The sequence below is a fragment of the Dyella sp. AtDHG13 genome (assembly GCF_003201105.1).
GTDB lineage: Bacteria > Pseudomonadota > Gammaproteobacteria > Xanthomonadales > Rhodanobacteraceae > Dyella > Dyella jiangningensis_B.
Map to the genome: position 1 here is coordinate 1 of NZ_QICJ01000017.1, position 56,922 is coordinate 56,922.

Genomic DNA, 56,922 nt, shown 5'->3' on the forward strand with positions numbered 1-56,922 from the left:
CCGAGGCAAACTACTACCGGCAACTCGCCAGTCAGGCAGCCACCGTGGAGGCCTGACTTAAACCAAACAGCCTCCACGGAACACGGGGCGGTTCAGAATCCATCTTGTTATCAAGACGATAAAAATCACAGGGGCAACTGAAAAACAGTGGCATCCTGACTAGCTACCCCCTTTCTCACCAGCCGCACGATCCTCCCGTCGACCGACACACGTCCTAACTTCAGCCGTTTCGCTGCTTTGAGCGAGGGCAACGCCAAGGAAACCAGGATGTCCTTTCCCCATAAACGCCCCGCCCTGCACGGCGACACCACCACCCACGGCGGCTCCATCGAGGCGACCGGCCGTTTCAAGATCAACGGCCGCCGCGTGGCCCTTATCAATGACATCGTGCACTGCCCTCGCTGTGGCGCCACCACGATCAACCAGGGTGACGAGGGATTGCGTGGCGGTGCCAAGGTGGCGCTACATGGAGCGACTACCTCTTGCGGCGCCACGGTTATCTCAAGCCTGTCCCCTTAACCTGGGCGGCCGTTCCGGACGTGAGCCATCCTGCGGGCGGCTCGCCAGTCCGATGCGAGCTACCTTGCGCGGAACGCCCCTGCAGCAGTGGCCCTGGCCGTGTTTCCAGAGGATGATGGCCGCCTTGCGCAACCATCGTCTTCTCGCCAGGCCTGCGCCGCACCGCACGACAGAGGCATGGTTCGGCTGAAACCCAGCGAACAATGACAACGTTGTCATTCGATGCGCTTTGCCAAATGAAACAAGGATTTGGCGCTGGCCGCCAAGCGCACGAATTGGCACCATCGCCGCAGTCCATTGTCTCGCCGCAATACACTGTATTAAAAGCTCTTTTTGACCGACATCGGGCGCCAGCCGGGAGCTCTCCAGGCACTGGCGCGGTGCAACATGAAACGGCGCTATGGGGGGCATAGCGGCCAATGGCGGCTGCACGCCCCGATGGCTCATGTGTGTCAAAATTTGACAACGTTATGCTTAGCGTCGATAACACGCCTATCACCTCCTCGCCCCATGGGGAAAGAGGGAGGGCTTACGGGGGAGTCGGACCTCTCGGGGTCCATCGTTCAGCGGCTATCCGCGGGGAGTAAAGTTCATCCATGTCTGCCACCACGCTTGCCGCCGGCGAGTCGCGCTCTTCCAGCATCGTGCCGATGCTCATCATCGGCGTGCTGTTCTTCATCTTCGGCTTCGTCACCTGGCTCAACGGCCCGCTGATCACCTTCGTGAAGCTCGCCTTCAACGTGGATGACGTGTCGGCGTTCCTGGTGCCGCTGGTGTTCTACTTCTCGTATTTCTTCCTGGCCATTCCCTCCTCCAGCGTGCTTCGCCGCACGGGCATGAAGAAGGGCATGGGCCTGGGCCTGTTCGTGATGGCGATAGGCGCGGTGCTGTTCGGCCAGTTCGTGAGCATGCGCATCTTCTACCCGGCGCTGGTCGGCCTGTTCGTGATCGGCGCGGGCCTGGCGCTGCTGCAGACGGCTTCCAACCCGTACATCAGCATCCTCGGCCCGATCGACAGCGCCGCGCAGCGCATCGCCTTCATGGGCATCTGCAACAAGGTGGCCGGCGCGCTGGCGCCGTTCGTGTTCGGCGCGCTGGTGCTCAGCGGCATCGATACCTTCGACCAGCAGGTGAAGGCCGCGGCGACGCCGGAAGCGAAGGACGCCCTGCTCAACGCCTTTGCCGCGAAGATCCACATGCCGTACATGATCATGGCCGGCCTGCTGGTGGTGCTGGCGATCTGGGTGGTCCGCTCGCCGCTGCCGGAGATCAAGCCGGCCGGCGCCAATGCCGAGTCGGACATCGGCCACGGCAAGGGCGGCATCTTCAGCTTCCCGCACCTGTGGCTGGGCGTGCTGTGCCTGTTCCTCTACGTGGGCGTGGAAGTGATGGCGGGCGACGCCATCGGCACCTACGGCCAGGGCTTTGGCCTGCCGCTGGACGAGACCAAGCATTTCACCTCGTACACGCTGATCGCCATGCTCGCGGGCTATCTCGCCGGGCTGGTGCTGATTCCGCGCTTCATCTCGCAGCAGAGCTACCTCGCCGTGTCGGCGGTGCTGGGCGTGCTGTTCACGCTGGGCGCGTATGTCACCACCGGGCATACCTCGGTGGGTTTCGTCGCCGCGCTGGGCTTTGCCAACGCGATGATGTGGCCGGCGATCTTCCCGCTGGCCATTCACGGACTGGGCCGGCTCACCGAGCGCGGCTCGGCGCTGCTGATCATGGCCATCGTGGGCGGCGCCCTGGTGCCCCAGCTGTTCGTGCATCTGAAACAGCACTTCAACTTCCAGCTGGTATTCATGGCGCTGATGGTGCCCTGCTATCTGTACATCCTCTACTACGGCTTGAGGGGGCACCGCGTCGGCCAGCACGCGCACTGAGCCCGGTGGCGCGCAGGCCGCGCCGCCCGCAGGGTCAGGCCCGCTGGGCTACGATGCCGCTACTTCCCGTATTGCCGGAGTTTTCACGTTGCGCAACCCCACCATCAAGGACGTCGCCAAGCGTTCGGGCGTTTCGCTCAAGACCGTCTCGCGCGTGATCAACCGCGAGGCCTCGGTGCGCGCCGACACGCGCGAGAAGGTCGAGCGCGCGATCGAGGCCTTGGGCTACCAGCCCAACCCTTCCGCGCGCGGCCTGCGCAGCACGCACGCCTATGCCATCGGCCTGGTGTACGACAACCCGAACGCGCACTACGTGATCAGCATGCAGGACGGCGTGCTGTCCGCCTGCCGCGAGCGCGGCTTCGGCCTGCTGATCCACCCTTGCGATTCCACCTCGCCTGACCTGGCCGCGGAACTGTGCGCGCTGGTCGAACGCAACCGCCTCGCCGGCCTGGTGCTGGCGCCGCCGATGTCCGAACAGGCCGAGCTGATCAACACGCTGACCGACAACGACATCAGCTTCGTGCGCATCATTTCCTCGCGCGAGGATCCGCACGACGGCGCGCCGTGCGTCTACATCGACGACCGCAGCGCCGCGTATGCGATCACCGAGCACCTGATCCAGATGGGCCACAAGCGCATCGGCTTCCTGTGGGGCGAACCGCACCACCGCTCCAGCCCGGAGCGCTACCAGGGCTACGCCGACGCGCTGCGCGACTACGGCCTGCCGCTGGACAAGAAGCTGGTGCTGCCGGGCCGCTATGCGTTCGACGACGGTTTCCGCGGCGCGCGCAAACTGCTGGCGCTGAAGGACCCGCCCACGGCGATCTTCGGCAGCAACGACGAAATCGCCGCCGGCGTGCTCGCCGCCGCGCGCTCCAGCGGGCTGGATGTGCCGTGGAATCTTTCCATCGCCGGTTTCGAGGACAGCCCGTTCTCCAAGCAGGCGTGGCCCGCGCTCACCACCGCACGCCAGTCCACCAGCGACATCGGCCGCCACGCGGCGCTGCAGCTGATGGCCGAACTGCAACGCAAGGCCGGCGCGGCCGTCGAGCTGCCGCACAGCGAATGTTTCGTACCCGAACTGGTCGTGCGTGGCTCCACCGCGCCGCCGCAAACCCCGACGCCACGCAAGGGCTGAGGCTGCGCCTCGACCCGAGCGGTGTGCGCCCACACGCATGCCAAGAGACAGACGATGAAGGAAGCAAGCGACACCCTGATGTACCGCGAGGCCCATGAAGCGGCCGCCGTGGTCGAGCGCCAGCTGCGCGAGAACGCGCAGATCCTCAAGACGCTCGGCGAGCAGCTGCGGGCCAGGCCGCCACGCTTCATCGTCACCTGCGCACGCGGCAGTTCCGATCATGCCGCCGCTTACGCGAAGTACGTCTTCGAGACGCGCCTGGGCCTGATCACGGCCTCGGCTTCGCCCTCCATCTCGTCCATCTACGACGCCGACCTGCACCTGGACGGCGCGCTGTTCATCGCCATCTCGCAGTCGGGCAAGAGCCCGGACCTGCTGCGCAGCGCGCAGGCCGCCAAGGATGCCGGCGCGCGCGTGGTGGCGCTGGTGAACGTGGAGGATTCCCCGCTGGCGCAGATGGCCGACACCTTCGTGCCGCTGCGCGCGGGCCCGGAACTCAGCGTGGCCGCCACCAAGAGCTACCTCGCCACGCTTGCCGCCGTGCTGCAGCTCACCGCGCACTGGGGCGACGACGCCGAACTGCACGGCATCGTCGAACGCCTGCCGGAAGATCTGCGCCGTGGCTGGGACTGCGACTGGAGCCCGATGGTCGAGGGCCTGACCAAGGCGAGCAGCCTGTTCGTGGTCGGTCGCGGCTACGGTTTCGGCGCGGCGCTGGAAGCCGCGCTCAAGCTCAAGGAAACCTGCGGACTGCACGCCGAGGCCTTCAGCGCCGCTGAAGTGAAGCACGGCCCGATGGCGATCGTGGGCGAGGGTTTTCCCGTGCTGTTCTTCGCCCAGGGCGATGGCACGCAGGACAACACCATCGCCGTGGCGAACGAATTCCGCGCACGCGGCGCGCGCGTGTTCATTGCCGCGCCGGGCAACCATGATCCGGACAAGCTGCCGCTGCCCGACGGCGTGTCGCCGATGGTGACGCCGCTGCTGGCCGTGCAGAGCTTCTATCGCGCCGCCAGCGAACTGTCGCTGGCGCGCGGCTACGACCCGGACGTGCCGCCGCACCTGCGCAAGGTCACGGAGACGATGTGATGACCACGCCCCTCACCGCACTCATCAACGGTCGCGTACTCACCGACCACGGCCCGCAGGCCGGGCTGGCGGTGCTGGTGCGCGGCCAGCGCATCGAGGCCATCGCCCGCGCCGACGACCCGCGCGTGTCCGGCGCGAAGGCGCACGACCTGCAAGGCCGGCTGCTGCTTCCCGGCTTCATCGACGTGCAGGTCAACGGCGGCGGCGGCGTGCTGTTCAACGCCGAACCCACCGTGGAAGCCCTGGCGACCATCGGCGCGGCGCACCGCAAGTACGGCACCACCGGCTTCCTGCCGACCCTGATCACCGACACCGCCGAGGTGATGCGCAAGGCGCTCGATGCTGTGGACGCGGCCATCGAACAGGGCGTGCCCGGCGTGCTCGGCATTCACCTGGAAGGCCCCTTCCTCGCCACCGCGCGCAAGGGCATCCACGATGCCAGCCTGTTCCGCCTGCCCGACGCGCAAGACATCGCTGCGATCACGCGCAACCGCCGCGGCGTGGTGATGCTGACGCTGGCTGTGGAAGAAGTGCCGCTCGACACCATCCGCCAGCTCAGCGAGGCCGGCGTGCTGGTCGTGGCCGGCCACACCGCCGCCACGTATGCCCACACGCGCGCCGCGCTCGACGCCGGCGTGTGCGGCTTCACCCATCTGTACAACGCGATGACGCCGCTCGGCAGCCGCGAGCCCGGCGTGGTCGGCGCGGCGCTGGACGATCCGCACAGCTGGTGCGGCCTGATCGTGGACGGCCATCACGTGCATCCGGTGGCGCTGCGCGTCGCCATCGCCGCCAAGGCAAAGGGCAAGAGCGTGCTCGTCACCGACGCCATGCCGCCGGTGGGCTCGGACAACCCCGAGTACGTGCTCAATGGCCAGACCATCATCGCGCGCGACGGCATCTGCCAGAGCGACGCGGGCGTGCTCGCCGGCTCGGCGCTGGACATGGCGACCGGCGTGCGCAACCTGGTGGACATGGTGGGCCTGCCGCTGGCGGAAGCCTCGCGCATGGCGAGCGCGTATCCCGCCGCGTGGCTGGGGCTGGACCGCACGCATGGGCGCCTCGTCGCGGGCCAAAAGGCGGACTTTGCCGTGCTGGATGATGGGTTGGTGGTGAAGGAAACCTGGATTTCGGGCGTGCGGTACGGGGTTTGATGCCTTGCTCGTCATTCCGGCGCAGGCTGGAATGAACGATGGTACGCGACACTGCAATGTCTCCGTATGCGCCCATTTCCCTCACCGTCATTCCCGCGAAAGCGGGAATCCAGTGCCTTTCTCAACGTGAATTAAAGACGCTGGATGACTCGCTTCGCTCGCCCTTTCAGGGCCGCCCCGCGGGCGTTCCTCGCGCTACGCGCTCGTCCCGCTTTCGCCGAAATGACGGTGAGGGGTAGATGGCGTTGTGCAAGCTCGCCTTCTTCCCGCTCACTCGTACACATGCAACCGATTGAAGATCCACGCGTGGTACGACTTCACCAGCCCAGGCTGCGCGCAGTCGGTATAGAGACCGTTGCAGCGCGTGCGCAGTGAAATGGCCGCCGAGAAATACGGATCGGTCGGCAGATCCGCCGCCTGCAGCACCATGCTCGGCAGCAAGGCGATGTCGAGCATCGGATACGCCGGCAGCGACGGGCCCTGGAAGTTGCTCTTGATCATGTAGTACGTCAGGTAATCCTTGTACGAGGACAAACCATCCGGCCACGTGCGCGGCATCGCCTTGATCAAGCCGCTGAAGGAGGGCTGGTGATCGCCGAAGTGCACGATCACGGTCGGCTGCGCGCGGTCGAGGAAGTCGTGCTCCAGCCCGCGCATCGCCGCGTCGGAGTTGTGCAGGTTGGCGAGATACGTGTTGAAGTTGAGCGACTCGCGCGTCGGCAGGCCCTTGAGCACGCCCTTGTTGAACGGCGGCGGCAGCGAGGAGAGCGGATCGGTGTCGTGCGGGCCGTGCTGGGCCAGGGTCAGGATCATCACGAACACCGGCTGGCCCGGCTTCTTCACCTTGTCGTAGACGCGCTTGGCCGCGTCGAACATCTGCTTGTCGGTTTCCTCCCACTCCTCCAGGCCCAGCTGGCCGGCGTCGTAGAACTGGTCGAAACCATAAGCCTTGTACGCGTTGCGGCCGTTGAGGAAGCTGCCGTTGGTCGGGTAGATCGCCACGGTGAGGTAGCCCAGGCGCTGCAGCTGGCGCGGCAGGCTGTCCTGCACGTGCGGCGCCAGCACGTAGGGCGCATACATGCCGCCGGGGCCGAAGATGTCCTGCGGCATGCCGGTGAGCGTGGCGAACTCGCTCACCCAGGTGCCGCCGCCGAAGGTGTGCACGCGCATGGGCCCCGTGGCGCGAGTGCGCACGTCGGTCTTGAACATCGCCACGCGGCACTCGGGGATGTTGCACTGGGTGAAATTGGCGGGGTTGAAGGTGCTTTCCTCCAGCACCTGCACGATGTCCGGGTACGAATCCGCCGAGCGCGGAATGGCGGCCGGCTCGCCCGAGGCCGTGGCGCCCCAGTCCTGCTCGGCCTGCGCGTCGTCGCCCATGGCCGGCAAACGGACGTCCGAATCGCTGAAGTTGACGAAGAAGTTGGTGATCTGCGCGTCGTCGGAGAGCTTCTCCCACACGTTCTTCGCATGCACTTCGGCAAACGGGCCGTTCGGCAGCAGGCAGATCCAGAACGCGAACGCCCACACCGCCACGCCGCTCAGGCGCATCACCCAGGCGCGGCTCGGGCTGAGGTTGACCAGCAGGCGGCGATCGAAGCGCCACACCGCCCACAGCACCAGCGGCGTCACCACGCACACCACCAGCGACAGCATCCACAGGTGCGGGTAATGGCCCAGCGTCTCGAGCAGGCTGCTGCGCGCGTAGTAGATGAAGTCCGCCGGCATCAGCGGCGAGTCGAGGTAGCGCAGCTTCATCACGGACAGGAAGTTGAGCCCCAGGAACAGGCCGCCGCTCACCACCAGCGCCGTGGCCGGACGCGCGAAGGCGGACAGCAGCATGCCGAACGCGCACACCATCAGCGCGATCACGAAGGCCTGCTGCAACAGCGCCGGCTCGCGCATCGCGGTCATGTTCACGCAGAACAGGAAAAAGCCCGTGGCAAGCAGCCACGGCCCACTTTTCCGCAGGAAGCGAAGCGATTGTGGCGACATGTGCGGAAGGCCCCCTGTTCGGCCCGGTGTCATCTGGCGGCAATTCTACGGACTTGCGACTGTCACATGCACAATGGCCGGCAACGGCCAAACGGCGGCCTGACGCGGTTCAGCAGCCATTTCGCCGGCAAGGCGCCATGCCGATCTGCTAGGTTTGCCGCCTTTGCTCCCTTCCACGGACAGGCTCATGACTCGTCGTCTCCTCCCCCTCGCCGCCCTGGCCGCCGCCGTACTGGCAGGCTGCGCCAGCCAGCCGGCCAATCACTCGGCCGCCCTGCCCGAGGGCAGCCGCGCCCAGGTGGCCATCCTGGAAACCACGGACGTCCACTCCAACGTGCTCAGCTACGACTACTACAAGCAGCGCGAGGACGATTCGGTGGGCTACGAGCGCGTGGCCACCCTGGTCCGCCGCGCCCGCGCGCAGTATCCGAACAACTTCCTGTTCGACAGCGGCGACACCATCCAGGGCAGCGTGCTGGCCGATTACCAGGCGCTGGTGAAGCCGGTCGGCTGCGACCAGGAACTGGGCATCTACCAGGCCATGGACGCCATGGGCTACGACGGCGGCACCGCCGGCAACCACGAGTTCAACTACGGCCTGGGCTTTCTCTCCCAGGTCACCGGCACGCCGATGAACGTGGACGGCGGCCACGCCGACCGCTGCGCCGGCCCGCATTTCCCGCTGGTGCTTTCCAACGTGTTCAGCGCCCGCGACGGCGCGCCCATCTTCAAGCCGTGGACGGTCGTGCAGAAGGACATCGCCATCACCGCGCCCGATGGCAGCACCCGCAAGGTACCGCTCAAGGTCGGCATCATCGGCTTCACGCCCCCGCCGATCCTGGAGTGGGACAAGCAGAACCTCGCCGGCAAGGTCACCGTGACGGGCGTGGTCGAGGCCGCGCAGAAGTACCTGCCGCAACTGCAGGCGCAGCATCCGGACATCGTCGTCGCGGTGCTGCACGGCGGCCTCAACACGGCGCCCTACACGCCCGACATGGAAAACGGCGGCTGGTATCTGGCCGGCATCCCCGGCATCGACGTGGTGCTGCTCGGCCACGCGCACAGCGAATTCCCCGGCCCGCACTACAAGGGCATGAAGGGCGTGGATGCAGAACGCGGCTTCGTGCAGGGCAAGCCGGCCGTGATGGGCGGCTTCTTCGGCAAGGACCTGGGTGTGATCGACCTGGCCTTGCAACGCAAGGACGGCCGCTGGGTGATCGACGACAGCCAGACGCACAGCGAAGTGCGCCCGATCTGCCCGAAGAAGAACGACTGCGTGCCCGCCGACCCGGCCATCGCCCCGCTGGTGCAGCAGGCGCATGAAGCGGCCGTGGCCTATGTGAACACGCCCATTGGCGAGACGCGCGTGCACCTGAGCAGCTACTTCGCCGACGAAGGCAACATGACCGCGCTCGCGCCGATCAACGCGGCCATGCGCGACTACGTGCAGAGCGAACTGCCCAAGACCCATCCGGAACTGGCGAAGGTGCCGGTGCTGGCGGCCGCGGCGGCGTTCCGCACCGGCTTCGGCGGCCCGGACGACTACACCGACGTCGCCGTGGGCCCGCTCACCCTGCGCAGCGCGGCGGACCTCTACTTCTACCCGAACACGCTCGCCGCGGTGAAGGTGGATGGCGCCGGGCTCAAGGCTTGGCTGGAGAAATCGGCCGAGCGCTTCAACCGCATCGACCCCGGCAAGGACGGAGAACAGCAGCTCATCGGCAATACCCTGCCCGGCTACAACTTCGACCAGATCCAGGGCGACCTGAGCTACCAGATCGATGTGACCAGGCCGGCGGGCGAACGCATCGTCAAGCTCGCCTACAGGGGCAAACCGGTGAAGCCGGATCAAACCTTCGTGGTCGCCACCAACAACTACCGCGCCAGCGGCGGCGGCAACTTCCCCGGCCTGGACGGCAACAACATCGTGCTCGCCGCCCCCGACGGCGCGCGCGAGATCCTGGCCAAGTGGCTGCAGAAGAAGCAGACCCTCACCGCCAGGGACCTGCCCGCCGCCTCCTGGCACTTCGTGCCAGTGAAGACGCGCGGCGAGGTGGTGTTCAAGGCCGCCAGCGGCAAGCAGGACGTGGCGCGGGAAGCGGGGCTGAAGAACATCCGCCAGTTGAAGGACAACGGCGATGGCACGGCGGAGTACGCCGTCGACCTGTCGCGCTGAGGGCCTTTCGACACTTCTGCAAACACCCATTTCCCTCACGTCATTCCGGCGCAGGCCGGAATCCAGTAACGAAGATGATCGGTTGTCGCCACAGCCTGCGATGTTCTGCACTGCCTCGCGAAGACCAGCCACGACGGCTACTGGATTCCGGCCTGCGCCGGAATGACGATGAAAGCGCCCGCACTGCCCGCAGGCGCGCAACGGCGTAGACTTCGCCGCGCGTTCTTCGTGACGCTCACGGAGCCATCCGATGCAAGCCGAACAGAAATACTGGTTTCCCGCCAAGCGCTACGGCTGGGGCTGGGGGTTTCCCACCACCTGGCAGGGGCTGTCGGTCCTGGGTGCGTATATCGCCCTGCTGGCTGGCGGTGCCTCGTGGCCGAGGGCGGGCCATTCGCACGGCTGGTTCGTGCTCTACGCGGGCGGGCTTACCGCGATTCTGCTGCTGGTCTGCTGGCTCAAGGGCGAGCCGCCGCACTGGCGCTGGGGCAGGCAGGACTGACCACGCAGCGCGCTGGCGCGTTTGGGGTGGCCCGAAGGTTTCAAACGTACCTGTTGACTGCAGTGCAGCAATCGCCCTAAGGTCGGGTCCATGTCGCCGCTCAACGCGCCAGCACGCATGTTCCAGGCCCCGGTTTTCGCCGGGCGCGTGCCGTTGTCCGCCGGCGCGCTGACCATCGCCACCCTGACCACCACACCACGACCACTATTACCACCGGGTCGGGGTGGGTTTCCGTGCGCGAATAAGTTCCTGACGCAAACGGCCCCGCCCTCGATGAGGCGGGCCGGCGCACACTCCGACTCTCCTTCGCGAGCACGGGCCACCACCTTGGAGGCCACCGTGAACGCTGTCGCATCACCCTCGCTCGAACAACCGTCGCTGCCACCACATGCCCGTGCGCTGCCGACGGCCACCGCGCGCCAGCGCGTCCTCGCCGTGGGCCTGGTCGGCCCCGGCCGTGTCGGCAGCGCCCTGCTGGACCAATTGCGCGCGGCGCGGCCGCGCCTTGCACGTGCGGGGCTGGACCTGCGCCTGTGCGGCGTGGCGGCCAGCCGGCGCATGTGGCTGGACGTGGACGACCCCGAGCTCAACGGCCGCCACGACAGCGCGCAGACCTGGCGGCCGAGCAATCTCGACGAGTTCGTCGCGCATCTGCGCGGCAACGATGGCCACCACGCCATGCTGATCGACTGCAGCGCCAGCGATGCGGTCGCCTCGCGCTATACCGAATGGCTGGCCGGCGGCGTGCACGTGGTGACGCCAAACAAGCTCGCGGGCAGCGGCCCGATGCCGCGCCTGCAGGCGATACGCGCTGCCTGCGAAAGTGGCGCGCGCTTCCGCTACGAAGCCACTGTCTGCGCCGGCCTGCCGGTGGTGCAGACGCTGCGGGACCTGCTCGATACCGGCGACGAGCTGCTCGCGGTGGAGGGCATGTTCTCCGGCACGCTGGCGTGGCTGTGCAACCGCCACGATGGTAGCCGGCCGTTCTCGGCGCTGGTGCGCGAGGCGCACGCGCTGGGTTACACGGAGCCCGATCCACGCGACGATCTCTCCGGCCTCGACGTGGCGCGCAAGCTGGTGATCCTCGCGCGCGAGGCCGGCTGGTCGCTGTCGCTGGAGGACGTGGATGTGCAAAGCCTGGTGCCGCCCGAGTTGGCCGCGCTGCCGATGGACGAGGTGATGGACAAGCTGCATCTGCTCGATGCGCCGATGGCGCGCCACGTCGCCCATGCGCAGACGCAAGGCTGCGTGCTGCGCCACGTCGCCAGCCTCGATGCCAAGGGCCACGCCAGCGTGCGGCTGGCCGTGCTGCCGCAGTCGCATCCGTTCGCGCACACGCGCCTCACCGACAACGTCGTACAGTTCACCACCCACCGCTACCGGGAAAACCCGATGCTGGTGCAAGGTCCCGGCGCCGGGCCGGAAGTCACGGCGGCGGGCGTGTTCGCCGATCTGTTGCGCATCGCCGAGTCGCTGGAGGTGCGCTGATGAATGCCCAATTGATGGAATCCCTGATGTCTCCCCAGCGCGCGCTGAGCGCACAGGCCATGGCCTACGCCAGCGTCGGCAACGTCGCCGTTGGCTTCGATATCCTCGGGCACAGCGTGGCCGGCGCGGGCGATCGCGCGATCGTGCGCCGCATCGAGGAACCGGTGGTGCGCATGGCCGCCATCCACGGCGTGGTGACCAACCTGCCGCTCGATGCCGCCGCCAATACGGCAGGCGCGGCGCTGATGTCGCTGCGCCGCGCATTGGGTTTGCGCCACGGCTTCGAGGTGGAGCTGCACAAGGGCATTGCGCTGGGATCGGGCATGGGTGGTTCGGCGGCCTCGTGCGTGGCCGCGCTGGTGGCCGCCAATGCCTTGCTGGAACGCCCGCTGTCGCGCGAAGCACTTTACGGATTCGCGCTCGATGGCGAACAGGTGGCCAGCGGCAGCCGCCATGGCGACAACCTGGGGCCGATGCTGCTGGGCGGCCTGGTGCTCTCCACGCACGATCGCCCGCTGCGCCTGTCGGTACCGGAAAACTGGCATTGCGCGTTGGTGCATCCGCATGTGGTGCTGGAAACCCGTGAATCGCGCGCCGTGCTCGCCAAAGGTTTCGACCTGCACGACGTGGTCGCGCAGCATGCCAACCTTGCCCTCTTTCTCACCGGCTGCCAGCGCGGCGACACCACGCTGGTGCGCGAAGGCCTGAAGGACGTGCTGGTGGAACCAAGGCGCGCGCCGCTGGTCCCAGGCTTCGCACGCGTGAAGCAGGCTGCTCTGGATCACGGTGCGCTGGGCGCCAGCATTTCCGGCGCCGGTCCCAGCGTGTTCGGCTGGTATGAACGACGCGAGGACGCCGAACGGGCGGGCGCGGCCATGTCGGCGGCGTTCGCCGCGGAAGGCCTGGCCAGCGACGTGCTGGTTTCACCCATCAACGGACCCGCCGCAGCGCTGGTCGACGAGGAAGACGCGGCATGAGCGAGCCGTTGCAGTACCGCAGTACCCGTGGCGCGCGGCATGCCGCTGGCATCGAGGAAGTGATCGCCGCCGGCCTGGCGCCCGATGGCGGCCTGTACGTGCCCGAGGCGCTGCCGCAGCTGGATGCCGCTGATTTCAGCGCCGGCGGTTCGCTGGCCGATACCGCCGCCACGCTGCTCGCGCCTTTCTTTCGTGGTTCGTCGCTGGCACACGAACTTCCCGCGATCTGCAGTGAGGCGCTGAATTTCGACGTGCCGCTGCGGCCACTGTCGTATCAACCCGATGCCTCGGTGCTGGAGTTGTTCCACGGGCCGAGCGCGGCCTTCAAGGATGTGGGCGCGCGTTTTCTCGCCGCCTGTTTCCGTCGTCTTCGCCGCGACGACGACGCGCCGCTGACCATCGTGGTGGCGACGTCCGGCGACACCGGCGCGGCCGTGGCCGCGGCCTTCCATCGCCAGCCTGGCGTGCGCGTGGTGATTCTCTATCCCGATGGCCGCGTATCGCCGCGGCAAGCGCATCAGCTGGGCTGTTTCGGCGACAACGTGCAGGCCCTGCGCGTTAGTGGCAGCTTTGACGATTGCCAGCGCATGGCCAAGGCCGCGCTCAACGATGCGCCGTTGCAGCAGCGCGTGCCGCTGTCGTCCGCCAACAGCATCAGCCTGGGCCGCCTGTTGCCGCAGATGAGCTACTACGCGCATGCATCGCTGGCGTGGTGGCGCGAGCACCGCGCGCCGCTCAACTTCATCGTGCCTACCGGCAATCTGGGCAATGCGCTTGCCTGCGTGTGGGTGCGCGAGATGGGTTTGCCGGTGGGCGAGATCCACCTGGCCTGCAATGCGAACGCCACGCTGAGCGATTATTTCGACGGTTCGCCGTATTCGCCGCGCCCGGCCATCGCTACGCTCGCCAATGCCATGGATGTCGGCGCGCCCAGCAATTTCGAGCGCCTGCGCTGGACCTTTCCGCACGACCACGAACTGCGCCTGCAACTGCACGCGGCCAGCGTGGACGACGACGCCATTCGCGACACCATCGTCCACCACGCACGCGAGCACGGCGAGGTGTTCTGCCCGCATACGGCGACGGCGGTGCATCTGCTCGATGGCATGGGCGTCACCGGCCTGCCCTGGGCGGTGGTGTCCACGGCGCATCCGGCGAAATTCGATAGCGTGGTGGAGCCGTTGATCGGGCGGAAGCTCGACGTACCGCCTGCGCTGGCTGCGATGCTGGAGCGGCCGGCATATGCTGAGCCGATGGCGGTTAGCGAGGTTGCGCTCAAAGACTGGCTGGATCAGCGGCTGGGAGTAGAGCGTGCCGCTGTTGCGAGCTAAATCATCTATCGGATAGCGAAGATCTGCTTTCTAGGCAGCGTCCAACGCCGCACGGCCTTGCCGATACCTCACCGTCATTCCGGCGAAAGCCGGAATCCAGTGCCTTTGGGCTTTCTTGTGGCGTGTAGAAAGTCGCTGGATTCCGGCTTTCGCCGGAATGACGGTGAGGGAAATGCGCGCTTGAGGCGAATTTGGAACTGGCACAGGCAAACTCGCCAGCGGCCCAATAACCAGGCACGGCGAGATCACTCGTCCAGCACCGCCCCATTCGTCTCGATCATCTTGGCGTAGAACTTCGCCGTCGCCTTGGGCGTGCGCTTCTGCGTGGCGAAATCCACGTGGTACAGGCCGAAGCGCTTGGCGAAGCCGAGCGACCACTCCAGGTTGTCCAGCAGCGACCACGCGTAATAGCCGCGGATGTCCACGCCCTGCTGGATGGCGTCATGCACGGCCTTCAGGTGCTTGCGCAGGTAGCTGGTGCGCAGCGGGTCCTGCACCACGTCGCCCTCGGCCACCGGTGCGTCGTAGAAGGCCGAGCCGTTTTCGGTGATGTAGAGCGGAATGTCGCCGTAGCGCTGCTTGAACCAGGTGAGCGTGTCGGTGAAGCCCTGTTCGTACACTTCCCAGCCGGTTTCGGTGTGGGTGACGTTGGGCTGGCGCACGGGCACGGCCTTCAGCGGATAGGCCTCCGGGTCGTGCCTCACCACGGCGCGCGTGTAGTAGTTGATGCCGACGTAGTCGACCTTCTGCTTCGTCAGCGCGAAGTCGTCCGCCGGGAAATCCGGCCAGGCGGGCCCGAAGATTTCCTTCAGTTCCGGCGGATAGCTGCCCAGCAGCGCGGGATCGGCGAACTGCTCGTTCATGTACGCATGCGCGCGGCGCGTGGCGGCGATGTCTTCCGGGCTGTCGGAGGCCGGATACTTCGGCTCGATGTTGAACACCACGCCGATCTCGTGCCTGCCCAGCGCGCGATACGCCTGGATGCCGGCGCCGCTGGCGCGCATCAGGTTGTGCGTGGCGATGGGCGCCTCGTACTTGCTGCGGTGGCCCGGCGCCAGCTTGCCGTGCAGATAGCCGCCGTCGGTGACCACCCAGGGCTCGTTGAGCGTGGACCAGCGCTTCACGCGATCGTCCAGCGCCTTGAACATCACGCTGGCGTATTCGGCGAACCAGTGGGCGCTGTCGCGGTTGAGCCAGCCGCCGCGATCGTCCAGCGCGGCGGGAAGATCCCAATGGAACAGTGTGGCGTTCGGCTCGATGCCGCTTTCCAGCAGCTCATCGACCAGGCGCGAATAGAAATCCACGCCCTTGGGGTTGATGCGGCCGGTGCCCTCCGGCAACACGCGCGCCCACGCGATGCTGAAGCGATAGCCCTGCAGACCGAGCGCGCGCATCAGCTGCACGTCGCCCTTGTAGCGCCGGTAGTGATCGCAGGCGACGTCGCCGGTGTCGCCGTTCGCCATCATGCCCGGTGTGTGCGCGAAGCGCTCCCAGATGCTCGGGCCCGCGCCGTCGGCCAGGGGCGAGCCCTCGATCTGGTAAGCCGAGGTCGCGGCGCCCCAATGGAAGCCGGGCGGAAAGCGATAGCTCTGGGTCATGTCGAGAAATTCCCTATGCCGCGTTGCGGCTTGATGTAAACGCTTACATATCGAGAATAGCCTAGCGCGGCACGGATGTGCAGCGGTGACGCGCACATTCGGCTACGGTGGCCCATGCAGCCGCCGGCTAAACGGAGCGAGAAGCGTTGATGGCTACGGTGAGTCTGGATCGCGTTGGCAAGGTGTATCCCAATGGCCATGTCGGCATGGCCGAAGCGAGTTTCGAGATCGCCGATGGCGAACTGCTGGTGCTGGTGGGCCCTTCCGGCTGCGGCAAGACCACGCTGCTGCGCATGATCGCGGGGCTCGAGTCGATCTCTTCCGGCACGCTGCGCATCGGCGACCGCGTGGTGAACGACGTGTCGCCCAAGGACCGCGACATCGCGATGGTCTTCCAGAACTACGCGCTCTATCCCCACATGACGGTGGCGGAAAACCTCGCCTTTGGCCTGCGCCTGCGCGGGAAGTCCAAGGCCGAGATCGACGAACGCATTCGTCAGGCCGCCAGGCAAATGGAACTGGAGCACCGCCTGGATGCGCTGCCGGCGTCGCTTTCCGGCGGTCAGCGGCAGCGCGTGGCGCTGGGGCGCGCCCTGGTGCGCGAGCCGCGCGTGTTCCTGCTCGACGAGCCGCTCTCCAACCTGGACGCCAAGCTGCGTCTTTCCATGCGCGTGGAAATTGCGCGGCTGCACCGCCAGCTCGGCGCCACCATGATCTACGTGACGCACGACCAGGTGGAGGCGATGACGCTGGGGCAGCGCATCGTTGTGCTCAACGGCGGACAGATCCAGCAGATCGACACGCCGATGCGTCTCTACGAGAAACCCGCCAACCTTTTCGTGGCCGGTTTCCTCGGTTCGCCGGCGATGAACCTGCTGCGAGGTCCGCTGCGTCATGGTGCGGGCTGGCATCTCGAAACCCCGCAGGGCGAGTTGCGGCTCGGCACGCTGGATGCGCAGACGCCGGAACTGCTGCCGTGGATCGATCGCGAGATCGTGCTCGGTATCCGCCCGGAACACCTGCGTCCCACCAGTGAGGCGAACGCCACGTTGAGCGCCACGCTCGAAGTCACCGAGCCGGTAGGCAATGAAATCTTCCTCAACCTGCGGCGCGGCGAACAGACGCTGGTGTCGCGCGTGGCACCCGGCGCCCTGCCCGATGCCGGCGGCGTGATGCATTTCGAGCTGGCGCTTGATCGTCTGCATATGTTCGACCCGGCCTCCGGGATGCGTATCGCCTGAGCGATCCGTCATCCCTTCACGCTGCCCAGCAAAAGACCTTCGATGTAATAGCGCTGCATGGCGAGGAACAAGGCAAGCACAGGGATCACGGTCACCACCGAGCCGGCCATCATCAATTCGCTGTCCTGCGCGTGCTCGCGGGCGAGCGAGGCCAGGCCCAGCGGCAGCGTGTAGTGCTCCTGTCCGGTCAACGCGATCAACGGCCACATGAAGTCGTTCCACGCGGTGAGGAAGGTGAAGATCGCCAGCGTCACCATGATGGGCTTGAGCAGCGGCAGCACGATCTGGCCGAAGATGCGCAGCTCGCTGGCGCCGTCGATGCGCGCCGCTTCCAGCAGCTCGTCGGGAATGCCGCGCGCGTACTGGCGCACCAGGAAAATGCCGAACGCGGTGGCCGCCGCCGGCAGCACCAACGCGGCATAGCTGTTCACCAGCCCCATGCTCTTGAGCATGAGGAACAGCGGCAGCATGGCGACCTGGGCCGGCACCACCAGCAAGCCGAGCAACAACTGGAACAGCCGCTCGCGGCCGGCGAAGCGCAGCTTGGCGAAGGCATAACCCGCCATCAGATTGAAGGCGAGCGACAGCACGGTGATGGCGGTGGAAATCGCGAAGCTGTTGAACAGATAGCGCCCCACGCCCGCGCGCAGGAACAGCACCTCATAGTTGTGCCAGCTGGCATGCGCTGGCCAGAGCGGCGGCGGCAGGCTGCTGGCTTCGCCCGGCCGCATGAACGACACGGCAAGCATCCACAGCAGCGGAAACAACGCCACCAGCGTGCCGCCGATCAGCAGGCCATGGATAACGGCCCTGGCGACGCGCGCGTTCATGCCGCCTCTCCACGGCGTCCCAGTCGCAGCATCAGCGCGGTCACGGCGAACATGATGACGAACAGCAGGAAGGCCACCGCCGATGCGGCGCCGAAGTTCCACCATTTGAAGCCTTCGTTGTACATCAGGTAGAGCACGCTGGTGGTGCTCTGCAGCGGACCGCCTTCGGTCATCACATAGGGTTCGGCGAACAGCTGGAAGTAGCCCGATACCGTAAGGATGCCGACCATCAGCAACGTGGACCCGAGCATGGGCAGAGTGATATGGCGGAACTGCTGCACGGCGGAGGCGCCGTCGATGCGTGCGGCTTCGTAGAGATCCTTGGGTATCGCCTGCAGGCCCGCCAGCAGGATGATCATGTTGTAGCCGAAGTTCTTCCACACCGCGAACAGGATGATCGAAGGCATGGCCCAGTGTGGATCGCCCAGCCAGTCCACGGGATGGATGCCCACCACGCCGAGCACATAGTTCAACAAGCCGTACTTGGTGTTGAGGATGTAACGCCACACCACCGCCACGGCCACCACCGTGGTCACCACCGGCGCGAACAGCGCGGTACGGAAGAAGGCCTTGCAGCGCGCCAGCGGCGAGTTGAGCAGCAGCGCCGCGCCCAGCGACACCATGAGGGAAAGCGGCACGCCCACGATCACGAAGTACAACGTGTGGCCCAGCGCCGACCAGAACGCCTTCTGGTGAAGAAGATCCCAATAATTGCCCAGCGCGACGAAGCGTAGATGACGGATGTCCGCCAGCGCATAGAGGTCGTAATCGGTAAGGCTGAGCGCCAGCGCCGCGATCACCGGCAACAGGAAGAAAACACCGAGCACCAACAGCGCCGGCGCCAGGAACCACCATGCGGCGCGCTGCGCGCTCATGGCGAGGCCACCGCGTTGCGCGAATGATCGAGAATCCAGCGGCGCTTCTCGAGAATGCGGTCCGCACGGCGGTCGATCTCGGCGGCGGCTTCATCGACCGTCAGCTCGCCGGCCACGGCACGCGCGGCCACGAGCTGCATCTCGTTGGCGATCCGCTCCCACTCCGGCACCGGCGGCGAGGGCTTGACGTGCTCCAGCTGTTCGCGAAACGCCTGCACCTTGGGATCGGTGCGCAGGCTGCCGCCGTCCCATGCGCTGCGCCGCGCGGGCATGTCGCCGAGCAGGCCGTAAAGGCGCCGCTGCACGTCGGGGCGCGACAGGTACTCGATGAGCAGCCACGCATCGTCCTTGTGCGCGGAGCGGCGGAACACCACGAGGCTGGAACCGCCCGCCGCCCCGACGCCCGCGCCATCGGGGCCCGGCAGTGGTGCGGTGGCCCACTCGCCTTCTCGATCCGCAGGCAGGCGCTGGCGGAATTCACCGATGTTCCATGGGCCGGAGAAATAGAACGCATACACGCCGCGCCCGAATTCATCCCATGGGTTGCCCGCTTCCACCGCCGTGATGGCCGGCGCCTGCTTCAGGCGGAAGGTATCCACATAGAACGCCAGCGCGCGCTTGAAACCCGCGCTGCGGAAATTGCCGTAGCGTCCGCCGTCGCGCAGCATCGGCTCGGGCTGTTGCAGCGCCAGCGACATCAGCTGCTCGTATTCGTTGGTGGGCAGCAGGATGCCGTAGGTGCCGCGCTCGGGATGGCTGAGCGCGGCAAGCATGTGCCGCCACTCGTCCCAGGTGCGCGGCGGCGCATCGAAGCCGGCGGCCTTGAGCAGATCGCGACGATAGAACAGCAGGCGCGTGTCCACGTACCACGGCACGCCGTAGAGCACGCCGTCGATGCGGTTGATCGCCCAGATGGATGCGAAGTAATCCTCCGGCTTCACCGTCGCCGACGCCACCACGCGCTGCTGCAGCGGTTCCAGCGCATTGAGCGCGGCAAATTCCGGCAGCCAGGTGTTGCCGAGCTGGGTGAGGTCCGGCGTGGAGTCGCCGGCGAACGCGGTGAGCAGCTTCTGGTGCGCCGCGGTGAGCGGCATCTGCTGCACCTCCACGTGGATGTCCGGATGCTCGCGCTCGAACTCCGGCAGCAGCTTCACCACGGCCTCGCCTTCGCGGCCGATGGTCCAGAAGGTCAGCGTGCGCGCATCCTTCGATGACGAACATCCCGCCAGCGATAACGCGAACAGGGCCAGCAGGCGGCAAGCCGTCCGGCGTGTCGTTGCGCTGTCGCGGCGGAAGGGATCAGGCATCGCTCACCGTGTTTTCGCATCCAGCCAGCCGCCTGTGAAGCCGGCGCGTTCCAGGCCCTTGCGGACGTACGGGTTCTTGCGCATCACGTTCCACACGAAGCCGCTGCGCCAGTTCTCGATCATCAGCACGATGGGGCCCTGGTCGATGCCGATCTGCTTGTCGTCGGCCCAGCCCATGCCTTTCACCACGCGGCCCTCCTTCGGTGCGGCGCCGGTGTCATAGCTGGGGTTGAAGGCGTCGACGAACCCGTACTTGCCATAGATGGCGTCACCGTAGCGCTTCTTCATCTCCAGCAGCGCGGGCACCACGATCTCCGGTGCGAACGCGATGGAGCCGCCGGCGGCGGTGGGGGCGATGGTACCGTCATCGGAGATGTAGTCGAGCCCCGCGCCGCGCGCGGTATAGCCGTAGAACGCGCGCGTGCTGCCGTCGTCGCGCTTCACCACCGCGTCGCCCGGACCATTGCAGGCGGTCAGGCCCCACACGTTCTCGCCATAGCCTTCCCAGTGATTGGGGTTGGCCATCGCGTACGAACGCTGGGCGTAGGTGGCCTGGCGGCTGTTCTGGAAGTAGTCGGTCTGGTGGTCGCGGCTCCAGGCGTCCTGGATGCCGCGGAAGTCGACCCACGCATGACTGTACTGGTGGCCGAACAGCGGCGCGAAGTTGAGGAAGGTGCGCCCCTGGAACTCGCCCCACTGCTTGGGATACGTGCTGGCCCACGCCTGCCATGCATCGTCGCTCACCGGGTGCGTGGGCGAACCCATCGCCAGCACATACACCAGCATGCCTTCGTCATAGCCCTTCCAGTTGGAGTGGATGAACTGACCGCCAGGCGTCCAGCCCATGCTGATCAGCGGCGCCTTGGGCTGCATCCAGGTCCAGTCCACGCGGCGGTAGATGGCGTCGGCCAGCGCGCGGATCTGCTTTTCCTTGGCGTTGGAGCGGTCGAAATAGGTCTGCGAGAACAGCACGCCGCCGAGCAGCAGCGTGGTATCCACGCTCGACAGCTCGACCCAGCGCGAATAGCGCTTGCCGGTCTTCATGTCGAGGAAGTGATAGAAGAAGCCGTGGTAGCCGGTGGCGCCGTCTTCGCTGTCGTCCTGCGTGGCGTCGTTGAAGAAGCGCAGCGTGGCGAGCGCGCGGTCCACCGCCTGCTCGCGCGTGACGTAGCCGCGCTCCACGCCCACGCCGTAGGCGGTGAGCGCAAAGCCAACCGAGGCGATGCTGGCGAACGAGTCGCCGGGCCAGTGATCCGGCACCAGCCCGGTGGTCGGGTCCGCGCTGTCCCAGAACCATTGGAAAGTGCGGTGTTCCAGTTCGTCGATGGCGGCGCGCTGGTCCTTGGGCAGGGCCTGGTACTTGAGCGTGGGCGCATCGTCCGGCGCCGCGGTGGCGACGCCGGCTGCCAGCACGAGCGCGCCGGCTAGAAGAGCGTGGAGGAATCGTTTGCGCATGATCCGGTGTCCTTTCGAGGCCCGGCAATATTCCAGCGAATCCGCCGCGAGGATATCGACCGGGCTCTCAAAGAGAGGCCCGCAACGCGCGGGCCTCGAAATGCCATCGTCCTGACAGCTTGGGGGGTGCCACTTAGAAGTTGATGCCTGCGGTGACCTTGAGGGTGCGCGGATAGCCGGTGATCTCGCCGGTGGGGTTGTAGATCACCTGGCGCCGGGTCACCTGGCCGTTCGTGCCAATGCTCTGGATGTAGTCGACGTAGTTGTTCCAGTTGAACGCATTGAGCAGGTCGATGCGCACGTAGCCATTGAAGTTGCCCCAGATCTTGAAGTTCTTCGTGGCCTGTAGATCGAGATCGCGATAACCGAACACCTTGCCGCCGATCAGGAAGCGCCCCGTGCCAGGCGGCTGGATCGAGAAGTTCAGGCAGCCACCGCCATTGACCGTGCCGTTATCCACGCCCGTGGGTGGCGCCCAGCCGCAGGACAGGCCAAGGCTCGGAATCGGCGTGGCCAAGGTCAGCTTGCCGCCGAACACGAAGCCCCACGGACCATCGAGCGAACCGGTGGCCACGAAGCGATGCTTGGCGAGGGCGGCATCGGTGAACGGGTACTTGCCGATGGTCTCGTAGTCGAACGCGTACTGGTCGGTGGGATCCTGGTTGTCGTTGTTCTGCACGGCATTGGTGTAGGTGTACGCGAACGACGCGCTCCAGTGCGAATCGGTGGTGTATGGCTTTTCCGCCGACAGCAGGATCTGGTTGGTCTTGGTCTTCAGGCCGTTGTTGCCGATGATCAGGCTGCCATAGCCCGGAATACCGAAGCTCCACGGCTGGCTGCCATTTTTCCAGAAGCTGCCATCCGGGTAGCGGTTACCCAGCGTGTACACGATGCCGTCGTGGCTCTTGATGTTCACGAAGGCGATGCTGGTGTTCCACTCACCGATCTTGTTGCGCATGCCGATGCTCAGCTGATCGGAATACGGCGCCTTCAGGTTGTTGTTGATCATGTCCACTTCCTTGCCCGCGTTGCTTCCAGCAACGAGCGCTTGCAAGGCCGGGATGCTCAGGTAGGCCGGGTTCCACGCCAGGCAGGTGGCGCTCGGCGTGCAAGGCACCAACGGTGTATTGAAGTTGAGCGTGGGTTGCGACAGCACCGACTTGGTCTGCTCGACCTGCAGAGATTCGTACAGGTTGCGGTCGTACGAACGGCCCCAGCCGCCGAAGATCACGTGCTCTTCGTCGCCGAACAGGTCATTGGAGAAACCGATGCGCGGCTGGATCTCGTTCTTCTGCGCCTTGCGGTTGTTGCCGGTGCTGATGTAGTCGTTGATGTTCACGCCGCCCTTGGCGAGCGTCTGCGCGTAGGTCTGCCCGGCGGGCGCGTTCGGATCCTGCGAGTTGATCGCCGCGATGACCGATGCCGGCGTCACGTAGTTGAGGTACGAAGGCGTTTCCTCGTAGTCCCAGCGCACGCCGAGGTTGAAGGTCCAGTGGTCGTCCACCTGCCAGTCGTCCTGGATGTAGGTGCCGAACTGCTTGTCGCGGCTGGTCGCCACCGGGCTCACGCCCGGCACCGGCGAGCCGAACTGGATCTTGTACGGTATCGATTCCGTGCCGTCCGGTCCCACCGCGTACGTCGCCAGCGCATTGGTGTCGCCGGCGTCCTGCGCGGTGAGCTTCACCGACTTGAACTTCACGCCCATCTTGATGACGTGGTCGCCATGCCACTGCACGTCGTTGAGGGTGAAGTCGTCGGAGATGGCCGGCCCTTTCTGGCCCTTGTTCTGGAACGACAGCGGCGAGGCGCCGTCGACGATCAGCGGCTGGTTCTGGTTGTTGTACGCCGTGTACTCCGCGCCCACGCCCGTGATGATCGGCGTCGGCGTGTAGTACGCATCTTCATACGTCGCCTGCAGGCGGTTGAACCAGCTGTCGGTGCTGTGATCCCAGCGGATGTCGAAGCGCTTGTCGGTGTTGCGCGTGTTGAGCGCGGTGTTGGCCGTCTGCTGCGCGCCAATGCCGCTGATGGCGGTTTCGTCGCGGTACTTGCCGCTCACCTCGATGCGGTCGCGGTCCGTCGGCTCCCAGTCCACCTTGCCGAACCAGTTGTTTTCCCGGAACGGCAGGCTTGCCGGGCCGATTTCGTTCTTCACGCTCTGCGGCAGGTTGGGCCAGAAGCTGGAATCGCCCGCCGGCACGACGGTGATCGGGCTGTCGAACTCCTTGCCTTCGTAGGCAATGTAGAAATGCGCCTTGTCCTTGAGGATGGGGCCGCCGAGATCGAAACCGTAGTCCTTCTCGTGCGAAGCGACCTTGGTGCCGGTTGCCTCTTCCGACGGCGTCTTGGCGCGCATGGGGCCATTGGTGAAGCTGCCGAACACGTCGCCGTGGAACTGGTTGGTACCCGACTTGGTCTCGGCGGTAATGGCCGCGCTGGAGAGCTGGTCGTACTCGGCCTTGTAGTTGGAGGTGATGACCTTGTACTCGGCCACGGCCAACTGCGGGAACGGATTGCCCTGGCTGTTGTTCTGGCCGGTAACGCCGCCGGGCAGCACGTAGTTCTTCTGGCCCACGCCGTCGATGTAGACGTTGATGTTGGAGCTGGCCTGCGCGCCGGAGCGCAGGCTGGTGTTGCCGTTGGCGTCACGCGTGAACACCATGCCCGGCACCGTGTCGGCGAACTCGAGGAAGTTGCGCGACGCGGCCGGCGTGGTTTCGATCTGGCGCAGGGACACCAGCGAGCCCACTTCGGAGGTCTTCACTTCCTGCAGCGTGGTGGCCGAGACGGTTACGCCACTGAGGTTCTGCGCGTTGGCTTCGGCCGGCGCGGCAGCGGCCGCGGCCTGCTGCGCGCTGAGGTTCAAGGTGAACACCGAGGCCACCGTCACGGTGACGGTGCGTTCGGTGCCAGGCCCGGCGCTCACCTGATAGGTGCCCGGCGGCAGCCCGACCAGCGCGTAGCTGCCGGCCTTGTCGGTGTGCGTGCGCCGCGTGGAGCCGGTGGCGGTGTTCTTGGCGACCACGTCGACGTCGGCGGGGCCCTGGCCGCGGATGGTCGCGTCCGAGCTCTGCGCCCAGCCGATGACGGGCACGGAAGAGGCCATCGCGAGTGCGATGGCAGCAGCTAGTAAACGTTTACTTTTCTGAGTTTGAGTCGTCATCTGGTTCTCCCCTCCCACAAAGGCCGCCGCTCAGACGAGCGCCGGAGGATGTTTCGTTGCAACGTTGGTCTGCGGTGCGCCACACGACTCGCGCGCGACCACGTCGCAACGGAGGGTGCGGGTATGAGGGCCGTCGAGGCGGCCCTTGCCTTCCATGAGCTCGGTGAGCAGGAGCAGCGCGCTCTTGCCCAGGTCTGCGATGTTGACGCTCACGGTACTGAGCGAAGGCGTGACGTACCGTGCGATGAGAATGTCGTCGAATCCCGCGAGCGCGATGTCCTGCGGCACGCGCACGCCGGCTTCCTTGAAGGCGTAGAGGCAGCCCACCGCCATCATGTCGTTGGCGGCGAACACGGCGCGCGGGCGCGTGGCCTGCGCAAGCAGTTCGCGGCCGGCGCGATAGCCCGATTCCTCGGTGAAGTCGCCGGCGACGATGGTGAGCGGCGCCTTGGGCGCGAACCGCGCCATCGCCGCGCGATAGCCCTTCTCGCGCTCCTGCGCGTCGTAGTTGCCGGCGGGGCCAGTGACGAAGGCCACCGAGCCGTGGCCGGCATCGAGCAGGTGCTTCACCATCGCCTGCGCGCCGGCGATGTTGTCCATGTTGATCGCCGGATAGCGCGGGTTGTCCACCGGGCTGTCCAGCAACACCACGGGCAGGTCCGCGGGCACGTTCTGTTCGAGGAACGCGCCGTCGACGAACTCGGAAAGGATGATCATGCCGTCCACGCGGCCGCGCATGGTGCGCACGGCGGCCGCCGCGTCGTCCACGCCGTCGTGCGAGCTGGAAACCAGCAGATGCAGGCCGCGCGCGCGCGCGGCGAGGTCGATGCCGCGGATCAGTTCGGAGAAGAACTCGCCATAGAGATCCGGCAGCACCGCGCCGATGGTGTGGGTGCGGCCGGTGATGAGGCTGCGCGCGGCGTTGTCGGGCACGTAATGCAGCCTGGCGGCGGCCTTACGCACGGCGTCCTGCGTTTCCGCGGTGACACCGCCCAGGCCGTTGAGCACGCGCGACACCGAGGCGATCGAGACCTTCGCCTCGCGCGCCACATCCTTGATGGTGGCCTTCTTGGTGGTCACATCGGCTCCTGGGACACGTCAGCAGAAGAACGTTCCTCGGCGTGCGCGGCGGAACGTAAACGTTTTCATCAAAACTTGTAAAGTCACCATATCAGAGGATTTTCGCTGCACCGCAATAGTTCGCGGGCGAAATTTCCGCGCCTTGTCGCGCACGCACGCGGCCGCTGCGGCTCTCGCGGCGCAACATCGATCGTTTAATTTTCGGAAGGATTAACCCTGCGGCCGTCAGCCTTGTCCGCCCTTTCTGTGGGAAAACATCCAGGGCCAAAGCTCGGGCGTCGCATAGGCGGGCGCCCAGGAAGCGTGGTTCACGCCGGGGAATTCGGTGTAGCGGACTTCGCCGCCGGCCTTGATCAATGCCTGGTTCATGGCGCGCGAATCGGCCGGCGGCACCTGGTCGTCGAGCGAGCCGTGGAAGAGCCACACCGCCGTCGGCTTCACCTTGCCGGCCACCCACGCATACGGGTCGGCGTGCTCGGGGATGCCGTAGACCTTCAGCTCCGGCATGTCGTCCAGCCCGCGGACGCCGCCGCAGATCACCGCGGCGGCGGCGAACATGCCGGGGTGATCCACGGCGATCTGCCACACGCCGTAACCGCCCATGGAAAGGCCCGTGAGATAGAGCCGCGCGCGATCGCCGTGGTAGTCGCGGATGCTCTTTTCCAGCGCGGCCATGGCGGCGCGCTCGCTCTCGCCGCTCCATACGGTGTCGTCCGGCGCCTGCGGCGCCACCACCACGGCGGGGAAATCGGCGCCGTGCTCCTTCAGCCACGGCGGCAGGCCCTGCTTCAACTGCGCCTGGTTGTCACTGCCCCGCTCGCCGCTGCCATGCAGGAACAGCACCACCGGCCAAGCGCGGTCCGCATTCCAGTCGCGCGGAACAAACACCTGGAAGGCATGGCGATGGCCATCCACCGTCACCGCGTCGGCGACGAAATGCGCATCGGCTGCGTGTGCCGTCGATGCCATGCCCAGCAGCAAGGCTGCCGTCCAACCCAGATGCTTCGTCGTCATGCCGTTCTCCCGCGTGAGGTACGCGGGAGAGTAGCGGGCGGGCGACGGATCAGGCCAGCGCGGCCAGCACCTGCTCGGTGGAACGCACGCGGCCCAGGCGCGGGAAGATGTTCTCCACGGCGAAACGATGCTGATCGGCGTGGGTGGAGCTCATCGCATCCTCGACCAGCACCTGATGGAAGCCCAGCTCGAAGGCGTGGCGGGCGGTGGACTCCACGCCGATATTGGTGGACACGCCGCCCAGCACGATCTGGGTGATGCCTCGGCGGCGCAGCTGCAACTCCAGCTCGGTGCCGTAGAAGGCGCCCCACTGGCGCTTGGTGATGTGGATGTCGCTGTCCGAGGCGTGGAGTTCGTCGGCGTATTCCATCCAGTTGGCCGGCAGCGTCATGTTGCGCGGCGGCTCGTCGGTCAGCGGGCGCAGCATGTCGGCGCCGTCGGCGGACCAGCCCACGCGCACCAGCACCACCGGCGCCTTGAGCTCGCGGAAACGGGCGGCCAGGCGACCGGCGCGGGCGTTCACGTCGGCGCTGGAATGCGGCCCGCCGGCGAACGCCGCAATGCCTTTCTGCAGGTCGATCAGCACGAGCGCGGTGGTGCGGGGATCAAGCTTTTCCATCGGAAACTCCAGGGATATGCAGGGATTGGGCGGGCATCAGCGTAGAATCGGCCACGACCATGCCATGTCGGCCACGGGCCGGAAATCGTCGCTATGTGAGGGCAGCCTCACATTGGAGTTTATGAGGATGTCCTCACAAAAGACAAGCCAGGGCGGCCGTGCGCCCAGCCGCCGCCGTGGCCACGAACGGGTGGCGACGCTGCTCTCCGCCGCATCGGCCTGCTTCGTCGAAAAAGGTTTCGACGCCACCACCATGACCGAGATCGCCGCCCGCGCGGAGGCCTCGATCGGCTCGCTCTACCAGTTCTTCCCCACCAAGGAGGCGCTAGCCGAGGCGCTGCTGGGCGAGCACGCCAACGGCCTGAACGAGCGCATGGAGCGGCTGGTCGCGCAGACGCCGGACTGGACGACGGAAGAACTTGCGGCGCGGCTCGTGCGCACCTTCGTGGACTACCGCAAGCAGCACCCCGCCATGGTCGCGCTTACCGAGGCCGCCGGCTCCCTGCCCTCCATGCTGGGTCGCACCATTCGCCAGCGCATGCGCGATTACCTCAGCCAGATCCTTGCGATCCACGCGCCGCATATTCCCGCAGGCGAACTTCGCCCCGCGGCCATGGTGGTGCAGCAGATGATGAAAGCCGCCGTGGCGCTCGAAAGCGAGCAGCCGGCGACGCTGCGCAAGGCCGCGCAAATCCAGTTGCAGCAAGCCCTGGCGCTGTATCTCGTCGAACTCGCCTCGCGACGCTGAGAACACCGCTTCTCGCGCGCGTGCCATGCACGCGCGAGGCGTCCAGCCGTATGGACGTCCGAATGTGCATCGCGCCACGCGATTTGAAAGTTTTCAAAAGAAACTGTTGACAACCCGTTAGACCGCCCATTAGGGTCGGTTGCATGTCGCAGCGCAACAGCCACGATCGCATTGCCGAACCGATTGGTCCCCCGACCATCGACGGCGCGCTGCGCCTTCGCAACAACCTCCTTCTTGCCCTTGCACTCGTACTCCTTATTACCAACGGAGGTGCGGGCTGAGGGCGTGTGTCCAGGTAACTAGAAAAACCACCTGAATACGACCAAAGAACCCCGCACCCGGAAACGGATGCGGGGTTTTTTGTTGCCCACGGCGCGTGCCAGCGGAGCCAGCAATGACCCCAGAAACCACCAGCAACGAGAGCAGCGACGTGGGCGACGTAGCCGCCGAACGCGTGCGCATCTTCGACACCACCCTGCGCGATGGCGAGCAGGCGCCCGGCTTTTCGATGGATCGCCGCGCCAAGCTGCGCATGGCGCATGCACTCGAAGCGCTGGGCGTGGACGTGCTGGAGGCCGGCTTTCCCAGCGCCTCGCCGGACGACTTCGCCTCCGTCGCGGAAATCGCCCGCGTGCTGCGCGGCCCGACGGTCTGCGGCCTGGCGCGCTGCGTGGACGGCGACATCGACGCCTGCGGCCGCGCGCTGCAGGGCGCGCGCCACTCGCGCATCCACCTGTTCCTGTCCACCAGCCCGCTGCATCGCGAACACAAGCTCAACATGAGCAAACAGCAGGTGATCGACACCGCCTGCGCCGCCATCGAGCGGGCGAAACAGCTGTGCCACGAGGTGGAGTTCTCCGCCGAGGACGCCATGCGCACCGAGCCGGATTACCTGGTCGAGGTGTTCAGCGCGGCCATTGCCGCCGGCGCCACCACCGTCAACGCGCCCGACACCGTCGGCTACACCACGCCCGCCGAGATCGCCGAGCGCTTCGCCTACCTGCGCAAGCACGTGCGCGGCGCGGAGCACGTGGTGTTCTCCAGCCATTGCCACGATGACCTGGGCATGGCGGTGGCCAACAGCCTCGCCGCCGTGTCGGCCGGCGCGCGCCAGGTGGAATGCACCATCAACGGCATCGGCGAGCGCGCCGGCAATGCCTCGCTGGAAGAAATCGTGATGGCGCTGCGCGTGCGCCCCGCCTACTACGGCGTGGAAACCGGCATCGACACGCGCAAGCTCTATCCCACCTCGCGCCTGCTGACGCAGCTCACCGGCCAGGCCGTGCCGCGCAACAAGGCCGTCGTGGGCGACAACGCGTTCGCGCACGAGTCGGGCATCCACCAGCACGGCATGCTCAAGCATCGCGGCACCTACGAAATCATGCGTCCGCAGGACGTGGGCATGGGCGAGACCAAGCTGGTGCTGGGCAAGCATTCCGGCCGCCACGCGCTGCGCCAGCGGCTGCAGGCCATGGGCCATGACACCGACGAGGCCGCGATGGACGGCATCTTCGCGCGCTTCAAGGCGCTGGCCGACAAGAAGCGCGAAGTGCACGACGAAGACCTGGAAGCCATCGCGCTGGGCATGGACCCGGAGGCGACCGGCCCGTGGCGCATCGTGCAGCTCAACACCAATTCGCACCTGGGCGGCAGCGCGTCGGCGTCGGTGAAGCTGTCGCACGACAACGGCGAGGAAGTGGGCGAAGCCGCCATCGGCGACGGCCCCGTGGACGCCGTGCTGCGCGCCATCGAGCGCGCCACCGGCACCACGCTGGACGTCACCCAGTTCCTGGTGCGCGCCGTGAGCGAAGGCGGCGATGCGCAGGGCCAGGCCAACCTCACCGCCCGCCACGCCGAGCGCGACTGGCGCGGCCAGGGCGTGAGCACCGACATCATCGAAGCGACCGCGCATGCCGCGCTCGCCATCGTCAACCGCATCGAACGACAAGCCGCCAACCGCAGCGATGCCAGTGAAGAGTGCGACCAGGGAAGGCCGCTTTTTGACCTTCGCGCGAATGGACGCGCGCAAAAGGAGATCACCCGATGACTACGCCCTTTCTCTGGCACAACGGCCAGATCAAACCCTGGACCGAGGCGACGGTCCACGTCAGCACCCACGCCCTGCACTACGGCTCCTCGGTCTTCGAAGGCGAACGCGTCTACGCCACGCCGCAGGGCCCGGCCTATTTCCGCCTCGCCGACCACACGCGCCGCCTGTTCGAATCCGCGCGCGTCTACGAGATCGAGATCGGCTACAGCGAGGACGAGATCAACGCCGCCTGCCACGAAGTGATCCGCGCGAACCGCATGAAGTCGGCCTACGTGCGTCCCATCGTGTTCCGCGGCGCCGGCGGCCTGGGCGTGCTGCCCAAGGGCGACTCGCCGGTGGATGTGGCGATCATGGCGCTGGAATGGGGCGCTTATCTCGGCGACGCCATCGAGCACGGCGCGGACGTGTGTGTGTCCTCATGGCATCGCCCGGCGCCGAACACGCTGCCGAGCTGGGCCAAGGCCGGCGGCAATTACCTGAGCAGCCAACTGATCGCGCTTGAGGCGCGCCGCGGCGGTTACGCCGAAGGCATCGCGCTGGGCCACAACGGCCTGCTGAGCGAAGGCGCGGGCGAAAACCTGTTCCTGGTGAAGAACGGCAAGCTGCTCACGCCGCCGACCAGCGCGGGCATCCTGGCCGGCATCACGCGCGAGTCGGTGATCACCTTGGCCGGCGAGCTGGGCATCACCGTGGAAGAACGCGACCTGCCGCGCGAGGCGCTGTACACCGCCGACGAAATCTTCATGACCGGCACCGCTGCCGAAATCACGCCGGTGCGTTCGGTGGATCGCAAGCAGGTGGGCGCAGGTCGGCCGGGCGACATCACGCGCGCGCTGCAGAAGGCCTTCTTCGGGTTGTTCGACGGCACCACGGAAGACAAATGGAATTGGTTAGTGCCCGTGCAGGTCGACGCCGCGCAGGAGGCTGCGTAATGGCCAAGACCCTGTTCGAAAAAATCTGGGACGCGCACGTCGTCGCCGCTGAAAGCAGCGACACGCCGGCCATCCTCTACATCGACCTGCACCTGGTGCACGAAGTCACCTCGCCGCAGGCCTTCAGCGAACTGCGCGAGCGCGGCCTGAAACTGCGCCGCCCGGATCGCATGCTGGCCACGCTGGATCATTCCACGCCCACGCTGCCCACCGCCGCCAATGGCGAACGCCCCTACGCCAACGCGGAGGCCAAGGCGCAAGTCGAACAGCTGGAGAAGAACTGCCGCGAATTCGGCGTGGAACTGCATGGTTGGGACAGCAGCGACCGCGGCATCGTGCACGTGTTCGGCCCGGAGCTGGGGGCGACGCAGCCGGGCATGACCATCGTGTGCGGCGACAGCCACACTTCCACCCACGGTGCGTTCGGCGCGCTGGCGTTCGGCATCGGCACCACCGAAGTCGGCCATGTGATGGCCACGCAGTGCCTGCTCCAGCGCAAGGCGAAGACGCTGGCGATCCACGTCGACGGTGAGCTGCCCGCAGGCGTGGGCGCGAAGGACCTGATCCTGCACATCATCGGCGAGATCGGCGTGGACGGCGGCACCGGCCATGTCATCGAGTACCGCGGCAAGGCCATCGAGAAGTTGTCGATGGAAGAGCGCATGACGGTGTGCAACATGTCGATCGAAGCGGGCGCGCGCGCTGGCCTGATCGCACCGGACGACACCACCTTCGCCTGGCTGAAAGGCCGCCCGCGCGCACCGCAGGGCGCTGCGTGGGACGAAGCCGTCGCACGCTGGAAGGCGCTGCGCACCGACGACGGCGCCGTGTACGACCGCGAAGTGCGCATCGACGCCAGCAAGATCCGCCCCACGGTGACATACGGCACGCATCCGGGCATGGCGATTGCCATGGACGCGCCGGTGCCGGCCGCGCGCAATCCGCAGGAAAAGCGCGCGCTCGACTACATGAAGAGCGAAGCGGGCAAGCCGATGCAGGGCACGCCGGTGGACGTGGTGTTCGTCGGCAGCTGCACCAACTCGCGCCTTTCCGACCTGCGCGAAGCGGCCCACGTGCTGCGCGGCCGCCGCGTGGCCGAGGGCGTGCGCATGCTGGTGGTGCCGGGCTCCGAAGCCGTGCGCCGCGATGCGGAAAGCGAGGGCCTGCATCACGTGTTCACCGCCGCCGGCGCCGAGTGGCGCGAGCCGGGCTGCTCCATGTGCATCGCCATGAATGGCGATTTCGCGCAGCCGGGCCAGCTGGTGGTGAGCACCTCGAACCGCAATTTCGAAGGCCGCCAGGGCAAGGGCGCGCGCACGGTGCTCGCAAGCCCCGCCACGGCGGCCGCATCCGCCGTCGCCGGGCGCATCGCCGATCCGCGCGAGTACATGACGGAGGTGGCGGCATGAAGGCGCGGTCTTTTCTTCCTCTCCCCTCCGGGGAGAGGACCGAGGTGAGGGGCCAATCTAGCCTCAGTCAAACCTCAAAGCGCGCTTCGTTCAGCGCCACTGCAAGCACCCGCCCCTCACCCCAACCCTCTCCCCGGAGGGGAGAGGGAGCCAAAGCGCGCGCTGCGTGCTGTTGTCCGGAGACCTGTTAATGCGCCCCGTCACCCGCCTCCACTCCCGCACCGCCGTGCTGCCGGACGAGAACATCGATACCGACCGCATCATTCCCGCGCGCTTCCTCACCACCACGGAGCGCGCCGGCCTGGGCAAGCTCTGTTTCAACGACTGGCGCTACCAGGCCGACGGCCGCGACAACCCGGCGTTTCCGCTGAACCAGCCGCAGGCGAAGGGCTGTTCCATCCTGGTCGCCGGGCGCAACTTCGGTTGCGGTTCCTCGCGCGAGCACGCGCCGTGGGCGCTGCTGGATTACGGCATCCATGCCGTGTTGTGCAGCGAGATCGCGGACATCTTCCGCAACAACGCGCTGAAGAACGGCCTGCTCGCCATCGTGCTGGACGAAGCCGAGCACCGCTGGCTGCTCGCCAACCCCGGCATCGAGCTGACCATCGACGTGCGCGAGCAGTACATCGCGCTGCCGGATGGCGGCCACATCCGCTTCCAGCTCGAACCCTTCGCACGCCACTGCCTGCTCAACGGCGTGGACCAGCTGGGCTACCTACTCCAGCACGCCGATTTGATTGATGCGTTCATCCGTGACCGCGAAGGTCAAGAAGCGGCCATCCATGACCGCACTCCTCAACAAGAGCCTCGTTCTGCCGGAGTCACCCTATGAGAGCGCACATCGTCACCCTGCCCGGCGACGGCGTCGGCCCCGAAGTCACCGCAGCGGCCGTGGCCGTGCTCGACGCGGTCGCCGCGCACTACGACCACCATTTCCATTTTGAGGAACACCTGATCGGCGGCTGCGCCATCGACGCCACCGGCGAGCCGCTGCCGCAGGCATCGCTGGACGCCTGCAAGGCCGCCGACGCCGTGTTGCTCGGCGCCGTGGGCGGCCCGAAGTGGTCTGACCCGAATGCACCGGTGCGACCCGAGCAGGGCCTGCTGGCGCTGCGCGCCGCGCTGGGCGTGTACGCCAACCTGCGTCCGCTGCAGGTGCATCCGGCATTGGCCGAGCTGTCGCCGCTGAAGAACGAGAAGCTGAAGAACGTCGACGTGCTGTTCGTGCGCGAACTCACCGGCGGCGCGTACTTCGGCGCCAAGACGCGCACCATCGACACCGCCACCGACGAGTGCAAGTACACCGTGGCCGAGGTGGAGCGCGTGACGCGCCGTGCATTCCAGCTGGCGCGCGAGCGCCGCAAGCACGTCACCTCGGTGGACAAGGCCAACGTGCTGGAAACCTCGCGCCTGTGGCGCAGCACGGTGCAGCGCATCGCGGCGGAATTCCCGGACGTGAAGCTGGAACACCAGCTGGTCGATTCCATGGCCATGCTGCTGCTGACCCAGCCGGGCAAGTACGACGTGGTGGTCACCGAGAACCTGTTCGGCGACATCCTCACTGACGAAGCCGCCGCGCTGGCCGGTTCGCTGGGCCTGCTGCCCTCGGCATCGCTGGGCGAAGCCAAGGCCGGCCTGTACGAACCCATCCACGGTTCCGCGCCGGACATCGCCGGCCAGGGCGTGGCCAATCCCACCGGCGCGATCCTCTCCGCCGCCATGCTGCTGCGCCATTCGCTGGGCCTGGAAGAAGAAGCGAGCACGGTGGAAGCCGCCGTTGCCGAAGTGCTGGAACGCGGCCCGCACACGCGCGACATCGGCGGCACGGGCGGCACGAAGGACGTGCTGGACGCCGTGCTGGCGGCCATCGACGAACACGCCTGCAATGCGGCGGCGTTCCTGCGCTGGGGGCGGGCATGCGGTTGAATCCGGCCACTTCGCTCATCGCCCCCTCACCGTCATCCCAGCGAAAGCTGGGATCCAGTGACTTTCCGCACGTCACGAAGGCGCTGGATTACTCGCTTTGCTCGCCCCTCCGGGGCCGCCCTCCGGGCGTTCTTCGCGCTAAGCGCTCGTCCAGCTTTCACTGGAATGACGGCGCCCTTTCCCCAACGGCAAGTTTCATAGACACCTGTTTGGAACCCCCGCATGCGCAGTGACCTGATCAAGACCGGCCCCGACCGCGCACCCGCGCGCGCCATGCTGCGCGCCACCGGCCTGGACGACCAGGCCATCGCCAAGCCGCTGGTGGCGGTGGTGCACACGTGGTCCAACGTGAGCCCGTGCAACCTCAACCTGCGCGAACTGGCCGAGCACGTGGCCGAAGGCATTCGCGCGGCGGGCGGCACGCCCATCGAGTTCAACACCATCGCCGTCACCGACGGCATCGCCATGGGCACGCCCGGCATGCGCGCCTCGCTGATCAGCCGCGAGGTGATCACCGATTCGATCGAGCTGGCCGTCGACGGCCACTGCCTGGATGCAATGGTGGTGCTGTGCGGCTGCGACAAGACCATCCCCGCCGCGGCGATGGCGATGGCGCGCCTCAACATTCCCAGCGTCGCGCTGTACGGCGGCACCATCGCGCACGGCACGCACGACAACCATCCCATCACCATCCAGCAAGTGTTCGAGGCGGTGGGCGCACATGGCGCGGGCAAGATCGACGACGCGGAACTCACCTCGGTGGAGCGCGACGCCTGCCCGGGCGCGGGCGCCTGCGGCGGCCAGTTCACCGCCAACACCATGGCGATGGTGCTGACCACGCTGGGCCTGTCGCCGATGGGCTTCAACGATATTCCCGCCACGCACCCGGCCAAGGCCGCCGCCGCGCGCCGCTGCGGCGAGCTGGTGATGGATTGCCTGCGGGAGAACCGCACGCCGCGCGCGTTCCTCACCGAAACCGCCTTCCGCAACGCCGCGCGCATGGTCGCCGCCACCGCCGGTTCCACCAACGCCGTGCTGCACCTGCTCGCCATCGCGCGCGAGGCCGGCACGCGCTGGACGCTGGAGGATTTCGAGCCCGCGTCCAAGCACACGCCGGTGATCGCCGACCTGCTGCCGGGCGGCCGCTACACCGCTGTCGAGATGTTCGGCGCGGGCGGCAGCGCGCGCGTGGCGCAGGAACTGATCGCCGCCGGCATGCTGGACGACGCACCCACCGTCACCGGCCGCAGCCTGTTCGAGGAAAGCGCCGCCGCACCGCGCGCCGAAACACAGAACGTGGTGCATCCGGTCACGCAGCCGCTGAAGCCGCGCGGTGGCTATTCCATCCTGTACGGCAATCTCGCGCCGGAAGGCTGCATCCTTAAGCTCGCCGGCAAGGGCGCCAACCATTTCGAAGGCCGCGCCCGCGTGTTCGAGAGCGAGGAACAGGCCTTCGCCGCCGTGCAGGGCGGCAGCATCGAGAAGGGCGACGTCATCGTCATCCGCAACGAAGGTCCGGCCGGCGGCCCCGGCATGCGCGAAATGCTGGGCGTCACCGCCGCGTTGATCGGCCGCGGTATGGGCGACGACGTGGCGCTGATCACCGATGGGCGCTTCTCCGGTGCCACGCACGGCTACATGGTCGGCCATATCGCACCCGAAGCCGCGCGCGGCGGCCCCATCGCGCTGCTGCGCGAAGGCGATCGCATCCGCATCGACGCCGACACGCGCGAGATCAGCACCACCGCCGACCTCGCCGCGCGTCGCGCCAGCTGGCAGCCGCCGGCACCCAAGGTCACGCGCGGCGCGCTGGCCAAGTACGTCTCCCTGGTGGGCTCCGCCTCCGACGGCGCCACCACGCAAGCCATCGCACCACGCAGTACGTCCGCATCCACACACGCTTCCCAACACGTCAGCGAAGACACGACCGCAGGAGTCACCGCATGAGCAGCAGCAATACCAACGATACGCTGGCCAAGGCCCGCATCGCCGTCCTCGGCTTTGGCAGCCAGGGTCGCGCCCACGCCCTCAACCTGCGCGACTCCGGCCTGGATGTCGTGGTCGGCCTGCGCAAGGGCGGCCCCTCGTGGGAGAAGGCCCGCGCCGAAGGTTTCACCGTGGCCGAACCCGGCGATGCGGTGAAGGACGCCGACCTGGTCGCCGTGCTCACGCCCGACATGGTGCAGCCCAAGCTATACAAGGAAAGCATCGAGCCGAACATCAAGCCCGGCGCCGCGCTGCTGTTCGCGCACGGCTTCAATGTGCACTTCAAGCAGATCGAACCGCGCACCGACATCGACGTGATCCTGGTGGCGCCGAAGGGCCCGGGTGCGCTGGTGCGCCGCGAGTATGAAATCGGCCGTGGCGTGCCCAGCATCTGGGCCGTGCATCAGGATGTCAGCGGCCAGGCGGAAGCCAAGGCCAAGGCCTATGCCGACGGCATCGGCGGCGGCCGCGCGCTGCTGATCAAGACCGACTTCAAGGAAGAGACCGAGACGGATCTGTTCGGCGAGCAGGCCGTGCTGTGCGGCGGCGCCAGCTCGCTGGTGCAGGCCGGTTTCGAGACGCTGGTGGAAGCCGGCTACCAGCCGGAAATCGCCTATTACGAAGTGCTGCACGAACTGAAGCTGATCGTGGACCTGTTCTACGAAGGCGGCATCTCGCGCATGCTGGAGTTCATCTCCGAAACCGCGCAGTACGGCGACTACGTCAGCGGCCCGCGCGTGATCGACGCCGCCACCAAGGAGCGCATGAAGGGCGTGCTCAAGGACATCCAGGACGGCACTTTCGCCAGGAACTGGATCGCCGAATACAACGCCGGCCTGCCGAACTACAAGAAGTTCAAACAGGCCGACCTGGAGCATCCGGTGGAACAGGTGGGCGCCAAGCTGCGCGCGCGCATGCCGTGGCTGCAGGCGAATGCGCCGAAGGCGGAGCCGCTTAAGAAGGTGGGGTAAACGCCTCTAGCTCGTCATCCCTGCGAAAGCAGGGATCCAGTGCCTTCCGGGCCATAGAGCAGAGCGAGACTCACTGGATTCCTGCTTTCGCAGGAATGACGAGCTAAAGGTTTCGGCACTTTCAAAGGCTTTTGTTCAACTTCCGAGGGGTGCATTCCCGCACGCATTGCCCCTCCCTGTCCCTCCCTTGGCTTTCAAGGGAGGGAGTTTTTCCAACCGAAATTCATACCGCCGGCGCACCGGCGCATTGGGAAATCCGACCACCGTGAACATGCCACTGCAACACCCCTTCGCAGAGCACGACATACCCGCACCGACGGCGGCTCATCCGCTTGCCGGCCAGAGCATGAGCGGCGCGGAAGTGGTGGTGCAGGTATTGGCCGACGAAGGCGTCGACGTGTTGTTCGGCTACTCGGGCGGCGCGATCCTGCCGGTGTACGACGCCGTGTTCCGCTACAACGCCACGCATCTTTCGCCGCTGGGCGGCGAGCCGATGCCGCTGATCGTACCCGCCAACGAGCAGGGCGCGGGTTTCATGGCGGCAGGCTATGCGCGCGCGTCGGGCAAGGTGGGCGTGGCCATCGTCACCTCCGGCCCGGGCGCCACCAATATGGTGACACCGGTGCGCGATGCGATGTCCGACTCGGTGCCGATGGTGGTGATCTGCGGCCAGGTGCCCACGGGTGCGCTGGGCAGCGATGCCTTCCAGGAAGCGCCGGTCAGCAACATCATGAGTCCGTGCGCCAAGCACGTGTTCCTACTCACCGATGCGTCGAAACTCGAAGTGACCCTGCGCACGGCCTTCGAGATCGCGCGCAGCGGGCGTCCGGGACCGGTGGTGGTGGACATCCCCAAGGACGTGCAGAACACCGCGCTCGCCTTCGCCGGGGAAGGCACCTTGCCCATTCCCGGCTATCGCGCGCGACAGCACGCCATCCAGAACGCGCGGGTGGACGATGCGCACTGCGCTGCATTTTTCGACGCACTGGCGAAGGCGAAGCGTCCGCTGATCTACGCCGGCGGCGGCATCATCGCCGGCGAGGCTTCCGCCACGCTGCGCGCCTTCGCCCGGCAGTTCGGCCTGCCCGTGACCACCACGCTGATGGGCATCGGCGCCGTGGATACCACCGACCCGCTCGCGCTGCACATGCTGGGCATGCACGGCACGGCCTATGCCAACTACGCCGTGGAGGATTGCGACTTCCTGCTCGCCCTGGGCGCGCGTTTCGACGACCGCGTGGCCAGCGTGCCGGACCGCTTCGCGCCGAACGCGCGCTTCATCGCCCAGATCGACATCGACCCCGCCGAAATCGGCAAGGTGAAATCGGTGCACTGGCATCACCACGGCGACCTCGATGCGACCTTGTCGCGCCTGCATCAGTACGGCGTGCGTCACGGCTTGAACTACGGTGCCGATGGCCACTACGCGCCTTGGCACGCGCACATCGCCGCGCTCAAGCAGACGCATGCGCTGAACTACGACCGCGACAGCGCGCTGATCCAGCCGCAGGCGGTGATCGAGGCGATCAACCAGCACACGCAGGGCCGCGCCGTGATCAGCACGGGCGTGGGCCAGCACCAGATGTGGGCCGCGCAGTATTTCGATTTCCGCGAGCCGCGCCATTGGCTCACCTCCGGCTCGATGGGCACCATGGGCTTTGGCCTGCCCGCCGCCATCGGCGCGCAGTTCGCGCGGCGCGATGCCGTGGTGATCGACATCGACGGCGACGCCAGCATCCGCATGAACCTGGGCGAGCTGGAAACCGTCACCACCTACGGCCTGCCGGTGAAGGTGGTGGTGCTGAACAACATCGGCGACGGCATGGTGCGTCAGTGGCAGAAGCTGTTCTTCCGTGGCCGCTTCGCCTCATCCGACAAGAGCCTGCACAAGAAGGATTTCATCAAGGCCGCGCAGGCCGATGGTTTCGCCTGGGCAAAACGGCTGGAGAAGAAGGACGAGCTGGCCGACACCATTGCCGATTTCCTGGCGTTCGACGGCCCGGCCTTCCTCGAGGTGATGATCGATCCGGACGCCGGCGTGTATCCCATGGTGGGTCCGGGGGCGACGTATGCGCAGATGATCACGGGCGACTTCATTCCGTCGCGCGTGGCGCCAGCCGTTGCTGAAGATTCGAAGAGCGACATGTTCTAGACCGTCGCTCCAGCGGAAGCTGGAGCCCAGTGCCTTTCCAACCTACAAGGCGCTGGATTCCAGCTTTCGCTGGAATGACGAGTAGGAAGATACAGGGCTTGTCATGAAACACACACTTTCCATCCTGCTGCAGAACGAATCCGGCGCGCTGATGCGCGTGGCCGGCATGTTCGCCGCGCGTCACTGCAACATCGATTCACTCACCGTGGCCGCCACCGACGATCCGGAGGTCTCGCGGCTCACCCTGGTCATGCACGGCGCGGACGACACGGTGGAGCAGATCATCAAGCAGACGCGCAAGCTGGTCGACGTGATCGACGTCAGCCACCCCGCCGCCACGCCATGAATGCGCAAGTCGCCGCCGTCGATGCGGCAGACAGCCTGAGCGAGCACGAACTGCTGCGCCAGACGGTAGGCGCGCGCGTGTACGACGTGGCGCGCGAAACCGCGCTGGAACCGGCGCCGCTGCTTTCCACGCGGCTTGGCCAACCCGTGCTGCTCAAGCGCGAGGATCAGCAGCCGGTGTTCTCGTTCAAGCTGCGCGGCGCGTACAACCGCATGTCGCAGCTGGGTGCGGAGCAGCGCGCACGGGGCGTCATCGCCGCATCGGCCGGCAATCACGCGCAGGGCGTGGCGCTGGCGGCGGCGCGGTTGGGCCTGCGCGCGGTGATCGTGATGCCGGTGACCGCGCCGCAAGTGAAGGTGGATGCCGTGCGCCGGCTTGGCGGTGCGCAGGTGGAGGTCGTGCTCGCGGGTGATTCCTATAGCGATGCGCAGGCCGCGGCGGCGCGGCTGCAGGCCGAGCACGGCTATACCTTCGTGCATCCGTTCGACGATCCGGCGGTGATTGCCGGGCAGGCCACGGTGGGCATGGAGATCCTGCGCCAGCATCCCGGCCCGCTGCATGCCATCTTCGTACCCGTGGGCGGCGGCGGCCTGCTGGCCGGCGTGGCGGGTTACGTCAAGGCATTGCGTCCCGAGATCAAGGTGATCGGCGTGCAGACCTGCGACTCCGACGCGATGGCGCAGTCACTCGATGCGGGCGCGCCGGTCACGCTGCCGGAAGTCGGCCTGTTCGCCGACGGCACGGCGGTGAAGCGCGTGGGCGACCTGACCTTCGCGCTATGCCAGCGTTACGTGGACAATATGGTGCGCGTGGATACCGATGCGATCTGCGCGGCCATCCGCGATGTGTTCCAGGACACGCGCAGCGTGCCCGAGCCCGCGGGTGCGCTGGCGCTGGCGGGCCTCAAGCAATACGTTGCGACGCACGGCGCGTCGGAACATCCCATGGTCGCCATCGTGTCGGGCGCCAACCTCAATTTCGATCGCCTGCGTTTTGTCGCCGAGCGCGCGGAGGTGGGCGAGCAGCGCGAGGCGGTGTTCGCCGTGACCATTCCCGAGGAACGCGGCAGCTTCCGCCGCTTCTGCGCGGCGCTGGACCAGCGCAGCATCACCGAATTCAATTACCGCATCGGCAACGCCAGCGAAGCGCACATCTTCGTAGGCGTGCAGACCACGCATCGCGACGAGCGCCAGACATTGATCGAAGCGTTCCGCGCACACGGCTTCGGCGTGCTCGACCTGACCGACGACGAACTGGCCAAGCTGCACCTGCGCCACATGATCGGCGGCAGCTCGCCGCTGGCGCGCGACGAGCTGCTATATCGCTTCGAGTTTCCCGAGCGGCCCGGCGCGCTCACGCGTTTCCTCGGCCATATGCATCCGGACTGGAACATCAGCCTGTTCCACTACCGCAACCAGGGCGCCGACTACGGCCGCATCCTTGTCGGCATCCAGGTGCCGCAGGACGAGCGCGCGCTGTTCCAGGCGTTTCTCGACACGCTGGGTTATCCGTTCCGCGACGAAAGCGACAACCCGGCGTATCGATTGCTGTTGCGCTGACCGTAGCCCGGATGAAGCCGCCGGCGGAATCCGGGATGGCGATGCGGCAATGGTCGGTTTTCGCGGACGACCGATGCGCCTGTTTTTCGTGAGCGCATGTGCGTCGCGATGCGTTATCCCGGATTCCGCCTGCGGCTTCATCCGGGCTACGGGCGGAGTTACGGCGACTTGGATTCGCCCGCCGCTTTTCGGCCGCGCCGCATGCTCCACGCGCCAAGCACCGGCACGAGCACGATGGCCAGGCGCGCCAGCAACGCGAGGATGTGCAGGTCGCGCTTGGTTTCGCTTCGCGCCAGGCCTTGCTGGATCATCTCTTCCGATGCCTTGGTTTCCTCGGGCTTGGGGCCGGTGATGAAGCCCTCCAGGCCCAACGCGGCGGTGGCGTCGGCCGGTTGGTGGTCTTCGTAGCGCGCGCCCGGGTCGAAGTGGATGCCTTCGGCCAGCGCGGCGAGCGGGCTTCCCGTCACAGTCTGCTGCTCGTCCTGATTCAGCCCGGACAACGTGATCTGTAAGGCGACGGCGTAAAGGCGGCCCAGCGTCACGCTGTTCAATTCCCCGTGGCTGTCGTAATGGAAGCCGCCGGCGGGCGAGCCCATGTCGGTGATGCGGTAGCCCCAGTTCAGACGATGAGTCGCGGCATCCCACACGGGCTTGTCGATCCATTGCATCGACGTCATGTGCGCGCTGCCCGCCGGCGCGCGCAGATCGAAGCGCGAGCCGTAGTAGTTGATGGTCTGTTCCAGCTGCTGCGTATCGAGCTGGATGCCGTCGGTGGGCACGTAGCCTTGCTGCGCCACGATCATGCGGGCGATCCAGCGGCCGTCTTCGGGCGCGACCAACGCCACGGAGAGCTCGCCGTCCGGCGAGGGATTGTCCGGCAGCTTGCGCACCGCTTCCGGCGAGAGATAGCGGAAGCCCTTGGGCAGATCGAACGTGGCAGGGCCATCGAGCTTGATGGTGGCCGGGCCGTGCTGCCACGCGACGCCCAATGGCACGAGGATGTCGCCCGACGAGGGGCCGAATTCGTAGCCGTTGCGCTCATCCTCTTCCCTGGCCTGCTGCAGCTTGCGGCTCGCGGCTTCCTGTAGCGCGGCCTTGGCGCCGTCGCTCAGCGCCAGCTCGCTGGAACTGTCGGACGACGCCTTGGCGGCGCAGGTGTCGGCCACGTTCGCCGGCCAGATGATGTCGCCCTTGGCGTTGCGCACGGCCTCGATGCCGCAGTCCTGCGGTTCGAGGCTGGCGATGACGTCGCCCTTGGCGTTCATCCATAGCGTGCGCTCCGGATTGTCCTTCAGCGTGGTGGGCTGCCTGAACTGCACCACGTCGCCTTCCCGGGATTCGTTCACCGACCATTGCCACGGCACCGCGGTGGAACTGAACTCTTCCGCGTGCACGGGCTTGCCGCTGCGGTCGATCAAACCCCAATGGCCCTGCGCATCGCCGACCACCGCCACATCGCCGTGGAACGAGTCGATGCTGCCGCCGACGCGTCGCGCCAGCTCCTTGCCCTGGCGGTCGATCAATACGCGCACCGATTCGCCCTTTTCGTCATCCGCCAGCGTGACCCACGCGCGGCCTTCGGAGAAAGGAAGCCCGCCCGTCCAATCCTTGCGCGGCCCGACCACGGGGCGGCCGCTCTGGATGTCCAGCACGCCCGTTCGCCCTTCGCCATCGGAGAAGAACGACAGGCCTTCGGTGGGCTCCTGAACCGATGCGCCATCGCCGGAGACTTCGAACAACACGCGGCCCTGTTCGTCCAGCAGCCGATAGCGATCGACGGTTTCCTGATTCTGCGAAGTCGTTTCGAGCACGCGTCCAGGGCCGACGACGGTGAGGCCCATGCGCTGGGCGAACGGCATGACGAGCTTGCCCTGCGTATCGATAAGGCCCAGTTGCACGGCACCGCCATTGAGCGGCGATGCCCCGCGCTGCACCACCGCCAGGCCGAACGCATAGGCCTCGATGTGCTCGTACTGGCCCAGCGGCACGATGATGTGGTTGTCGCGATCGATCACGCCGATCTTCAGGTCGCCATCGACCGTGTTGCCGACCACCGCCCGCCCGTTGGAGAAGGCATTGGCGACTTCATAGGCGGGCGCAATGGCGAAGTGTCCCTTGCCATCGACGTAACCGTATAGCGAGCTCTTGGGGCCCTGCGCCTGCGCAAGGCCTTCGCTGTAGCGCCCGATCTCCTGCAGAGTGGTCTCGCTGATGGTCTTGCCCGCAGCGTCCAGCAGGTCGATCCGGCGGGATTCCCGCTCGGCCACCCAGACATCACCGTTGGCATAGAGCTGCGCATAGACCGGCTGGACCGCCCAGTTGCCCTGCCGATCCACCAGGCCGCACGCGCGGTAAAGCGTCTCGGCGCAGACGGGTATCAAGCGGGGCGATGGCGCGTTGCCCGGTGGCGGCGGCGACGTGTCGGCATGCGTGATGCCCGCGCAGGCGAGGCACAGGGCAAGCACGAGGCGAAGAGCGTTCGATGACTTCATAGAGGCAATCCATGCGTGAAAAGCGCCGTGGAACGATCACGCGACACATCCTGCGTGCACAGCGCTTGGGTCTTCCAAGGTCCACCAGCATGCGCCTGCCCCTGATCAGGCGCATGCACAGTGTAGAGCTTCAACGTCCCGTTGGCTGGTCTCGCCTGTTCAAACTCGCGCGCAGGTACCAAATTCCCTCACCGTCATTCCGGCTTTCGCCGGAATGACGGTGAGGGATATAGACGTATACGCGAGATTTTGGATAGGTAATTACATCTTTTCAGCCGGGTCATTCACTACTTCCAGCTCAAACACGTGGTTGTCGTAGTCGCTGAAGTACAGCGCGGTGTCGTCGCGCGCCATCTGATAATCCACCGCCAGCGCGTCCATGCGGCGGGCGCAGGCGAGCTGTTCTTCCTTGGTGACGGCGAAGCCGATGTGGTCGCCGTTGCGCGAGGCCGGGCCCTGGCCGCGGATCAGCGCGAACTCCAGCCCCGCCAGGGCCAGGATCACTTCCGGGTGCGCGTCCTGCGGGTTTTCCTCGCGCAGCACGCGCGCATCCGGGAACACGTCGGTGAGCAGGTGCGCGGTGCGGGTGGGATGGCTGACGATCAGGGCGATATGGCTGAGGGCTTTGGGCATGGGCTTAGGTCCCGGTCGAAAGAGCGAGTGTAGGCCGCTTTGTGACGGCCTTGCGACAGCGTGCGCCATGCAAACCTGCACCGGTTCACGCCACCGATGCGGGCACGGCACGTTAAACTGAGAGAATGGCTCCGACTTCCCGCAAGCGCCAGCGGCGCAACCTGCCGTCCACCCATGCACCGCGTCCGCGGCCCGGCGCGTCGCGATCGGCGCAGGCCGCGCAACCGGCGGACAGCTCCACCCGCGCCACGCGCGTGCTCGACTGGCTGCTGCAGCAACTGCCGGCGCCATACCGCGCCAAGGCGCGCGACTACCTGGTGCTGACCCGCATGGACCGCCCCATCGGCGCCCTGCTGCTGTTGTGGCCAACGTGGTGGGCGCTATGGCTGGCCGCCTCGGACTTTCCGCCGGTGAAGCTGCTGGTGATCTTCACCCTGGGCGTGTTCGCCATGCGCGCGGCGGGCTGCGCCATCAACGATTTCGCCGACCGCAAGCTGGACCCGCAGGTGGAGCGCACGGCCGGCCGCCCCATCGCGGCGGGCCGCGTGACGCCGCGCGAGGCGCTGATCGTGTTCGCCAGCCTGCTGGCGTTCTCCTTCATCCTGGTGCTGTTCACCAACAGGCTGACCATCGAGCTGTCGTTCGCGGGCGCCGCACTGGCGGCCGTGTATCCGTTCACCAAGCGCTATACGCATCTGCCGCAGGTGGTGCTGGGCGCGGCGTTCGGCTGGTCGATCCCGATGGCGTTCGCCGCCGTGATGAACACGGTGCCGCCGATCGGCTGGCTGCTGTTCATCGCCAACATTATCTGGTCGGTGGTCTACGACACCGAATACGCGCTGGTGGACCGCGACGACGACATCAAGGCCGGCGCCAAGTCCACCGCCATCCTGTTCGGCGACGCGGACCTGCCGATACTGGGCATCCTGATGGCGACCTTCCTGCTCGCCATGCTGTTCGTGGGCCAGCGCGCCAGCCTGGGCTGGCCGTACTGGCTGGGGCTGCTGGCGTCGGCCGGGCTGTTCGGCTGGCAGCTGTGGCGCATCCGCACCCACGACCGCGCCGCCTGCCTGTGGGCCTTCCGCAACAACAACTGGCTGGGCATGGCCGTGTGGATCGGCATCGTGCTGGCGCTGGCGTTCCGTTGATTGGTTGCGTGACCGCGTCGTGAAGCCGCGCCTGCACGCGCCGGCGACGCCTTCTGAAAATATCGTCGGCTAACCTGTCGATTCCCGCCGGGGTCGTTCGTCGTCAGCATGAGGACCGCCCAGAGCCGGTCCATGCATGCCATCCGAAGGAGTGACAACAATGCGATTCGTAGCCATGGTCCGCGCCACCCGGGCCTCCGAAGCCGGCGAGATGCCCAGCGAGAAACTGCTCACCGAGATGACCCGGTTCAACGAGGAACTGGTGAAGGCCGGCGTGTTGCTGGCCGGCGAAGGGCTGCACCCCAGCAGGAACGGCGCGCGCGTGCGCTACGAGGGCGACAAGCGCACCGTCATCGACGGCCCGTTCGCCGAAACCAAGGAACTCATCGCCGGCTTCTGGCTGCTGCAGGTGGCCTCGCTGGAAGAAGCCATCGAATGGATGAAGCGCTGCCCCAATCCGTTCGAGGAAGGCGCTTCGGAAGTCGAGATACGCCGCGTGTTCGAAGCCGAGGACTTCGGCGAGGCATTCACCCCCGAGATGCGCGAACTGGAAGCGCAACAGCGCGCCAGGATGGCCGAGGGCCACTGATCCCACGGAGGCACGTCATGCTGATCCAGCCTTATCTGTTCTTCGATGGCCGCTGCGAGGAGGCGCTCGCCTTCTACGGTAAGGCCGTGGGCGCGCAGGTGCAGAACCTGGTGCGCTTCAAGGACAACCCCGAGCAACCGGGCGACCAGCCCGCCGGCCCGCGTCCGCCCGATGGCGAGAAGATCATGCACGCGTCGATGAAGATCGGCGAATCGCTGGTCAACGCCTCCGACGGCGAGTGCCTCGGCAACCCGCAGTTCCAGGGCTTCTCGCTGGTGATCAACGCCAAGGACGAGGACGAGGCGAAGCGCTGCTTCGTGGCGCTGACGGACGGCGGCGAAGCGACCATGCCGCTGACGAAGACTTTCTTCGCCTCCTCCTTTGGCATGCTGCGTGACCGCTTCGGCGTGCACTGGATGGTGATGTCGCCGCCCTGATGGTGCGCACGAACTTGCGCCGCAGGGAGCGTGGTGCTGTGATCGGCGGCCATGAGCGCGACCGACATCCACCGCACCATCGACGCCGTCTGGCGCATCGAAGCGCCGCGCCTGATCGCCGGCTTGGCCCGCATCACCCGCGACGTAGGCGTGGCGGAGGAGCTGGCGCAGGACGCGCTGGTGACGGCGCTGGAGCAATGGCCGACCACCGGCGTGCCGCGCAACCCCGGCGCCTGGCTGATGACCACGGCCAAGCACCGCGCCATCGACCAGATGCGCCGCCACGCCCTGCATCGCCGCAAGGAAGGCGAACTGACGCGCGAGATCGAGGACCAGCTCGAACAATCCGTGGGAGACCCGGATGCCATGCTCGACAATCCGGTCGGTGACGATCTGCTCAGCCTGATATTCACGGCCTGCCATCCGGTGCTGTCCACCGAGGCGCGCGTGGCGCTGACGCTGCGCATGCTCGGCGGCCTCACCACCGGCGAGATCGCGCGCGCGTTCCTGGTGCCCGAGCCCACCGTCGCGCAACGCATCGTGCGCGCCAAGCGCACGCTCAGCGATGCGCAGGTGCCCTTCGAAGTGCCGCGCGGGGAAGAACTCGCTGTGCGGCTCGCCTCCGTGCTGGAAGTGGTCTACCTGATCTTCAACGAAGGCTATGCGGCCACCTCGGGCAGCGACTGGATGCGCCCGCAACTGTGCGAGGAAGCCCTGCGCCTGGGCCGCGTGCTCGCCGGCCTGGCGCCGGCCGAACCGGAAGTGCACGGCCTGGTCGCGCTGATGGAAATCCAGGCTTCGCGCACCGCGGCCCGGCAAGGTCCGAACGGCGAACCCATTCTGCTGAACGACCAGAACCGCGCACGCTGGGATCAACTGCTCATTCGTCGCGGCCTGGCCGCGCTGCAACGCGCCGAAACGCTGGGCGGCACCGAGCGTCCGTACACGCTGCAAGCCGGCATCGCCGCCTGCCACGCCCGCGCACGCGCGCCCGAAGACACCGACTGGCCGCGCATCGCCTCGCTGTACGACACGCTCGCGCGCGTCATGCCCTCGCCGGTGGTCGCGCTCAACCGCGCGGTGGCGCATGCTCAAGCGTTCGGTCCGGAAGTGGGCCTGTCGCTGGTAGACGCCCTGCGCGACGAACCCCTGCTGCGCCAATACCACCTGCTGCCCAGCGTGCGCGGCGACTTGCTCGGCAAGCTCGGCCGCCACGGCGAGGCGCGCGAGGAGTTCGAACGCGCCGCCTCGCTCACGCGCAACCTGCGCGAGCGTGACTTGCTGTTGAGCCGCGCCACGGCCAGCGCCGCCGCTCAGTCGTGACCGTACCGCGTTGAGCGGAGCGAGAGGCATGTAGCCCGGATGAAATCCGGGATCGGCCTGCGAACACACTCAACGCTATTCGTGCGGTGACGCTAGCGTGTTCCCGGATTGCGCTGCGCTCCATCCGGGCTACGGGGTGCTCGCGCGATGTAGCCCGGATGAAATCCAGGATAGGCCCGCGAACACACTCAACGCTATTCGTGAGGTGACGCTGGCGCGTTCCCGGATTGCGCTGCGCTTCATCCGGGCTACGAGGTGCGCTCGGCGCTGCCGTGGGGCTTCACGTTATGCCTGCTCGCGGGACATTACCGGGCGGCGCTCAGTCCTGCCACAGATCCGCGACCTGGGTGAAAACGAAGAATAGGTTGGTCGCCAAGGCCACGGCCGCGACGATGCCGCTTGTGCGGCGCCCGGCGAAGAAGCCGGCGACGACGAGCAGTATGTAGGCCGAGAAACCCAGGTATCCCCAGGGGTTGAGCTTCGCATCCCAGAAGAAGATGGCTTCGCACAGCCCTTCCAGGTGAAACAGCGCGATGGCGATCAGTGCCCATCGGCCATCCCGGATGTAGATATCGCGGTGGTCGTCGCCCGGCTTGAGTTCGCTGAAGGGAAGAATCATCACCGCCGCGAACACCAGCAGTAGCGGCTGCATCATCATCATCAGGAACGAGGTGAAGGACCAATCCTGGTAGGTCTTGAGCTGCCGCAGCGACCACCAGGCGTCCATCGCGTCCAGGAAGATCACGGCCACCCACGCCAGCGAGACCCCGTAAAGGCGGGATATGTGCCGCGACCGCAAGGCGCAGGCGAGGCTGGTCAGGAGCCGTGTCACGGTCAGGCCGATCAGCATGCCGAAGACGACGGTGACCCATTGGAAATTGGACATGGAGAGGAGTGGCGCGAAACGGATTCACGCCAGTGTGGTGATCGCCGCAGGGCGCAACCATCAGAGGGCTCGCAAAGTGCGGGATGGGCGCGGAAAGGCGGCGCGCCCTGCCGCGCGCGATCACGTCTTGCAGAACCGGTTGGCGCGATACGCCTCAAGGCTGGGCACGGCGCCATACATGGTTTCGACGAAGGCGTTGCGTTCGTGCCACATCACTTCCATGTCCCACAGGCAGAACGAGTAGCGCGAAAGGTCTTCCACCCAGCCGGTGGCGTCCTGCGCCGCGACGGCGATGAACATCTCGTTGTCGTTGCCCCACCAGCCCAGCACCAGGTAGCGCGCGTTCGCCGCCTCATGGCAGATGGCGAAGGCCGGCGTGCTCCGCCAGGCGATGGGGCGCGCCTGTTTCATGGCGTGCAGGCGCGGCAGGTAGCGCGTGACGTCCACCGGCACGCTGGTCGCGGCGATGGTGTAGACCTTGAGGCCGTCGGCATCGGTATCCGCGGGCAGGCTTTCGATGGGGCGGGGGCGATACATGCGATCCGTTCCTCCGGGGTGAGCCATGAGCGGCCGGCGCAGCGGCGAGCGATCGCGGTGATTGCACCACAGCCGTAGAGCCGTTTAAATGGCCCGTCCCGCCGATGGGGCCTGGCCTTGTCTCGTCGGCAGCCTCACCCGAGGCCGCTCGCATCGAAACGCTGTTCCCCTGTTCGTCCCTCGTGAAGGAGCAAGGTATGGAGCGTTCGTCTTCGGCATCGGTCGTCACGCTTGCTGACGACCGTGCCCTGCATTCCGCAGGCACCAGTCCACAGGTGCAAACGACCATCTCGCAGCAGTTCCTGGCGCTCAGCATGATCGGCTTGGGCGTGCTGGGCTTCATCTACGGCGACGTGGCCCTGGTGTGGCAGCACTTGCCCATTGAGCACATGCCGGGCGCGAAGGCGGTGGCTTATGCGTTCGCCGCGATTGAACTGGTCGCCGGCATCGGCCTGCTGCTGCGGCACTGGGCGAAAGCAGCATCGGCCCTGCTGGCCGCGTTCATGTTGATATGGGCGGTGTTGCTGAAGCTGCCGGCGGTGATCGTGGTGCCGTCGATGGAAGCGACGTGGCTGGGCCTGGGCGAGATCACCGTGATCCTTGCCGGCGCGTGGGTGCTGTTCGCCTCGCACATGGGCGAGCGGAACGGCTGGCTGCGCCACCTCACGGGACAGCGCGGCATTCGCGCGGCGCGCGTGCTGTTCGCGCTGTCGCTACCGACGATCGGCCTGTCCCACTTCATCTACAGCAAGCAGACGGTGGAACTGGTGCCGGCGTGGCTGCCTTATCCCATCGGCTGGGCGTACCTCACCGGCGCGTGCAGCATCGCCGCCTGCCTGGCGGTGCTGTTCGGCGTGCTGCCGCGGCTGGCCGCGCGCCTGGAAGCGGCGATGTTGTGGATCATCACCTTGCTGGTGTGGTTGCCGGTGCTGATCGCCACGCACGGCGACCGCATGCCATGGACGGCGCTGGTGATCTCCGCCGCCATCGCCTGCGGTGCGTGGGTGGTGGCCGATTCGTACCGGCCGGCGCCCTCGTTGCGCGAGTGATGCTTTAGGTGGGCCGCTCTTCGTAGCCGTGCACGGCATCGAGTACGCGCGCGGAATACACCAGGGCCGCGCCGGCATTCATGGCCACGGCAACGCCGAGTGCTTCGGCGATTTCCGCATGCGACGCGCCCTGCTTCAGCGCCTCGGCGGTGTGCACGGTGATGCAACCGTCGCAGCGCGTGGTTACCGCCACGGCCAGCGAGATCAGCTCGCGCGTCTTGGCGTCCAGATGGCCGTTCTTGCTGTTGGCGTTGGACAGGGTCTGGTAGCCCGCGACGGTGTCGGGGCTCAGCTTGGCGATCTCGCCGATGCGGCCAAGCAGCTCTTTGCGATAGTCGGGCCAGTTCAGCATGGGGCTCTCCTCGGTGTGGATCGCACCCTCCCCTGCCAAAGGCACGATAGCGGCGATGCTGCGCCTCCCGGCGTCCCGCGTGAATACCCCGATGGTTGAATGCCGAACGGCCAGTCAGGCCTTGATGGCGGGCGCACGCGCCAGCGCCCACACATCCACGCGCTGCACGCCCGCCCGCCGCAGCACGCGGGCGCACTCGGCCAAGGTGGCGCCGGTGGTCATGACGTCATCGAGCAGGGCGACGTGGTCGGGCCAGGCGACGTGCTCGCGCGCGACGAACGAGCCGCGCACATTCCTGCGCCGCTGCAGGGCGCCCAGCTCGGTCTGGGCGGCGGTGGGACGCTGTCGGATCAGCACATCGCGGCGCAGCGTGACGCCTAGACGCTTCGCCAGCGGCCGCGCCAGTTCCAGCGCCTGGTTGTAGCCGCGCTGGCGCAGGCGGTCCACGTGCAGCGGCACGGGCACGAGCCAGGCGGGCAACGCGTCCGGCGCGGGTTCGCGCAGCCATAGCGTGGAGAGCGCGCGGCCGCAGGCGAGATTCGCGCTGAACTTGAAGCGCGATTCCAGCCGATCCAGCGGCCACGCATAGCGGAACGGCACCCAGGCCGCACCCAGGGCGGTGCGCGGCGCTGGCATTGGCCGCAGAGGGCGGCGGGTTCCGGCAACGGCAGGGCGCAACGGGCGCAGCAGATGCGGTTGCGCGGCAGTTCGCCGGCGCAGTCGCGGCAGAGATCCAGCCCATCGTCGCCGGCCGCGCCGCACAGCAGGCATCGGCAGGGAAGCACGAAATTCCGCAGCGCCCCAACTAGCGGCCGACCGAGGGAAAGCGCGTCCATGCGCGGTATGCCGTCAGGCCTTGGGCTTGAACATGGCCGCGTCGAGGATCGACCACAGGTGGATGATCCAGCCCAGCCACACGATCCACAGGATCGCCGCCAGCACGAACATCACCAGGGCGATCCAGAAACGGCCCTGCACCAGCTGCCCCAGGCCGGGGATGAAGAAACTGCAGATGGCTGCGAGCACATTGCCCGCGCTGCCCTGTCCCGCGCTCATGCCGACCACTCCCACTGGATGAATGAGCCGATGGTAGCGGCAGCCATACGTCCGCGCATCGTCAACCAAAATTGGTCAACCAAAGTTGACAAGCCGGACCCCGCTGTCACACTGTCGCGCATTCCCCATCCCCAGAGCTGTCGCCATGGCCCACCCGATCCGCCACGACTGGACGCGCGAGGAAGTCGCCGCGCTGTTCGCGCTGCCGTTCAACGAGCTGCTGCATCGCGCGCACTCCGTGCACCGCGAACACCACGACCCGAATGCGGTGCAGGTGTCCACCCTGCTCTCCATCAAGACCGGCGGCTGCCCGGAAGACTGCGCGTATTGCCCGCAGGCCGCGCGCTACGACACCGGCGTGCAGGCGCAGAAGCTGATGAGCGTGGACGCCGTGGTGGCACGCGCAAAGGCCGCGAAGGACGCCGGCGCCAGCCGCTTCTGCATGGGCGCCGCGTGGCGCAGCCCGAAGGACCGCGACGTGGAGAAGGTGGCCGAAATCGTGCGCGCCGTGAAGGGCCTGGGCCTGGAAACCTGCGCCACCCTGGGCATGCTCAACGGTGCGCAGGCGAAGACGCTGAAGAACGCGGGCCTGGACTACTACAACCACAACCTGGACACCGCGCCGGAGTTCTACGGCGAGATCATCCACACGCGCCAGTACCAGGATCGCCTGGACACGCTGGAACACGTGCGCGAGGCGGGCCTGAAGACCTGTTGCGGTGGCATCGTGGGCATGGGCGAGACGCGCGACCAGCGCGCCGGCCTGCTGCAGACCCTGGCCAACCTGCCGGAGCACCCCGAGTCGGTGCCGATCAACCAGCTGGTGCAGGTGGAAGGCACGCCGCTCAACGGCACCGAAGCGATCGACCCGTTCGACTTCGTGCGCACCATTGCCGTGGCGCGCATCCTGATGCCGGCCTCGATGGTGCGCCTGTCCGCCGGCCGCCAGCAGATGGACGACGCCGTGCAAGCGCTGTGCTTCTTCGCCGGCGCCAACTCCATCTTCTACGGCGAGAAGCTGCTCACCACCGGCAACCCGGACGTGGAACATGACCGCCAGCTGTTCAAGCGCCTGAACCTGCATGCGCTGGAAGTGGTGGAAGAGAGCGAGACGGTGCATGCGGATATTCTGGAAACGGAAGCGGGTGGCTGCGGGTCCGGTTGTGGTTGTGGTGTTGCGGCATAAGCAACCAGAACTCATGCGCCACCACGATCGTCATTCCCGCGGAAGCGGGAATCCAGTGCCTTTTCAACGGTAGAGCCAAGGCGCTGGATCCCCGCTCTCGCCCCCTTTTGCGGGGTCCACGGGGATGACGCCATGTTGTGACATTTACACGACCCACATGCCCCGGCCCTCACTCACCGAACGACTTGCCCAGCACAGCGCCGAACGCGCGCGTGCTGGACTGCTGCGACGCCTGCACACCATCGAACAAACCGATGGCCCGTGGGTCTGGCGCAACGGGCGCCAGCTGCTCTCCTTCTGCAGCAACGACTACCTCGGCCTTGCGCAGCATCCCGTGCTGGTCGACGCGCTCAAGCGCGCCGCCGACAGCGATGGCGTCGGCAGCGGCTCCGCACATCTGATCTGCGGCCATCGTTCCGTACATGCCGCGCTGGAAGAAGCTCTGGCGGAATGGACGGGACGCGAGCGCGCGCTGCTGTTCTCCACCGGCTACATGGCCAACCTCGGCGTGATGCAGGCGCTGCTGCAACGCGATGACGTGTGCGTGCAGGACAAGCTCAACCACGCCTGCCTGATCGATGGCGCGCAGTTGGCCGGCGCGGAACTGAAGCGCTATCCGCATGCCGACGTCGATGCCGCCGCGCGCCAGCTGTCCGCGCGCCCGGAAGCCGGCGCGCTGCTCGCCACCGATGGCGTGTTCAGCATGGACGGCGACGTTGCGCCACTGCGCGAACTGGCAGCGTTGTGTCAGCGCGAGAGCGCGAGCTTGATGGTGGACGATGCGCACGGCCTGGGCGTGTTCGGCGTGCGGGGCGAAGGCAGCGTCGCCGATGCCGGGCTTTCGGCACACGACGTGCCCGTGCTGATGGCGACGCTGGGCAAGGCGCTGGGCTGCAGCGGCGCGTTTGTCGCCGGCTCCGCCGAACTGATCGACGGATTGGTGCAGTCGGCGCGCACGTATATCTATACGACCGCCATGCCTCCCGCGCTCGCCGCCGCGACACTGGCCGCCGTGCGCCTGGCGCAGTCCGACGGCTGGCGGCGCGAGAAACTCCGTGCGCTGATCGCCCGCTTCCGCGCGGGCGCAGCCCAGCTCGGCCTGCCGCTGATGCCTTCGCCCACCGCCATCCAGCCGCTGCTGCTGGGCGACGCCACGGCGGCGCTGGTGGCCTCCGAAGCCTTGGAACGCGAGGGTTTCCTGGTTACTGCGATCCGTCCGCCCACGGTGCCGCAGGGCAAGGCCCGGCTGCGCATCACGCTGTCGGCAGCCCACGAGGAAGGCGACGTGGACCGACTGCTGGAGTCCCTGTCCCGGGTCCCGATGGGCCGCCCCGTATAATGGCCGCCTTGCCGTCGTTCCTCCCCGCCATGTCGATCATCAACCTCTCCGCGTACCGCTTCGTCAGCCTGGACGACTTGCCGGCCCTGCGCGAACGCATCCTCGAACGCTGCGAAGCGCTGGCGCTGAAAGGCACCATCCTGCTCGCGCCCGAGGGCATCAACCTGTTTCTCGCCGGCCCGCGCGAACCCATCGATGCCTTCATGGACTGGCTGCGCACCGACGCGCGCTTCGCCGGGCTGGAGCCGAAGGAATCGATCTCCGACACGGTGCCGTTCGGCCGCATGCGCGTGCGACTGAAGAAGGAGATCATCACCATGCGCATGCCCACCATCCGCCCCGAAGGCGGCCGCGCGCCCTCCGTCGCGCCCGTGACGCTGCAGCGCTGGCTCGCGCAGGGACACGACGACGATGGCCGCGAAGTAGTGCTGCTCGATACGCGCAACGACTACGAAACCGATGTCGGCCTGTTCGAGAACGCGGTGGACTACCGCATCGCCAGCTTCACCGAATTCCCCGCCGCCCTCGCCGCCGACCGCGCACGCTTCGAGAACAAGACGGTGGTGTCGTACTGCACCGGCGGCATCCGCTGCGAAAAGGCCACGCTGCATATGCAGGACATCGGCATCGAGCACGTGTATCAGTTGGAAGGCGGCATCCTGAAGTATTTCGAGGAAACCGACGGCGCGCACTGGAACGGCGGTTGCTTCGTGTTCGACGGGCGCGGTGCGGTGGACAAGGAGCTCGCGCCCGCCGCACTGCTCCCTCTCCCCGCCGGGGAGAGGGCTGGGGTGAGGGGTCAATCTAGCGAACAGCTCGCACGGAAAGACGCTTCCGCAAGCACCCACCACTCACCCCAACCCTCTCCCCAACGGGGAGAGGGAGCACACAGCGCATGAACCTCCACATCGAAACCCACGGCCACGGCGAGATCCCCGTGGTGATCCTCCACGGCTGGGCCATGCATGGCGGCATGATGGAGCCCTTGTGCGAGGTGCTGGCTGATCGCTGCACCATGCACGTGGTCGATCTGCCGGGCCACGGCTATTCGCGCGACAGCAGCTTGCCGCTGGAACCCTCCGCCTGCGTGCAGGCGATTGCGGAGCGCACGCCGCCGGGCATCTGGATCGGCTGGTCGCTGGGCGGCCTGATCGCCATGACAGCCGCCATCGAACATCCGCAGCATGCGCGCGCGCTGGGCGTGATCGACGGCACGCCGAAATTCTCGCGTGGCGAGGACTGGCCGCACGGCAGCGATCCCAAGCTGGTGCGCCAGCTCGCCACCGACCTGGAAACCGACTACCACGGCACGCTGGAACGCTTCATCGCCCTGGAGGCGATGGGCAGCCGCGACCCGATGGCGGAAGTGCGCCACCTGCGCGCGTTGATCTTCCAGCGCGGCGAACCCAACCTGCGCGTGCTGCAGGAAGGTATCCGCATTCTCGAAGCCACCGACCGCCGCGCGGACCTCGCCGGCCTCGCCGTACCGAGCGCATGGATCGTGGGCCATCGCGACCGCATCGTGCCACCGCCCGCCATGGCGTGGTCGGCCGCGCAGGCGCACGGCACGTACACGGAAATCGCGCATGCCGGGCATGCGCCGTTCTTCGGCTATGCCGGCGACGTCGCGAACGCGCTGACGCCGCTGCTGGACAGCTTTTCATGACCGACTCGCATTTCGACCGCCAGCAGGTGCGCCGCAATTTCGGCCGCGCGGCGGACACCTACGAACAGCACGACGCCCTGCAGCGCGAAGTGCAGACGCTGCTGCTGGATCGCCTGGGCTTCTATCTGGAAGCACCCGAGCGCGTGATCGACGTCGGCGCGGGCACGGGCCGCGGTACGGCGCTGCTGCGCAAGCGCTATCCGAAGGCGCAGGTGATCGCGATGGACCTGGCGCTGCCGATGCTGCGCACAGCGAAGAAAAACAACAGCTGGCTGAAGCCGTTCCAGCGCGTGTGCGCGGAAGCCACGGCGTTGCCATTGCCCGACCACAGCGTGGACGTGCTGCATTCCAACCTGTGCTTCCAATGGATCGACGACCTGCCCGCACTGTTCGGCGAATGCGTGCGCGTGCTCAAGCCCGGCGGCCTGCTGGTGTTCTCCACCTTCGGCCCCGATACCTTGAAGGAACTGCGCGCCGCCTGGGCGGAGGCCGACCAGCAGCCGCACGTCAGCCGCTTCCTGGACATGCACGACCTGGGCGACGCGATGATCAACGCGGGCCTGCGCGATCCCGTACTCGATGTGGACCGCTACACCCTCACCTACAGCGAGCCGCGCCTGCTGCTCAAGGAACTGCAGGGCCTGGGCGCCACCAACGCCGACCGCGAGCGCGAGCGGCACCTGCTCGGCAAGAAACACTATCAGCGCATGCTG

General features: G+C 66.9%; 49 protein-coding genes and 1 pseudogene (1 of these 50 only partly in view). 33 read left to right on the forward strand and 17 right to left on the reverse strand.

All coding sequences use genetic code 11. From position 1 onward, the window contains the following. Window positions 1–267 precede the first annotated feature (267 nt). The 5 genes from BDW41_RS21050 to nagA all read left to right on the forward strand — a co-directional run bounded on the left by BDW41_RS21050 (window position 268) and on the right by nagA (window position 5,786). Window positions 268–519, forward strand: a complete 252-nt coding sequence (locus tag BDW41_RS21050; protein WP_074548483.1) for a PAAR domain-containing protein — start codon at window positions 268–270, stop codon at window positions 517–519. 596 nt (window positions 520–1,115) lie between these two features. Further along, the gene (locus BDW41_RS21055; protein WP_074548481.1) at window positions 1,116–2,402 is read left to right on the forward strand and encodes a sugar MFS transporter; all 1,287 of its coding nucleotides are present in this window, start codon (window positions 1,116–1,118) and stop codon (window positions 2,400–2,402) included. 88 nt (window positions 2,403–2,490) lie between these two features. Next, window positions 2,491–3,543 carry a LacI family DNA-binding transcriptional regulator gene (locus BDW41_RS21060; protein ID WP_074548479.1) on the forward strand — a complete coding sequence of 351 codons (1,053 nt, stop codon included), beginning with the start codon at window positions 2,491–2,493 and terminating at the stop codon, window positions 3,541–3,543. 54 nt (window positions 3,544–3,597) lie between these two features. Further along, a complete protein-coding gene (locus BDW41_RS21065; RefSeq protein ID WP_074548477.1) occupies window positions 3,598–4,632 on the forward strand; it encodes an SIS domain-containing protein in 1,035 nt (344 codons plus the stop codon). Continuing rightward, complete coding sequence (nagA, locus tag BDW41_RS21070) at window positions 4,632–5,786, forward strand: N-acetylglucosamine-6-phosphate deacetylase (protein ID WP_074548475.1); 1,155 nt, start codon at window positions 4,632–4,634, stop codon at window positions 5,784–5,786. Before BDW41_RS21065 ends, nagA begins: the two co-directional genes overlap by 1 nt. Window positions 5,787–6,056: 270 nt before the next feature. On the opposite strand, the gene BDW41_RS21075 is transcribed toward nagA, so the two are convergent. Next, window positions 6,057–7,781, reverse strand: a complete 1,725-nt coding sequence (locus BDW41_RS21075) for an alkaline phosphatase family protein (RefSeq protein ID WP_074548473.1) — start codon at window positions 7,779–7,781, stop codon at window positions 6,057–6,059. A 187-nt stretch (window positions 7,782–7,968) separates the two neighbouring features. Here BDW41_RS21075 and BDW41_RS21080 point away from each other — a divergent pair, with 187 nt between their 5' ends. From BDW41_RS21080 to thrC, 5 genes are all read left to right on the forward strand, one after another. Next, the gene (locus BDW41_RS21080) at window positions 7,969–9,957 is read left to right on the forward strand and encodes a bifunctional 2',3'-cyclic-nucleotide 2'-phosphodiesterase/3'-nucleotidase (protein ID WP_074548471.1); all 1,989 of its coding nucleotides are present in this window, start codon (window positions 7,969–7,971) and stop codon (window positions 9,955–9,957) included. Between the two features lie 250 nt (window positions 9,958–10,207). Next, window positions 10,208–10,459 carry a hypothetical protein gene (locus tag BDW41_RS21085; RefSeq protein WP_074548469.1) on the forward strand — a complete coding sequence of 84 codons (252 nt, stop codon included), beginning with the start codon at window positions 10,208–10,210 and terminating at the stop codon, window positions 10,457–10,459. A 378-nt stretch (window positions 10,460–10,837) separates the two neighbouring features. Then, window positions 10,838–11,947 (forward strand): homoserine dehydrogenase, encoded by a 1,110-nt coding sequence (locus tag BDW41_RS21090; protein WP_233496987.1) that lies wholly within the window; start codon window positions 10,838–10,840, stop codon window positions 11,945–11,947. After that, window positions 11,947–12,924 (forward strand): homoserine kinase, encoded by a 978-nt coding sequence (locus BDW41_RS21095; RefSeq protein WP_074548465.1) that lies wholly within the window; start codon window positions 11,947–11,949, stop codon window positions 12,922–12,924. Before BDW41_RS21090 ends, BDW41_RS21095 begins: the two co-directional genes overlap by 1 nt. Then, window positions 12,921–14,255 carry a threonine synthase gene (gene thrC / locus BDW41_RS21100; RefSeq protein ID WP_074548463.1) on the forward strand — a complete coding sequence of 445 codons (1,335 nt, stop codon included), beginning with the start codon at window positions 12,921–12,923 and terminating at the stop codon, window positions 14,253–14,255. The genes BDW41_RS21095 and thrC overlap by 4 nt, the downstream gene beginning before the upstream one ends. Window positions 14,256–14,500: 245 nt before the next feature. Here the strand turns inward: thrC and BDW41_RS21105 are convergent, their stop codons facing one another. Continuing rightward, on the reverse strand, window positions 14,501–15,853 hold the full coding sequence (locus BDW41_RS21105) for a GH1 family beta-glucosidase (protein WP_074548461.1): 1,353 nt from the start codon (window positions 15,851–15,853) through the stop codon (window positions 14,501–14,503). A gap of 149 nt (window positions 15,854–16,002) precedes the next feature. On the opposite strand from BDW41_RS21105, the gene ugpC reads away from it, so the two are divergent. Continuing rightward, the gene (gene ugpC, locus BDW41_RS21110; protein WP_074548459.1) at window positions 16,003–17,094 is read left to right on the forward strand and encodes a sn-glycerol-3-phosphate ABC transporter ATP-binding protein UgpC; all 1,092 of its coding nucleotides are present in this window, start codon (window positions 16,003–16,005) and stop codon (window positions 17,092–17,094) included. 8 nt (window positions 17,095–17,102) lie between these two features. Here the strand turns inward: ugpC and BDW41_RS21115 are convergent, their stop codons facing one another. The 8 genes from BDW41_RS21115 to BDW41_RS21150 form a co-directional block, all read right to left on the reverse strand. Then, window positions 17,103–17,924 carry a carbohydrate ABC transporter permease gene (locus BDW41_RS21115; protein WP_074548457.1) on the reverse strand — a complete coding sequence of 274 codons (822 nt, stop codon included), beginning with the start codon at window positions 17,922–17,924 and terminating at the stop codon, window positions 17,103–17,105. Beyond that, entirely contained in the window at window positions 17,921–18,799 is an 879-nt protein-coding gene (locus BDW41_RS21120; protein WP_074548455.1) for a sugar ABC transporter permease, read from the reverse strand. The genes BDW41_RS21115 and BDW41_RS21120 overlap by 4 nt, the downstream gene beginning before the upstream one ends. Then, entirely contained in the window at window positions 18,796–20,106 is a 1,311-nt protein-coding gene (locus BDW41_RS21125; protein ID WP_074548453.1) for a sugar ABC transporter substrate-binding protein, read from the reverse strand. Before BDW41_RS21125 ends, BDW41_RS21120 begins: the two co-directional genes overlap by 4 nt. 3 nt (window positions 20,107–20,109) lie before the next feature. After that, window positions 20,110–21,561, reverse strand: a complete 1,452-nt coding sequence (locus BDW41_RS21130) for a glucoamylase family protein (RefSeq protein WP_074548451.1) — start codon at window positions 21,559–21,561, stop codon at window positions 20,110–20,112. Window positions 21,562–21,694: 133 nt separating this feature from the next. Continuing rightward, window positions 21,695–24,667: a TonB-dependent receptor gene (locus tag BDW41_RS21135; RefSeq protein ID WP_110301682.1), complete on the reverse strand. Its 2,973-nt coding sequence runs from the start codon at window positions 24,665–24,667 to the stop codon at window positions 21,695–21,697. Window positions 24,668–24,754: 87 nt separating this feature from the next. Further along, on the reverse strand, window positions 24,755–25,804 hold the full coding sequence (locus tag BDW41_RS21140; protein WP_074548447.1) for a LacI family DNA-binding transcriptional regulator: 1,050 nt from the start codon (window positions 25,802–25,804) through the stop codon (window positions 24,755–24,757). A gap of 225 nt (window positions 25,805–26,029) precedes the next feature. Beyond that, window positions 26,030–26,818 (reverse strand): prolyl oligopeptidase family serine peptidase, encoded by a 789-nt coding sequence (locus BDW41_RS21145; protein ID WP_074548445.1) that lies wholly within the window; start codon window positions 26,816–26,818, stop codon window positions 26,030–26,032. A gap of 49 nt (window positions 26,819–26,867) precedes the next feature. Then, window positions 26,868–27,437, reverse strand: a complete 570-nt coding sequence (locus tag BDW41_RS21150; RefSeq protein ID WP_074548444.1) for a hydrolase — start codon at window positions 27,435–27,437, stop codon at window positions 26,868–26,870. Window positions 27,438–27,564: 127 nt separating this feature from the next. On the opposite strand from BDW41_RS21150, the gene BDW41_RS21155 reads away from it, so the two are divergent. The 12 genes from BDW41_RS21155 (at window position 27,565) to ilvA (ending at window position 41,516) form a co-directional block, all read left to right on the forward strand. After that, complete coding sequence (locus BDW41_RS21155; protein ID WP_199535408.1) at window positions 27,565–28,185, forward strand: TetR/AcrR family transcriptional regulator; 621 nt, start codon at window positions 27,565–27,567, stop codon at window positions 28,183–28,185. Window positions 28,186–28,328: 143 nt separating this feature from the next. Further along, window positions 28,329–28,466, forward strand: a complete 138-nt coding sequence (locus BDW41_RS23445) for a hypothetical protein (RefSeq protein ID WP_158537021.1) — start codon at window positions 28,329–28,331, stop codon at window positions 28,464–28,466. Between the two features lie 113 nt (window positions 28,467–28,579). Beyond that, complete coding sequence (locus tag BDW41_RS21160; RefSeq protein ID WP_074548440.1) at window positions 28,580–30,232, forward strand: 2-isopropylmalate synthase; 1,653 nt, start codon at window positions 28,580–28,582, stop codon at window positions 30,230–30,232. Further along, window positions 30,229–31,167: a branched-chain amino acid transaminase gene (locus tag BDW41_RS21165; protein ID WP_074548438.1), complete on the forward strand. Its 939-nt coding sequence runs from the start codon at window positions 30,229–30,231 to the stop codon at window positions 31,165–31,167. Before BDW41_RS21160 ends, BDW41_RS21165 begins: the two co-directional genes overlap by 4 nt. Next, a complete protein-coding gene (gene leuC, locus BDW41_RS21170; RefSeq protein WP_074548436.1) occupies window positions 31,167–32,576 on the forward strand; it encodes a 3-isopropylmalate dehydratase large subunit in 1,410 nt (469 codons plus the stop codon). The genes BDW41_RS21165 and leuC overlap by 1 nt, the downstream gene beginning before the upstream one ends. A 190-nt stretch (window positions 32,577–32,766) precedes the next feature. Then, on the forward strand, window positions 32,767–33,408 hold the full coding sequence (leuD, locus tag BDW41_RS21175) for a 3-isopropylmalate dehydratase small subunit (RefSeq protein WP_074548434.1): 642 nt from the start codon (window positions 32,767–32,769) through the stop codon (window positions 33,406–33,408). After that, window positions 33,405–34,502, forward strand: a complete 1,098-nt coding sequence (gene leuB, locus BDW41_RS21180) for a 3-isopropylmalate dehydrogenase (RefSeq protein WP_074548432.1) — start codon at window positions 33,405–33,407, stop codon at window positions 34,500–34,502. The genes leuD and leuB overlap by 4 nt, the downstream gene beginning before the upstream one ends. Window positions 34,503–34,724: 222 nt before the next feature. Beyond that, window positions 34,725–36,449: a dihydroxy-acid dehydratase gene (ilvD, locus tag BDW41_RS21185; RefSeq protein WP_074548430.1), complete on the forward strand. Its 1,725-nt coding sequence runs from the start codon at window positions 34,725–34,727 to the stop codon at window positions 36,447–36,449. Continuing rightward, window positions 36,446–37,459 (forward strand): ketol-acid reductoisomerase, encoded by a 1,014-nt coding sequence (gene ilvC, locus BDW41_RS21190; protein ID WP_074548428.1) that lies wholly within the window; start codon window positions 36,446–36,448, stop codon window positions 37,457–37,459. The genes ilvD and ilvC overlap by 4 nt, the downstream gene beginning before the upstream one ends. Window positions 37,460–37,730: 271 nt before the next feature. After that, window positions 37,731–39,611: a biosynthetic-type acetolactate synthase large subunit gene (gene ilvB, locus BDW41_RS21195; protein WP_074548533.1), complete on the forward strand. Its 1,881-nt coding sequence runs from the start codon at window positions 37,731–37,733 to the stop codon at window positions 39,609–39,611. Between the two features lie 103 nt (window positions 39,612–39,714). Further along, window positions 39,715–39,957: an acetolactate synthase small subunit gene (gene ilvN / locus BDW41_RS21200; protein ID WP_074548426.1), complete on the forward strand. Its 243-nt coding sequence runs from the start codon at window positions 39,715–39,717 to the stop codon at window positions 39,955–39,957. Next, the gene (ilvA, locus tag BDW41_RS21205; protein ID WP_074548424.1) at window positions 39,954–41,516 is read left to right on the forward strand and encodes a threonine ammonia-lyase, biosynthetic; all 1,563 of its coding nucleotides are present in this window, start codon (window positions 39,954–39,956) and stop codon (window positions 41,514–41,516) included. Before ilvN ends, ilvA begins: the two co-directional genes overlap by 4 nt. A gap of 158 nt (window positions 41,517–41,674) precedes the next feature. Here ilvA and BDW41_RS21210 read toward each other — a convergent pair whose 3' ends face one another. Next, complete coding sequence (locus BDW41_RS21210) at window positions 41,675–44,008, reverse strand: DUF2167 domain-containing protein (protein ID WP_074548422.1); 2,334 nt, start codon at window positions 44,006–44,008, stop codon at window positions 41,675–41,677. 261 nt (window positions 44,009–44,269) lie between these two features. After that, complete coding sequence (locus tag BDW41_RS21215; protein WP_074548420.1) at window positions 44,270–44,641, reverse strand: hypothetical protein; 372 nt, start codon at window positions 44,639–44,641, stop codon at window positions 44,270–44,272. A gap of 125 nt (window positions 44,642–44,766) precedes the next feature. Between BDW41_RS21215 and ubiA the strand changes: the two genes are divergently transcribed. From ubiA to BDW41_RS21235, 4 genes are all read left to right on the forward strand, one after another. Next, window positions 44,767–45,789 carry a 4-hydroxybenzoate octaprenyltransferase gene (gene ubiA, locus BDW41_RS21220; RefSeq protein ID WP_233496984.1) on the forward strand — a complete coding sequence of 341 codons (1,023 nt, stop codon included), beginning with the start codon at window positions 44,767–44,769 and terminating at the stop codon, window positions 45,787–45,789. Window positions 45,790–45,949: 160 nt separating this feature from the next. Beyond that, a complete protein-coding gene (locus BDW41_RS21225; RefSeq protein WP_074548418.1) occupies window positions 45,950–46,378 on the forward strand; it encodes a YciI family protein in 429 nt (142 codons plus the stop codon). 17 nt (window positions 46,379–46,395) lie between these two features. Beyond that, entirely contained in the window at window positions 46,396–46,815 is a 420-nt protein-coding gene (locus BDW41_RS21230) for a VOC family protein (RefSeq protein ID WP_074548416.1), read from the forward strand. 51 nt (window positions 46,816–46,866) lie between these two features. Then, window positions 46,867–48,138 carry an RNA polymerase sigma factor gene (locus tag BDW41_RS21235; RefSeq protein ID WP_074548414.1) on the forward strand — a complete coding sequence of 424 codons (1,272 nt, stop codon included), beginning with the start codon at window positions 46,867–46,869 and terminating at the stop codon, window positions 48,136–48,138. Between the two features lie 319 nt (window positions 48,139–48,457). Here BDW41_RS21235 and BDW41_RS21240 read toward each other — a convergent pair whose 3' ends face one another. Then, on the reverse strand, window positions 48,458–48,988 hold the full coding sequence (locus tag BDW41_RS21240) for a hypothetical protein (RefSeq protein ID WP_146217402.1): 531 nt from the start codon (window positions 48,986–48,988) through the stop codon (window positions 48,458–48,460). Between the two features lie 156 nt (window positions 48,989–49,144). Then, complete coding sequence (locus BDW41_RS21245) at window positions 49,145–49,561, reverse strand: hypothetical protein (RefSeq protein WP_074548410.1); 417 nt, start codon at window positions 49,559–49,561, stop codon at window positions 49,145–49,147. A gap of 197 nt (window positions 49,562–49,758) precedes the next feature. Between BDW41_RS21245 and BDW41_RS21250 the strand changes: the two genes are divergently transcribed. Further along, window positions 49,759–50,610 carry a DoxX family membrane protein gene (locus tag BDW41_RS21250; RefSeq protein WP_110301684.1) on the forward strand — a complete coding sequence of 284 codons (852 nt, stop codon included), beginning with the start codon at window positions 49,759–49,761 and terminating at the stop codon, window positions 50,608–50,610. Window positions 50,611–50,614: 4 nt separating this feature from the next. On the opposite strand, the gene BDW41_RS21255 is transcribed toward BDW41_RS21250, so the two are convergent. The 3 genes and pseudogenes from BDW41_RS21255 to BDW41_RS21265 all read right to left on the reverse strand — a co-directional run bounded on the left by BDW41_RS21255 (window position 50,615) and on the right by BDW41_RS21265 (window position 52,018). After that, window positions 50,615–50,962: a carboxymuconolactone decarboxylase family protein gene (locus BDW41_RS21255; RefSeq protein WP_074548408.1), complete on the reverse strand. Its 348-nt coding sequence runs from the start codon at window positions 50,960–50,962 to the stop codon at window positions 50,615–50,617. 114 nt (window positions 50,963–51,076) lie between these two features. After that, window positions 51,077–51,798, reverse strand: a pseudogene (locus tag BDW41_RS21260) (ComF family protein). 13 nt (window positions 51,799–51,811) lie between these two features. Next, on the reverse strand, window positions 51,812–52,018 hold the full coding sequence (locus tag BDW41_RS21265) for a hypothetical protein (RefSeq protein WP_074548406.1): 207 nt from the start codon (window positions 52,016–52,018) through the stop codon (window positions 51,812–51,814). 145 nt (window positions 52,019–52,163) lie between these two features. Between BDW41_RS21265 and bioB the strand changes: the two genes are divergently transcribed. From bioB to bioC, 5 genes are all read left to right on the forward strand, one after another. After that, window positions 52,164–53,204 (forward strand): biotin synthase BioB, encoded by a 1,041-nt coding sequence (gene bioB, locus BDW41_RS21270; protein ID WP_074548404.1) that lies wholly within the window; start codon window positions 52,164–52,166, stop codon window positions 53,202–53,204. Between the two features lie 157 nt (window positions 53,205–53,361). Continuing rightward, window positions 53,362–54,543, forward strand: coding sequence for an 8-amino-7-oxononanoate synthase (gene bioF, locus BDW41_RS21275; protein WP_074548402.1), 1,182 nt, complete (start codon window positions 53,362–53,364; stop codon window positions 54,541–54,543). 29 nt (window positions 54,544–54,572) lie between these two features. After that, window positions 54,573–55,442 carry a sulfurtransferase gene (locus BDW41_RS21280; protein ID WP_074548527.1) on the forward strand — a complete coding sequence of 290 codons (870 nt, stop codon included), beginning with the start codon at window positions 54,573–54,575 and terminating at the stop codon, window positions 55,440–55,442. Further along, window positions 55,439–56,209, forward strand: a complete 771-nt coding sequence (bioH, locus tag BDW41_RS21285) for a pimeloyl-ACP methyl ester esterase BioH (RefSeq protein WP_074548400.1) — start codon at window positions 55,439–55,441, stop codon at window positions 56,207–56,209. The genes BDW41_RS21280 and bioH overlap by 4 nt, the downstream gene beginning before the upstream one ends. Then, a protein-coding gene (bioC, locus tag BDW41_RS21290; protein WP_074548398.1) for a malonyl-ACP O-methyltransferase BioC crosses the window boundary here: on the forward strand, window positions 56,206–56,922 show its 5' portion. 165 nt of this gene lie beyond the right edge of the window; 717 of the gene's 882 nt are visible here — the first part of the coding sequence; it begins with the start codon at window positions 56,206–56,208; the stop codon falls past the right edge of the window. The genes bioH and bioC overlap by 4 nt, the downstream gene beginning before the upstream one ends.

Bases quoted from the DNA above. Each gene is read 5' to 3' on its own strand.
- BDW41_RS21280 (WP_074548527.1), top strand. From the start codon at position 54,573: ATGTCGATCATCAACCTCTCCGCGTACCGCTTCGTCAGCCTGGACGAC.
- bioH (WP_074548400.1), top strand. From the start codon at position 55,439: ATGAACCTCCACATCGAAACCCACGGCCACGGCGAGATCCCCGTGGTG.
- BDW41_RS21075 (WP_074548473.1), bottom strand. From the start codon at position 7,781: ATGTCGCCACAATCGCTTCGCTTCCTGCGGAAAAGTGGGCCGTGGCTG.
- bioF (WP_074548402.1), top strand. From the start codon at position 53,362: ATGCCCCGGCCCTCACTCACCGAACGACTTGCCCAGCACAGCGCCGAA.
- BDW41_RS21115 (WP_074548457.1), bottom strand. From the start codon at position 17,924: ATGAACGCGCGCGTCGCCAGGGCCGTTATCCATGGCCTGCTGATCGGC.
- ilvA (WP_074548424.1), top strand. From the start codon at position 39,954: ATGAATGCGCAAGTCGCCGCCGTCGATGCGGCAGACAGCCTGAGCGAG.
- BDW41_RS21230 (WP_074548416.1), top strand. From the start codon at position 46,396: ATGCTGATCCAGCCTTATCTGTTCTTCGATGGCCGCTGCGAGGAGGCG.
- BDW41_RS21150 (WP_074548444.1), bottom strand. From the start codon at position 27,437: ATGGAAAAGCTTGATCCCCGCACCACCGCGCTCGTGCTGATCGACCTG.
- BDW41_RS23445 (WP_158537021.1), top strand. From the start codon at position 28,329: ATGTCGCAGCGCAACAGCCACGATCGCATTGCCGAACCGATTGGTCCC.
- BDW41_RS21155 (WP_199535408.1), top strand. From the start codon at position 27,565: ATGTCCTCACAAAAGACAAGCCAGGGCGGCCGTGCGCCCAGCCGCCGC.
- BDW41_RS21160 (WP_074548440.1), top strand. From the start codon at position 28,580: ATGACCCCAGAAACCACCAGCAACGAGAGCAGCGACGTGGGCGACGTA.
- BDW41_RS21225 (WP_074548418.1), top strand. From the start codon at position 45,950: ATGCGATTCGTAGCCATGGTCCGCGCCACCCGGGCCTCCGAAGCCGGC.
- BDW41_RS21130 (WP_074548451.1), bottom strand. From the start codon at position 21,561: ATGCGCAAACGATTCCTCCACGCTCTTCTAGCCGGCGCGCTCGTGCTG.
- BDW41_RS21125 (WP_074548453.1), bottom strand. From the start codon at position 20,106: ATGCCTGATCCCTTCCGCCGCGACAGCGCAACGACACGCCGGACGGCT.
- BDW41_RS21145 (WP_074548445.1), bottom strand. From the start codon at position 26,818: ATGACGACGAAGCATCTGGGTTGGACGGCAGCCTTGCTGCTGGGCATG.
- leuC (WP_074548436.1), top strand. From the start codon at position 31,167: ATGGCCAAGACCCTGTTCGAAAAAATCTGGGACGCGCACGTCGTCGCC.
- nagA (WP_074548475.1), top strand. From the start codon at position 4,632: ATGACCACGCCCCTCACCGCACTCATCAACGGTCGCGTACTCACCGAC.
- BDW41_RS21235 (WP_074548414.1), top strand. From the start codon at position 46,867: ATGAGCGCGACCGACATCCACCGCACCATCGACGCCGTCTGGCGCATC.
- BDW41_RS21135 (WP_110301682.1), bottom strand. From the start codon at position 24,667: ATGGCCTCTTCCGTGCCCGTCATCGGCTGGGCGCAGAGCTCGGACGCG.
- BDW41_RS21065 (WP_074548477.1), top strand. From the start codon at position 3,598: ATGAAGGAAGCAAGCGACACCCTGATGTACCGCGAGGCCCATGAAGCG.
- leuD (WP_074548434.1), top strand. From the start codon at position 32,767: ATGCGCCCCGTCACCCGCCTCCACTCCCGCACCGCCGTGCTGCCGGAC.
- ugpC (WP_074548459.1), top strand. From the start codon at position 16,003: ATGGCTACGGTGAGTCTGGATCGCGTTGGCAAGGTGTATCCCAATGGC.
- bioB (WP_074548404.1), top strand. From the start codon at position 52,164: ATGGCCCACCCGATCCGCCACGACTGGACGCGCGAGGAAGTCGCCGCG.
- BDW41_RS21050 (WP_074548483.1), top strand. From the start codon at position 268: ATGTCCTTTCCCCATAAACGCCCCGCCCTGCACGGCGACACCACCACC.
- BDW41_RS21105 (WP_074548461.1), bottom strand. From the start codon at position 15,853: ATGACCCAGAGCTATCGCTTTCCGCCCGGCTTCCATTGGGGCGCCGCG.
- BDW41_RS21085 (WP_074548469.1), top strand. From the start codon at position 10,208: ATGCAAGCCGAACAGAAATACTGGTTTCCCGCCAAGCGCTACGGCTGG.
- BDW41_RS21250 (WP_110301684.1), top strand. From the start codon at position 49,759: ATGGAGCGTTCGTCTTCGGCATCGGTCGTCACGCTTGCTGACGACCGT.
- BDW41_RS21215 (WP_074548420.1), bottom strand. From the start codon at position 44,641: ATGCCCAAAGCCCTCAGCCATATCGCCCTGATCGTCAGCCATCCCACC.
- BDW41_RS21120 (WP_074548455.1), bottom strand. From the start codon at position 18,799: ATGAGCGCGCAGCGCGCCGCATGGTGGTTCCTGGCGCCGGCGCTGTTG.
- BDW41_RS21095 (WP_074548465.1), top strand. From the start codon at position 11,947: ATGAATGCCCAATTGATGGAATCCCTGATGTCTCCCCAGCGCGCGCTG.
- BDW41_RS21255 (WP_074548408.1), bottom strand. From the start codon at position 50,962: ATGCTGAACTGGCCCGACTATCGCAAAGAGCTGCTTGGCCGCATCGGC.
- thrC (WP_074548463.1), top strand. From the start codon at position 12,921: ATGAGCGAGCCGTTGCAGTACCGCAGTACCCGTGGCGCGCGGCATGCC.
- ilvN (WP_074548426.1), top strand. From the start codon at position 39,715: ATGAAACACACACTTTCCATCCTGCTGCAGAACGAATCCGGCGCGCTG.
- BDW41_RS21080 (WP_074548471.1), top strand. From the start codon at position 7,969: ATGACTCGTCGTCTCCTCCCCCTCGCCGCCCTGGCCGCCGCCGTACTG.
- BDW41_RS21055 (WP_074548481.1), top strand. From the start codon at position 1,116: ATGTCTGCCACCACGCTTGCCGCCGGCGAGTCGCGCTCTTCCAGCATC.
- BDW41_RS21240 (WP_146217402.1), bottom strand. From the start codon at position 48,988: ATGCTGATCGGCCTGACCGTGACACGGCTCCTGACCAGCCTCGCCTGC.
- BDW41_RS21245 (WP_074548410.1), bottom strand. From the start codon at position 49,561: ATGTATCGCCCCCGCCCCATCGAAAGCCTGCCCGCGGATACCGATGCC.
- BDW41_RS21265 (WP_074548406.1), bottom strand. From the start codon at position 52,018: ATGAGCGCGGGACAGGGCAGCGCGGGCAATGTGCTCGCAGCCATCTGC.
- BDW41_RS21165 (WP_074548438.1), top strand. From the start codon at position 30,229: ATGACTACGCCCTTTCTCTGGCACAACGGCCAGATCAAACCCTGGACC.
- leuB (WP_074548432.1), top strand. From the start codon at position 33,405: ATGAGAGCGCACATCGTCACCCTGCCCGGCGACGGCGTCGGCCCCGAA.
- ilvD (WP_074548430.1), top strand. From the start codon at position 34,725: ATGCGCAGTGACCTGATCAAGACCGGCCCCGACCGCGCACCCGCGCGC.
- ilvB (WP_074548533.1), top strand. From the start codon at position 37,731: ATGCCACTGCAACACCCCTTCGCAGAGCACGACATACCCGCACCGACG.
- ilvC (WP_074548428.1), top strand. From the start codon at position 36,446: ATGAGCAGCAGCAATACCAACGATACGCTGGCCAAGGCCCGCATCGCC.
- BDW41_RS21210 (WP_074548422.1), bottom strand. From the start codon at position 44,008: ATGAAGTCATCGAACGCTCTTCGCCTCGTGCTTGCCCTGTGCCTCGCC.
- ubiA (WP_233496984.1), top strand. From the start codon at position 44,767: ATGGCTCCGACTTCCCGCAAGCGCCAGCGGCGCAACCTGCCGTCCACC.